Source organism: Vibrio sp. qd031 (assembly GCF_002100145.1).
Lineage (GTDB): Bacteria > Pseudomonadota > Gammaproteobacteria > Enterobacterales > Vibrionaceae > Vibrio.
The window spans coordinates 1-57671 of the sequence record NZ_JXQD01000018.1 but is presented as its reverse complement, the minus strand read 5'-3'; the positions used below and the strand labels follow the sequence as shown (position 1 = coordinate 57671).

Below are 57671 nucleotides of genomic sequence, written 5' to 3'. Positions count from 1 at the left end.
GGGGTGTCCATGAGTGATAAAGCACGGTGCAATGCCAAACTGGCAATCGAGTGCTTGGACAAAGCTTGTTTCGCTGGGTAATAAATTAATACCCGCCTGAGAATAGAGCTTTGATTCAATAGGTAAGTCGCCATGCCACCAACTGAGCAACTCTCGACTTGAAACACTTTTAGTAAACCAGTGGTCGCACAGCACAACGAGAAAGTCATTGGGCTGGATTGCGAAACTGTATTCCTGGTGCCAATTAGTGATCTCGGCAAATAATCGGCGACGATGATTTTGGTTCGCGCTTAATAGGTGCTGTGACAACAGCCAAATGGTCCCTTCCGCCGTTGAAATTCGAAACTGAGCTGGATGCTCGAAAGCCTCTGATGTTTCTAAGGGATGAACTCTATTTTCAATTTTAAAGTGGGTGAAATTAGTTTCAATGCGACGAATAAAGGTGCGCGCTAAATGGTGCTCACTCATGCCTTTATTATGAACTGTTGGGTAGTGATTCTTACACAGCTCCAAGCAGTCTTTTTGAAATTCGTTAATCGTCTTGATAACTATATCTTTCAGCACGCTAAATTTGACCTGCATAAACAGTTAATTGAGTGGCAAATAATAAAGGAAAGACACGTAGTAAGTCTATTTGTGACTAGGAAATGTGAACTTTGGCTGCCCAAACCAGTGATATGCCTAAAGGTACGGCGTTCTTCACTTGTTCAAAAATATTGAACAGGACTTTCAAGCGTGCAGGGTATCGTCTCGTCAATGAGTGTATAGACTTAACTCAACCACAAAAACTTTAAATAGAAGGATGTCCAGTGATGGACTCATCAACACCAAACTCATACAACCTGTTAGCTCGTATCTTCCATTGGCTATCCGCCGTGACGGTGTTTGGTCTGTTTGGATTGGGTTTATGGATGGTTGACTTAAACTACTACAGCAGTTGGTATCAGACTGCGCCAACATGGCATAAATCCGTTGGCATCTTGTTAGCACTGGTCACGGTGTCTCGCGTGTTGTGGAAAGCGTTGAGTAAAGCGCCAGAGATGGTAGGCAAGCCATGGGAGAAGCGAGTCGCGACGTTGGCTCATTTGGCGATGTACGCTCTGTTGTTTGTTCTGTTCACCTCGGGCTACTTAATCTCTACAGAAGATGGACGAGCCATTTCAGTGTTTGGATGGTTTGACGTCCCTTCCATGGGGAAACTGTTTGATAATCAAGCCGACTTAGCGGGCCAAGTACATTATTGGGTTGCGGTAAGTCTAATCGCTTTAGTTGCCGTACACGCTGCAGCTGCTTTAAAGCATCATTTCATCGATAAAGACAATACATTACGAAAAATGTTAGGAGATAAAAAATGAAAAAAGGAATTTTAGCGTTTGCCACAGCAGCACTATTAAGCACGCCTTTTGTTGGGCACGCGGCTGACTACATGATTGACTCTGCTGGCGCGCATGCGTCAATAAACTTCAAAGTTAGCCATTTAGGGTATAGTTTTATTAAGGGGCGCTTCAATACGTTCGATGGAAGCTTTAGTTATGACAGCGATAATGTAGAAACATCAAAAGTGATGGTGAATGTCGATACCACCAGTCTAGACTCCAACCACGCAGAACGTGATAAGCACATTCGTAGCGGAGACTTTATCGACGCAGGTAAATTTCCTGAAGCTAAGTTTGTTAGCACCTCAGTAAAATCGACCGGTGAAGGTACTATGGCCATTATGGGCGATCTCACTCTTCACGGCGTGACTAAGCCTATAACCATAGATGCATCGTTTATCGGTGAAGGCAACGACCCTTGGGGTAACTATCGTGCTGGTTTCATGGGGACAACCCGTATTGAACTCGCAGACTTTAACATTGCGGTGATGGGCACCTCGAGCTATGCGGACATGGAATTGCACATTGAAGGTGTAAAAAAATAATCGCTGGTCCGTTCGACTGATGAATAGAAAGCCAGGTTGTTCCTGGCTTTTTTTACGCTTTAAATAACTTAGACCAATAATGGCTCATTCATTGACAGTGTGCCTTCCCCACGTTGCGTACCTCAAGGTGATCAGGTATTACCATTAGCCATCGAGATTACACGCTTTAATGTCCATCGCAGCAAAATTGGGATGACATCGGGCCCTTGCTCTTCACAGCGTCTTACGATTGCTAGAGCCAAGTCGGGCTTAGCAAACTTTTTGAGTACCCGCACGATGACTTTTTTAGCGGGAATAGGGTGGTCATAGGGCACCTTTATTAAGTCCCTAAAAAAGTGCTCAAAGCCATTACTGTACATGTAGTGCTCGATGTCTTTGTCGGGAAGCTCTGTGAGGCGATGCCTTGGTTGTTCGCCACCAAGTTGGTGTAATACCGTCGCTGCGTATTTTTTACCGGCGGCATCGCCGTCTGTCACTACATGCCAATCAATGTCGAACGACTTGGCGACTTTTATCAGCGATTTCAGCCCTGATTGAGCAAATTCTATGATCTGCACCCCTTCCGCAGCTAAATCGTAGCCACACAGTTTGGCCAACTCGTTAAACAGCCAGACTTCCGTCTCACCTTCAACAAGTAACCAGCAGCGTGCAAACAGTGCGCTTGAACGATGGAAACGAATATGAAAACCTACTCGACGAAGCTCATCATCGCTAAGACGTTTTTTGAGTAACGTGGTCGCAACGGTTCTGTCTGACTTTCGAACTAAACGATTTATTGACCAAAGAGGAACCGCCGCAAGTAACACAGCACTGTTAGTGGTCAGTAGTTTTTGCATTGGCAGCAACTGTAACAGGCCCCAAGCTCTTGAAAGGTGAGTAGGGTGGAGTCGACTTTCAGGATCTTCAATGATCAGTATCGGCCTAGCGCACCGTCTAAGCTCATTGGGACCTTTAGCCTGCAGAAAGGTATTTAAAACCGCCATCAGTTGCAGGCGTGTTTGTTTATTGTTGTTATTGGCCACTTGCTTAAGACTGCTTGGGCCAATCGGGTTTTCAGAATAGTACATACCATCACGCTTAAGCGGCCCGCTTTTACGATGGGTTTGCGTAAACGCAAAATAGTGATCAATCAGATCTCGCATTGAGTTGAATGAACTTTTTAGCTCACCTTTGCTGACGTGCCCGGGTTGGCTTGCTAATCGTCGGCAGGTGTTTTCAATGCGTTTTTCGATTCTAGATGCATGACCATTGGTACTGAGTTCTCGTTTAAAGCGGCGTGCGTCTCTCAGCCGGATAACCGGATGAAGCCCCATCAGCTCCAAGGCTAACTTTTCACTGTGATGCAACTGCAGTACTGCGCCTTCGACATCGAGAAATTCAAATTGGGAGGTGATTTTATTGGCGTCTCTATCAGCACATACTCGATATAAAATGCATCGCTTGTCATTGTCTGATGGTTGCCAAAGCGGCTTAATTTTTCGGTAGCGTCCAGTGCGATGTTCACCGGGGTAGCTTTCTTCTAGGCGTAATATTATGTCGAGATGCTGAGTTTGCGGCCTAGAGGTGGCACGATCTAAGTGGAAGTCCTCAATCGTAAAAGCGTGCAGAGACTGCTCAATGGGCAATGCGATGGATAGGGCATCGAGGAGCGAGGATTTACCCCAGGTATTCTCACCGATGAAGGTTGTTAATAGTCCGGTTGATAATGATAACCGACCGATGCCACGGAAACCGGAAATGTCTATACGACTTAGTAACATACTTTCTCCATAACCGCTTTTTATTTAGTATAGCGGTTTGCGACTGTGCTGTTTACACAACGCTTCACGAATTCACTCGATTGATCATTTTTACGTTGCCGATTTATTGATGTGGGTTCGCATTACTGATCATAGGAATGTCATACGTTGTGCGTTAGTATCGTATGCATGATAAAAAAGACCATTTCGACATCAGGTGATGTCACACGCATTCGTATTGCGCACCTCAACGACACGCACTCTCACTTCGAGCCTAGCCCACTGCCGCTGCAGATTCATACCGAAACTGGCAATAAAGAGGCGTTTGCCAGTGTAGGCGGATTTGCACGTATTCACACTAGAGTTCAATACTGGCGAGAGCAATCACACCAAGACCAACGAAATTATCTGTTTCTGCACGCCGGAGATTGCTTTCAGGGGTCGTTGTATTTTTCGCTTTATAAAGGCCAAGCCAATGTTGAGTTATTAAATGCATTAGCACCTGACGCTATGGCTTTGGGTAATCATGAGTTAGATATGGGCAATGAAGCCTTTGCACCCTTTTGCCAGCAGATGAAGTTTCCACTGTTAGCGGGAAACTGGGACCTTACCCAAGAATGCAATGACAAGTCATTTTTATTCTCCAAGCAGCCACATGTACACAGCTACTCTCCCAATGAAGATAGGGCGTCTTGGCTGGTAAAGCCAACTCATGCGGCTCCTGTAGCCCTGTTTGGCCTCAGTATAGATAAGATGGCAGACATTTCGGCTCCCGATGACGACACGCCCTTTGAGGATGCTGTGAGAGTTGCTCGCAATACTGTGGCGGCTATTCATAATGCTGGGATCCGGAATATTATCGTTTTGAGTCACCTTGGGTACGATGGCGATAAACGCTTGGCCAACGAAGTGGCAGGTATTGGCTTGATTGTTGGTGGGCACTCTCATGTGCTCCAGGGGGATTTTGAAGATATTGGCCGAGCTTACGTCGATCCCTACGGCGTTAAAGTTAACGGAACACATATTGTCCAATCTGGTTGTCATGCGATGGCGTTGGGGCATTGTGAGTTGGACTTTAATGCTCACGGCGATGTGGTGTATTTTCGTGGCTATAATGAGCTGCTTATAGGTCGTACGCTGTACAAAGATGCCAAACAGACCTTAGCGTTAGATGAAGAGCGCAGTGCGCCATTTGTCAACCTGATCAACTCTAAATCGGAGTTTGTGCAATGCGCGCAGCACACTGCGATTACCCAATTGCTTGACGAAAAGTTTAAACCTGCGGTGGATGCATTGGCCCAGCAATCCCTTGTCACTTTGTCAAAGCCTCTTAGGCATCAGCGGATCCCTCATGAACTTAATGATCCGACAACAGGTTCACAAGTCGCGCCATTGGTTGCCAAAGCGTTTTATATTGCAATGCGGGATCAACAGATTCGTCTAAATGGTTGTCGTCCATCCTTTGCGATCCACAATGCTGGGGGGGTGCGGGCCTCTCTTTACGATGGTGTCGTTACTAAGGCTGATATAGCAGGGAAAATATTGCCGTTTACTGTCTCTGTTGGCTGCTACACATTAAAAGGAAAAGATGTGAGGGCGGTGCTTCAAGGCGCGGTAGATAATGCACTTTCTGAAACAGGGACCGGAAGTGGAAGTTTTCCTTATTGCTACGGTTTGCGATTTAACTTAGTTGATTGTGACAATGACGCTGAGCGACAACGTGTGGTGGATTTGTCGATTCTTATTGATGGGCACTGGGAACTGGCTAAAGACCACGAGGTATACTGTGGCTGTTCGTCAGCGTATACAATGACGGGACGAGAGGGGTACGATGCCATTTTACGTACTCAGTCAGAAAATTATGTCAGCGATATGAGCATGGCGGATTGCTTTATTTACTACTTGCAAAATCTCGAGAGTAAAAAGTCTATTTCAACACAACTTAGTCAAATTTTACGTTAATTTAATTAACGATTAAGGCCAGTTGAGTGTTTGTCTCTCGTTAGTCACTATTAGGGTCAGAATAATTTACCCTCATACTTGTTGTTAAGGGATTGTTAAATCTCATTATTAGTCAAATTGGGCCCGCTAATTTTCGCATTAAAACCTTACTATTCAATATCTTAAGTTAACTCCTGGCTCATGGATTGCATAAATATTCAGTACTTATTTGGTATTAGATAAACTAATCCGAAACGGAAATTTTAGTCACTATGCAACATGCTAATCTCGCACTATATTTAGCCGTAACAGAACACCAAATTCGAAATTAAGAGAGGATACTATGGCACAGACATTTAACTTTGATGCGCTCGTGGTTTCATCAGCTAAAGAGAAAAAAGCTTATTCACTTAGTTTCAAAGGATTGATGATGCACTTGATGGATATCTTGTTTGTTGACAACAGCAGCAAGAACAGTGCCTTTGCTGACGATCTTTCGTCTCACATGCAAAAAGATGTTGGCTTAATGCGTTAAGCCATAATACCAATCGAAGTAATTAACTGGTCAGAAAATTGCGCCGGAAAAATCGCTGAGAACAAGGCGAAGATTGCCGTAGGTAGTTGTTCTACCTACAAAATCTTTAACGCCGTTATCAGCGTTTTTAACGAGCAAGAATGATCAGTTAATTGCTTTGGTTGGTATTACCTAAGGTTATAGGTAAATCACATATAAAAACGGCCAGGAGCAATCCTGGCCGTTTTTTTTTGTAAATATGGGGGCCACAAGCCCCAAACTATATTACGCGGGCGTACAGTCTCGTGGGGCTTTTTTTCGTAGCGTGAGGCCAAACAAAATGACTCCCCATCCTAGTGCTTGCCAAATTAATAGTTCAATCTCTGGATAAATCCCTGACAAGGGGGCGCCTTGCTGGTTGAGTTTCATAAACGCTTGGATACCCGGGGTACTCGGCACAAGGTTACTTAACCAAACCACAGGGGCTGGCAGAGACTCAATAGGCCATATAAAACCTGCGCTAAAGATCAATGGCATCGAAATGATCAATACTGAAGCTGTGACAAGTTCTCGGTGAGGGATCATTTCGCCAATCACCATCCCCAATAAACTGGTACTACTGATAAACAGCGCCGCGATCATCAGCATTTGCCACCACTCTGCCTGTCGGTGTATCCCAAGCTGCTCGAAGCTAAGCCCAAAATAGTACATAAACAAGAATAGATAAATGCCCATGAAGTTGAGGTAGCGGACCAGTAATTTGGGAAAGCTGGTCACTCTACTGCCGCCGGCACCCAATATTCCAATACCAATCAACAGCGTCTGGTGCAATATGAACAAAAATATTGATGGTACGACATAATTGAGGTAGCCCATCTCGCTGTTAAACGTTGGTTTCACATTGAGTGATAGACTACTGTAGTGTGACGTCGCACTGACTCTGGATTCTCCTTCGATGATCAATCGGGCAATTTTCACTTTTGCAGCCATCGTGCCCGCGGCTAAAGAGACGCCCTCCGCTATTGTGCCATATACCAAGAAGTAGGCGCCGTCACCCGCTAAGGATAACGTGGGTGATTTACCCAATAGAAGATCGCGATAGAAGTGCTCAGGTATCACCAGAATGCCCGATACCTGCTTATCTAAAAACTGCTGTTTAGACTCTTCTACAGAACCCGCCCTCGAGGTTATTTTGACTTGCGGAGTTGCGTCTATCCAACGCTCTAGCTCGTAACTGGCGGCAGACTTGTCCATATTGACGACGGTGATCGTTTGCTCAAGTGGCACTTCATTTTGATAAGGCAATGGGTACAAAAATGAATAAAACAGTGTTCCACCGAAGATTGTCAATAGCGCGACGGAATGGTGGCGAAGGCTCTGCCATTCACGGATCCACAGATTGGCCCAACTCATGACACCTCCTCTTGAGCTTTAGAGGGAAGAAAGGCAACAAAAACCAGCAGCAGCGCAGGATAAATAGCCATAGGTGCTACCAGTGACAAACTGTGTAACAGACTTGCGCCATAGGCAGACTGACTGATTTGTGCTTCCATATAATGACTGGCGGGAATGATCCAACGCCAAAATTGAGCCAGTGCTGGCATATCGGTGACCGGGAAAGTCACGCCCATAAACGCAAAACTTGGGGCAGTAAAGGCGGCTGCCATGCTCATTGAACGAACTTCACTCATGGTCAACAAAAATAGCAAAATACCGACGCACATAGCGCTAATCACAAACACCAGTTGCGTTAATGCTAAGGTCCACAAGCTGCCGGAAAATGGCCAGTTCAAACCGTGATAGAACCAAAGACTAAAGCCAATCCCTTGTATCCAATACAATGGAATATAAAGGCTCAATCGGGCCAATAGTTCTCCAATAGTTGAAAACGACAGCCATGGCGCAATGGATTGCTGTCGGCGAAACATTGCTAAGGTAAGGATTGTCCCAACGACAATGACTATTTGCCACACCGAAGGTACGACTGCAGTGAGCAAAAATTGCGAGTAGTTGTTATTGCTGTTAAACAGCGAGCGCAATTGGGTTTGTACCGACACAGTTTGACCCAATGCACTCAGGGTATTTGTATCGCCTTTGGCTAATGTTCGGCCCACTCCCACAGTGGCATCAAATGTCCCTACTGCTTTTCTGACAGCGGTATTAATACTTTTTCCTACCAGCATGGTTTGCGAATTGTAAAAAACACTTACCTGGGGTGAATGATTGAGCCGGATCTGCTTCTCAAAGCCTTTTGGAATATAGAGGTAAGCATAGATGTCTCCTCGTTGCAGCGCTGCTTTTGCCTGGGACACATCAACATACTGACTCTGAACCGATAACGTATCGGTAGCATCGACATTGTTGATCATCTGAATCGACAACGAACTTCGGTCATTGTCGACAATGCCAACAGGCAAGTTGCGCGCTATACCTTGAGAAAGAGCTGCCCACACTAAAAAAATGACGAGTACGGGAACCCAAGTGAGCAGTGATAAAAGCCACTTATCACTGGTTAACCAACGCCATTGTTCTCGTATGAGAGTCGTCATTAGTGAATGTCATCCAGTTTAAAGCCAACGCTCATCCCCATACGTAGCTCAATGGTGGGGTCGGTTGGTCGGGCTTCTACTTCAAAGGTGCGTAAATCAAAACCTTGAGAGCTGTCAGTTGCGCGCCAAGTGGCAAAATCACCCATTACAGCGATGTGGTTGACACGAAACTCCACGTCTTTGTTGAGTGCAGGCACGAAGGCGGTAAATAGACGGTCTTTCTCAAAGTGATGTAGAAGATCTTCACGAACATTAAACACCGCCCAAGAATCTTGCGTATCAACCACAGTAACTACAGGGAAGCCTTGTGGAGCAAGTTCACCGCTGTGCAGTAATACTTGAGATACTTCACCGTCAAACCAGCTCTCAATGCTGGTGTCTTGAGCGTAAGCTTGAACTTCTGCAACCGCTCCAGCCGCAGCTTTCGCCTTCTCGTTGGCTGCACGTTTGGTTTCTGTACGTACACCTTCCAGTGCAAGGGCATACATCTGATAGGCGGCACTTTCACTGTATTTTGCTGCTTGCCATTGGGTGAATGCTTCATCGCGTTTTTGCTCGGCGACTACACCATCTTTAAATAGGCTATCTACACGTTTAAAGGTTTTTTCAGCCAGTTCAGCGGCGGCTTGCGCCTTCTTCCATTGGTCTTTAGACGCCGAGATTTGTTGACTGCGGGCGCCTTTTTCTGCTTCTTCAGCCATTGCCCCAGCGGCTTCTTGGCCAGCAATGGCTTGAACGAGTTTTGCTTCAATTTCGGGGCTGTAAATGGTGAATATCAGGTCACCCTTGCTCACTCGATCTCCTTTGCTGACTTCAATCGACTCAATACGACCTGCAACCTTAGAAGAAATACTGTACTGCTGGGTCATGATTTGGCCTTGCAGTCTCGTAGCAGGTTGGCTGTTCGCATCAATATATTTTAGAGTGATCGCACATATTGCGATAAATAAAGCGAGTGTAATTATTGCGCTGCGTTTCATGATATATCCTAAGAGTGTGTCGCGAGAGTCAATGGGCGTTGTTCGTAGAAACGAAACTCCTGCATTGAATTGCTCAGTGCAAGAAGTCGGTTTAAGGCGATAAGGTAGCTGTACTGAGCCACATGTTGCTGAGTTTGAATTTGAGCAAGGTACAGTTCGGCGTCAACCACATCTAATGAGCTAGAGAGTCCTTGGGTAAAGGCTTTTTTACGAAGGTTCAAGTTCTCTGTAGCAAGAGAAATACTGGCTTCGAGACCTTTGACCTCTTCTATCGCTTGTTCTGCTTCTAGGTGAGTTTTTTGCACTAACACGCCCAAATCTTGCATGGCTTGCGCGCGCATGTAGTCGATTTGCTTAACGGTGCTGTGAGCGGCTTGAACTTGGTTAGAGCGTCCACTGGTTTCCAGCAGAGGTAGCGACATTCCGACACCGACAAACCAGTCTGGGGTGAGTTGCGAGGTGAGGGAATCATCATGATACAGGCTGTAATTGCCGTACAAGAAAACGTCAGGGTAGTATTTACTTTTTTCAACCTTGATCAGACCTTGAGCCTGCTTTTGTTTGGCTTCTAAAATGCTCAGCCCAGGGTAGTCTTGCAATGTTTTGGTAATGTACTCGTCAAGTTCGCCAGGGTCAGAGTTAATAAATAGCTCACTGACGGGATTCACCGAAACAGGTTGGTTTAGTATTTGTGTTAATGCGGCAACCGCGATGTCCAAATCCCGTTCTGCTTTTTTACGATCGACGGTTGCTTTAGCCAATGAGGCTTCTGCTTGTAGGCGCTCGACCTTAGCAACTTGTCCTTGATTCTCCATCTTTATTGCAAAGTCAAGGTGCTGCTGTAAACCTTGTTCTACTTGCTGATAGGTATTGAGCACTTGCTTAGACAGAACAACGCCAAAGTAGTACTTGGCTAAGTCCTCATAACGCGCTTGCGTTTCCATGGCAAGTTGCGCTCTTGCTTCTTCCGTCTGTCCCGCAGCAATTGCTTGTGCGGAGTTTATTTTCCCTCCGGTAAATACGGGCCATATAGCGCGTATTGATGAGGTAAATACGTCTTTTTCTGCAAGGGTTGAATATGACGAGCCTAGGGCGGATAAGTAAGGTTGAAAAGCAGGGGGTATTGATCCAGCGGAAGGTAGGCCGGTAATGCTATCTAATAACTGCTCCCCACTTAAGGTGACATCGTCGTCGAGACGCGTGTAGTTTGCTTCCAAAGAAATTGAAGGAAGATTGAGACTTTTCTTAGCACTTTGCAGTTGCTGATAGCGCTCTACGTTGGCACGACTGGCCGCAAGAGAATTGTTCTGTTGCTGCAGTAACTCCCATGCCTTAGTAAAGGTGACATCCTGCGCGTTTGAGGATGTCGATAACGCTATACCGCATATGGCGAGAGCCACCGTTGCGATGCGCGACTTATGCATAAAAACTCCTTCTAAAGCTGCAAATTCGCTGTGACGGGCTCAAATTGGCAGTGTTAAATACTTGACTCATGGTATTAGAGTAAAAACTCTATGTAATTGCAACTCTCTTTTAGTTAAAAATTGTAAATTCGACCAAAATGGCTAACTCAGTATGGAACCACACTATTTTTCTGTTAGTAGATCCGGTCGTTTGGGCGCTTATTGTTATTAGTGTAGCGTTAAAGTAATGGCCGCAAGCAATTAAAGCTTGCTCACTCTTTATAGGCAAAGATACACTCAGCAGATCACTAGGAGATCCGCATGTCGCATTCGAAATGGAAAACACCGCAAAACTTTTTAATTATTGTCTCAATTATTGTCCCAGTGGCATTTTCAAGCTGGATGGCGCTACTGAATAACTTCGTAGTAGAAAAAGCGGCGTTTGACGGCTCAGACATCGGTCTCTTACAGAGTGTCCGTGAGATTCCTGGCTTTCTCGCGTTTACTGCGATCTTCATCATCGCGTTTATTCGAGAGCAGCGATTCATGATCATCTCGCTTGCTTTGTTAACGTTAGGCGTGATGGCGACCGGATTCTTCCCAAGTCTCATTGGATTGTTGCTTACTACGTTTGTCATGTCAGTGGGGTTTCACTACTTCGAAACCTTAAAACAGTCTCTATCTCTGCAGTGGTTGAGTAAAGAGGAAGCGCCGGAAATGCTTGGGAAGCTCATTTCTGTAGGTGCTGCAGCGTCCCTAGTTACTTATGGAGTTCTATGGGTGATGTTGGAAATTATCCAACTTGAATATCGATACGTCTATCTAATTACCGGTGGAACGGGGTTTGTGCTGCTCATGTGGGCAGCGTTTACCTTCCCAAAGTTTGAATCTCACACCCAGCAGACCACAAAAATCGTGTTGAGAAAGCGTTACTGGCTCTATTACGCACTGACCTTTATGAGCGGTGCTCGACGACAGATCTTTACCGTTTTTGCAGGCTTCTTGATGGTAGAAAAGTTTGGCTATTCAGCGGCGGATATAACACTACTGTTTTTGGTGAACTATCTGTTTAACTTTCTATTTGCCAAAAAAATCGGCCGGTTTATTGGTGTCGTTGGTGAACGAAAAGCATTGGTGTTTGAGTACGTTGGTTTAATTGGTGTGTTCGTAGGTTATGCGTTAGTGAGCAATGCACAATGGGCGGCCGCGCTCTATGTGATTGATCATCTGTTTTTTGCGCTGGCACTCGCCATTAAAACCTATTTCCAAAAAATCGCCGATCCTGCCGATATGGCATCAACCGCTGGGGTTGCTTTCACCATTAACCACATTGCGGCGGTTGTGATACCGGTAATGTTTGGGTTTATCTGGTTGGTGTCGCCGGCCAGTGTCTTTTATATTGGTGCGGGCATGGCCGCAGTCTCGCTATTGCTGTCGCTTAATATTCCCAAGCAACCACAAGATGGCAATGAAGTGCGAATGTTGAGTTGGCGGTAAGCCTTTCACAGGTTTTAAGCAAAAAAAGCCAGCACAACTGCTGGCTTTGTCTATTTATTTAAACTACTTCTTACGGCAAAACTCGCATCGCAGCCACATTTGTTGGCCTTCGACTTTACCGGAAAACAGCTCTGGGTCATCTTGAGCTAAGCCGATATTGCGAACCATAGTGCCTTGCTTAACAACCATTGACGAGCCTTTAACAGGTAGGTCTTTGATAATAGTGACGGTGTCACCTTTTGCAAGTGGTGCACCGTGGCAATCAGCGTGCTTGCGATTATCGGCGTCCATACCTATTTCAGCCCATTTTGCTGTTTCTTCTTCGATATACATCATGTCGAGTGCATCTTGTGCCCAAGACTCCGATGATAAGTGAGTCAACTGACGCCAAGCCAACACCTGCACAGCAGGAACTTGACTCCACATGCTATCGTTAAGACAGCGCCAGTGGTTTACATCCATGTTGCTAGTGTCTTCAACCTGTGCTTTACAGGTCTCACAGAGTACAACAGCGTGATCGACCGTGATCTGAGTGTGGGGCGATACCACAAACGGGGCAATATTTTCGGTGGAAGAGCACAGCTCACATTGAGAGCCTGCGCGTTCTAGAAGGGTCGCTTCAGTAGACATAGACGTACCTAATCAATTCAAAGTGGCGGCATTATCTAACGAAATGCCGCACTTTTAAAGGGGGAATACGTTTACAGCAAACGTTCGCAATCTGGCGCTTGGTTGGTCGACGGTGGGAGCTGCTTAATTTTTGCCTTCAGGTCGCTAATGCGCGTGCTGTGAGAGGGGTGGGTAGACAGCAGTTCTGGTGGTTGATTGCCACCTGATGCTTTTGCCATATTTTGCCATAGGGTGACACTGGCATTCGGGTCAAATCCAGCCTTCGCTAGGATTTCCAAACCTACAATATCGGCTTCCGATTCTTGTGTTCGTCCGTAGGGCAGAAGCACTCCAACTTGTACGCCCAACCCTAAAGCGCCCATAGCAAGGTCACGGTAGTCGTTATCGTGCAAAGCCACACTAGTCACTTGCATGCCAATATTGGCAAGCTGAGCTTGTGACATGCGCTCATTACCGTGTTGGGCGGTGACGTGAACAATCTCGTGGCCAATAACAGCAGCGAGTTGATCGGCTGTTTCTGCGACTGCCATTATCCCGGTGTAGACGCCAATTTTACCTCCGGGTAGGGCAAAGGCGTTGACTTGCTCACTGTCGAACACCACCACCTCCCATTCGCTGAAACTACCCTGAATGGGGACATGGGGCAAAAGGGCATCGGTGATGCACTGGACATAGTCGATTTTGTTTTGACTTTTGGTTTTGGGGATTTCCGCTTTCATTTCTTCGAATGACTGCGCCCCTAATTGACTCATTTGTACATCAGAAAACAAAATGATTTGATTGCGGCCCGTTGGGGATGACGCACAAGCAGCTAAGGCTGCAACACTAAGTGTGATGGAAATTTTTTTCAAACTAGGCATAAACAACTCCCTTGTTTATAGTTTGAGGTATAATAGCAAATCATTGTAAAAACGGAAAAAAAATAGAATGACCATCTGGCAACGCGACACCAATTTACAATTACTAAATGCAACCTCAGAAGGCACATTAGTGTCCCATTTGGGCATTACCTACACAGAAATTGGTGAAAATAGCCTTGTCGGAACGATGCCCGTAGGGCCTCAAGTCCACCAGCCCATAGGAATGTTACATGGGGGCGCATCAGTGGTGCTAGCGGAGACGCTTGGTTCAGTTGCGGCGAATTTGTGTGTAGATAGAACGCATTACTGCGTGGGACTAGACATTAACGCCAATCATATAAGAGCGGTGCGCAAAGGCGTTGTGACTGGCACAGCGACGCCAGTTCATTTAGGCAGGCTCACCCAAGTGTGGCAGATTGATATTGTTGACGATAAAAACAAATTGGTCTGCGCCTCTAGGCTCACAGTTGCGGTTATGCAAAACAAAAAAGTGATGCAGGGGGCGTAATGAGTAGCCCAAGATTAAGACAACAATTTGATCTTTTATACCGACATTTCTCCGGCCAAGACAGCGACGTTCAAATTGAAGAAATCACTGAAATTCTGAGCTGCACTCGTCGCAATGCCCGTATTGTATTGAGTAAGCTGCACGAGCTGGGTTGGATTCAGTGGTCGCCATCATCGGGGCGCGGCAAACTGTCTTCATTGATCTTTAACCAGAGCCAAGACGATGTAAACATCGAAATGGCGAAACGATTGTTAGAAGAAGGCAAAATCGGTCGCGCGTTGGCCGTTCTTGATCAAGATGTGCATAAACTGACCCAGGTGGTTCAAGACTACATTGGACTACAAAATCGTAAAGGTGAGTCGATAGTAAGGTTGCCTTATTATCGTCCTCTGCAGCTTGTGTCTCCACTTTATCGGTTACGACGCTCTGAAAAAAACATCATCCAGCAGGTGGCAAGCGGACTCACAACCCTCGATGAAAACGAACGTTTAACCGCAGACATTGCTCATCATTGGCAAATGCTTACGCCTGTTCATTGGCGGTTTTTTATCCGCCCTAATATTCGTTGCCACAATGGAAACCTATTAACCCTTGAACAGATAATCCATCATTTGGACGATCTGGCTGATGCGCCACTGTTTTGTCATATTACCAAAGTAACCCAATCAGCCGATCTTTGCATCGATGTTTATTTAACTCGCCCAGATGTACGATTTGACCTGCTACTGAGTGATGTCAGTGCCAAAGTGATCACCCAGTGGGTGACGCAAGAAGATGGCCAGCATTACCCACAAGCTACTGGTCCATTTAGGGTGGTGCACAATGACGACAGTAAATTGAAGTTGGTCGCGTTTGATGACTACTTTGGTTTTAGGCCGCTTATCGATCAGGTCGAAGTGGTGGTGATAGACGACATATACTCTAATTTGGTTTACCCTTCGCTGTCACAGTCTGTATTGCCTAACAGCTCAGAGCCCAAGCAAGAGCAAGTGGATTTAGACCCAGGATGTACCTTTTTACTGTTGGATAAACAGCAGGGGTTGGCAAAGACTGCTGACTGGGCGGATTACTTTTCCAGTCGCCTCAATAGCCTCGCGCTTTTTTCTCATTTACCTCAGCAGAAGATCGTTGATCTAGGCTTAATTCATGCTTTTGGTCTCAAACCAGGCTGGCAACATACCAGTGGGTATTCCACAAAGTCGTTGGCCGCGCCAACACAGCAAAATATCGTTGTGGCATATCAACACGAACACACTGTTTTTGCAGACATTGCTCATGCGATCAAGAATTTACTGGAACAGGATTTGCTTGAAGTAGAACTGGTGACGTTCGATTCTGTTAAAGAACTCGCCAAAAAGCCCGATATATGGGTAATGGCAATGGGGATAGCCACTCATCGCGAGGACGCATTGGCGGCATGGTATCTTTGCGAGCCTCGCTTTAACGACACCGTGGAAGAGAGTGTTCATAAAAAAGTCGTATCGTTGATTGAGCACTGGCAAAGCGGCAGTGATTTGCCATTCCCAGGACTACAAATTAGTCAGCAATTGGTTGGTAGCAAACAAATTTTGCCTATGTTTCATTGTTGGCTCGGGGTGAATCAAGACCACAGTGGCACGTTACAGAATGCAAAAACAAACGCCTTAGGTTGGTTTGATTTTAGCCGCGTTTGGCTAAAGCCTGGTCAATAGTTGGAGTTAACCCTCTAAATTTATAGCTGTATATCAGTTATTAGAAACTTTTATATCACACTTAAACTTATGAAATGGAAAGCTATATTGGTACTCAGTTAACGTATGTAAGCTGAAAAAAATTTGCGTTAAGATGTGATGTGGCTCAAACTTAGCGCGTTTTTAATCGTTGTCAGACCAGATAACAGAGAGAGTTCTTATGAAAGTAGTCGAAATTTTAAAGCACAAACGCGAGTCATTGACCCGCCACAACTTTGAGATTTTGGACAAGATGTCTCCTGCACTCAAAGAATACTGGCACGATTTTATTTCTAAAGCGCAAGCTCATCAGCTATTCCCGTGGATCAAAGAATTTGATTCTAAGCCAGCGGTTAACGAAGAGTTACCCGTTGAAGAAGTCGCCCGCGTTGAGATGTCTGCACAAGCGCAAAGCGTTTATGACGAACTGCAAATGAATCTCGGTGAGGTTTATCATGTTGGTGATTGGCTTGATATCGACCAAACGATGATTGATCAGTTTGGAGTGGTGACGCACGACAATCAATGGATCCACACTGATCCAGAAAGAGCTGAGAAAGAGTCGCCGTTTAAAACCACTATCGCTCATGGCTTTCTAACCCTGGCACTGTTGCCCAAGTTGACAGACAGCGTTAACCCAGACAATCCGCAGTTCGCCACTGCAAAGGTCGTCGTTAATATGGGGCTAAATAAGGTTCGTTTCCCTTACCCAGTTAAATCGGGCAGTCGTGTACGCGCCGAAAGTTCGGTCGTCTCGGTTGAACCGGTGAAAAAAGGTTTAGAAATTGTTAGAAAAATCACAGTAAAAATAGACGGTGTTCGTCGTCCAGCGTGTATTGCCGAATCGGTGATTCGAGTTCAATTCTAATCCATTAGGTTATTCAAAAAAACGCTCCTTTGGGAGCGTTTTTTTTTGGCAATTTACGGGTTAATTGGAACAACCAATATGTCGACTGGTGATTTATGAATCAGGTGTTTCGAATAGGAAATGATTCGACTCCAAAAGTCGTGGTGGTGGCCACAAATAAGCAAATCGATGCCATTATCGCCAATGGTCGCCTCTAATTTATCCGCCAGATCGCCCGTCCCGACAAAGAAGTGCTTAAGGGGTAGTTCAAACGACTCTTCAAATCCATGAAGCTGATCCATGGTTTCTTTGTGCAGTGGAGATTGCTGTGGATTGTTATGAATGTCGACTAACTCTGGGTAAATTTCGCCATGCGAGCCGTCAATATGAACAAACGAAACGTGTGCCTCATGCTGCTTGGCCATGTAACTTGCTCGTTGAAGCAGTACTTGGCTTTCTTCTGATAACTCTAACGCGACAAGGATATGTTGGTATTTCATGGTGTCGTCCTTCTAGAAATCATTCATAAATAAGCATAGTTTTTATATGGATAAATTGCTGTCGAATAGATCGCGAAATCGGACGATTGTGTGATTGATCGTTTGGATTAAGTTGAATTCTATGCCCAATTTTCTATGAAAAAACAATCAAATTATGTAAGCGCTTTCATGAGGGTGGAGGTTTGATAGTCTACTGGGTGTGATTAACCCCACAACTATGAAGCTGCGTAGTCAACAATTTAAATGGCAAGCTATTATATGTTGTTGATATATATATTTAAATGTTGATTTTTCCCGTTGGTCAATTGTTCGCCACTTTCAGTATGGCATGCTGTGAAGGCAGTCGACGTTTTCATTTGTTTCATAATTACACTATCTATAAGAAATGCTTGCAATTTAGCAGGTCTGACAGGAGATAGTAAATGGGAACAAAAAGCATTGTCACTCGGGTCTACCTAGGGTTTTTATTTTTAACCATAGTGATGGTCGGAACGGCATGGTTTAGTATCGTGGGTAACCAGCAATTAACCCATAAAATTCAAGTGATCACCCAGCAAGCGACCCCACTAATGACGAAGTCAGCGGAGCTTAACGGTGCCATTTTGACTATAAACCGCAGCTTAACTCCCTACTTTTCTGCCATGTATGTGGATGAACTTGATCCCTTTGCAGAGGTTATTGAAGCCAATACCGCCGAGTATCTTACGCGATTTGAGTGGTTCATAGAGCGTTCGAAAAGCGACGAATCTGTTGCGACGTTTGTCCAGCAAATGCAACAGGGCAGCGAGGAGATCATTAAGGCCATGGATGAAAGCATGGCCCATTACGTTGATTATCTAGACAGCAAAGATTTAGCCCTCTACGAGCAATCGACGTTTCAGTCTGTCACAAGTCAACTTAACAGTAATCTGGTGAAGTCTTTAAGCCTGGTTGACGACAGCGGGGCGAAGGCCGTCAATACGTTAATGTCTATCGTTGGTGTACTAAATAGCGATGCAAATGATGCGTTTGCGACGCAAGATATGTCGGAGTTGCGTGGTACGTTACGTCAAGCTAATGGTAAAAAAGAACGCTTTGACGAGGCCGTGGCAGATTTCAAGCAATTTGCCCCCAATCAATATCGAAGCACAGAAACGGCTCTGCAGCTGCTTTCCATGCATCTGTTTACTCCAAACGGCGCGGTTAACCTTCACGCACAAGCGGTTCAACGTTATCAAGAGCTCAACCAGTTAAGAGTCGATATTGAATTGATGCTCGATGATGTGCTCCTTATCATGGGCGCACTGTCTGATTATGCGGAGCAGTCGGCACACAGTATTGCTGTTGAGTCTGAGCAGTTTGCAAACACCACTCAAATGACATTGACCTTTGTTGCAGTCGCGTCTTTGCTCTTTGTGGTGTTTACCGGTCACCGCATTGCCAATATGGTTAAGAAACCAAGTCGATTACTTACTGCATCACTGGATAAAGTCGCCGATAAAGATTTGACGCAAAAAGTTGTCTACAACGAAGCCAATGAATTTGGTGAACTGGCCACGAAAGTCAATTTGGTGATCGATCATTTATCTCATCTACTTGAGCAGATGAAATCTTCCGCAACCGAGCTTAATCAAGCGTCGCTAAATAATCAAAGTACCAGTCAATCACTGAAGCAAGCTATGAGTGAGCAAACGGAGCAGACCATAATGGTTGCTACCGCCATGCAACAGATTGAAAGTTCAGTTTCGGAAATTTCGCGCTCTGCAAGTAATACTTTGAACGTAGTCACCTCGGCGGTGGGCAGTTCAACATCAGGCCAGCAAATGATGGAGCAAAATATTACGTTGCTTACTGAATTGTCTGGCCGACTCAATCAGTCAACCGAAACCATTCACTGTGTCGAGCGCGAAAGTGCAAGCATCGAGTCCATCTTGGATGTGATTTCTGGAATATCGGAGCAGACTAATCTATTGGCCCTTAACGCCGCTATTGAAGCGGCAAGAGCTGGGGAGCATGGACGTGGCTTCTCTGTGGTTGCGGATGAGGTTCGCGTGCTTGCGGCTAGAACCACGGCGTCAACGCAAGAAATTCAGCAAAAAATAGAAGAGTTACAAAGTAGTTCGAAATTGGCCGTTTCTCAAATAACCGAGTGTGCAAATGGCATGACAAATTGTGTGGAACAAACCAATATGGTGAATGGTTCGCTAGAGAACGTCCACAGTTTACTCAGTGAAGTCGAACAAAGCAGCCATCAGATTGCGGCGGCGACCACAGAGCACCAATCTGTGGCCCAAGAAGTCACCCGCAATATCGACCATATTCATCAGTTAACTACACAAAATCAGACCCGTTCAGAGGCGCTGGCTAGCTTAAGTGATCAGTTAGAAGCAATGGCAGAAGTACAACAAGCTCTGACGAAAAGCTTTTTACTCGATAGCTCAAATGAGTCCCAAGACTTGGAGGAAGTGTACCCTCACCAAGCGTAAATAGTAGGGAGAATCGATTAAAATAATGGGGCTGACAGTGTCAGCCCCATTATTTTACCGCGAGACACTGTTACTGGTAGCTCTGCTCAATTACAACTTTGACCTTAGGCATCTCGGTGGTGTCACTGTTTTCGTCAATGCCATTAATGATTTTGAATAGTTCGAGATCAATATGACTTGAGTACTGTTTGTTCAGTGCTTCGAGAGAATCCGAACTATCGATATCGACAACCTTCAAAGTTTTTACAGTAAGTTTGTCGTAGTCTTGTTGTGACATTGCCCGAAAGCTATTCATTGACTCTAAGACGGACTCTTGCAGTAACTCGGTGGCAAGGCTTGCGACTCGATAAGTCCCTTCGTTGTGATCCAGCCACATCTGATTAAGAAAGTTGGTCGTATCCTCACCGTCTGATTTTAGAGTGGTTAAGTAACCTACCGTACCATCAGATAGCGTCGTTGGAATGATCTTCACCTCCAAGTTATAGCGATCTTCAATCGCAAACTTAAACCTATCGGCATTTTGCTTCGCATCGTAGTTGTTGCCTACACCAGATAAAACGACTAATCCTTGCTGTTTGTCTTCAAAGGCTCCCACCGACAGTGGCTGATTAACCGTCGTCCACTCGTTTGGAAAGTCGATCACAAACTTGAGCGTAGGATGGATAAACTGCTGATCTATGAAGACCCCTTTGTTTGGGTTTTCACCCACTGTCATGCCATCAAGCGGCTGTGGAAATGCAGCATCAATAGGTTGCGAGGAGGCAATCGTCAGTTTGCCTTTCATTTGGTTAAGGTTTTTTACGCGCTCAGGCGTGTATGGATGGCTATCAAAGTAGCTTTTTTCAATGCTTTGGTCAGTAATGTATTCGATAGAGGTATTCATTCGAGTAAGCACGTCGCCCATTGCTGCGGGTTTGTACCCAGCTTTTGCGGCTAATGTGGCACCTAAGGTGTCGGCCTCGGTCTCATGGCTACGACTATAGCCTGCAAGGAATAATTGATTACTTGTGCTGATTGGAGCATTGATCAAATTACCTAGGTCACTGCTGACCACACCAACGATGTTACCTGGTACTTCAAGAAGACCTGGTACGACGCTACTTTGCATCTGTTTGACACTGTGACGTTGTGTGACGTGGGAAATTTCGTGTCCCAGTACTCCGGCAAGCTCATCCTCAGTATTCATGAGCATTAATAATCCACGGGTAATGTAGATATAGCCACCGGGAATAGCAAAAGCATTTGGCATTGGATCATCAATAACATGAAACTCAAATTTAAAAGGTTGTTCACCAAGATGACTGACAAGACGATAACCGACAGCGCTGACGTAAGTCTGCAGAGAATCTAAATCGTAGATGCCCATTTGAATCTCAACGACTTTAGCGTTTTTAGCGCCAATTTCTTTGTCGTAATCAGGGCTGACAGAACAGCCCACCAGTGTAGCAAATACCAGCACAATGGTCAGAGAACGTGAGAAGCGTGAAAATGTATTCATAGAGGGCGGTCTCTTTATTTTTGAACGTTAACAGCAGCGGTAACTCTGGTGCATAGTTTGAATGGCCGTTTCGCAAAGTTTGTTTAGCACATCAATATCAGACAACTTATTGATATACAGCCAATAACGGGCGGTTTTAGCTTTTCCTAGTCGACTCAGTAGTTCCGCTAAATCGTCAAAACCTGGCACAATATACACCGTCATGTTCTGTTTACGTGATGAAAAGCCGATGACAGGCCAATGATAACTGCCTTCAGAATTGCTGTACTCGCATTGGCCAAAGCCTACGATGCTATCACCCCCAAATAACGGGCTTTTTTCCGGTGAGTTTTTCTAGCATTGAACACAGCGTCCGCGCGTCATTTTGCTTTGTTGGATGCTCTATGTGAGAAATAAACTATTCGACACTTTTGCAAGTGGGTCTCGTTTTAAGATCAGCCATGACCATCCTCAAGCAAATCAAGCGTAAAAAATCATTTTAATCAAAACCGCTAAAAACTCTAGTTTTGTCTTAGCTCACAAATACTAGGTTATGACAGGTGTGCAAGTGACAGCACGAAGTAGTAAAGCTTTGTAGTCAAGTAAATTAGTGTGAACTGCATCCACCTGAGTTGCACAAAGAGTGGACAGGTGGCTGGCTATATCATAATACTTTTGTTTAGGAGATACCGTAAACAATAACAAAGGAATGAACAATGAAACTCTACCAAAAAGCCCCAACCCCAAGCAGTCGCCGCGTCACTATTTTTAGCAAGCTCATTGGTGTCGAACTAGACACTGTGGAAGTGGAAATCCGTGAGGGTGAAAATTTACGTCCCCCATTTAGTGACATGAGTGTAAACGGTACAGTGCCATTATTGGTGTTGGATTCTGGAGAGTGTATTGCTGAAAGTATCGCCATTTGCCGTTACCTAGACTTGGCGTTTCCTAATCAACAAAACTTGTTTGGCACCAGCGCTGCCGAGCAGGCAACCATTGAAATGTGGCAACGCGTGGTAGAGCTTAAAGGGCTTTACGTGGCGTTTCAGGCATTTAGAAATATTAGTAAAGTCTATGAAGATAGAGAAAACTGTATTGAAGAGTGGGGTCATGAGTCCAAACAGCGAGTAACAGATTTTTTACCAAAGTTAGATGCGCGTTTGACTCAGTCGCCTTACCTTGCTGGTGAGGCATTATCAGTGGCCGATATTACCGCGTTTTTGATGCTTAACGTGGTTCAAGGTGGATTAAAAATACAACTGGATGATGAGCTACCGAATTTGAAAGCCTATTTCGATAAACTGGCGGCTATTCCTGAGTTTTCGTAACGGTTACCGACAATACAAGTTTAGCCGACTTACCTAAAAGGCAAACTCAACGGACACTCATAATTGAATAGTCGTAACGCGTGTAGAGGTGTAAACTGTCGCCTCTAAAATGATAGAGTGATATGTGATGAGTGATTTTGACGATCAAGAAATCGAAGTAGAAGCAGAAGAAGTCTTGATTACACAAGAGCCCGTTGAGTTATACAAAATTTTGAAGTTGGCTAACCTTGTCGATGGTGGTGGCCAGGCAAAACACCTTATTGGTGAAGGTTATGTTGCCGTCAACGGTGAGCTTGAGTTTCGTAAACGCCGCAAAACTTACGATGGTGATGTGGTACAAGTTGGCGAGCAGTTCTTTGTGGTGATGTTGGCCGACGAAGAGGCGATTGCGGCAGCGAATTATGATGCTTCTCTACAGGCAGCCCAAGACAGCGAAATCACTGATGAAGTCTATGAGAGCGAAACGACAGAAGATGTCGCGCCTACTCCAGCAGCAAATGAAGCGGTTGAACAGCAGGCTAATGATACTGAGGCCGCAGTAAAACCGGGCAAAAAGGGTCGAAAATCCATCGATTTCTTTTAATCAAACCGAATTGTTTAGCATTAAAACAGCCTGCATTGAGCAGGCTGTTTTTGTTTAGCAATGAGGTTTAAACCCTAATGTTCCCGAAAGAAAACTAGGCTACCGCTTTTTCTAGAATCGCGCGTGTTACTTCAAGGTCGATGGATTGGTTTTCACCAAGCTTGGTAAAACCGTGATTTTTCAATTGACTGATAACGGCATCAATTGCGCTGTCTTTAGTGGTACCATAATCCTGCAATTGAGTCGCCACGCCAAGGCTTTGGTAAAACGCTTCTATAGCATCAATTGTGCGCATAGCCACATCGTCACCCGCTAAGCCAAACACATTGCGGCCCATTTGTTCAAGCTTTGCCTTTTTATAGTCAAACTGGTTTCGTAGTAATGAAGGCTGCACGATAGCCAACGAACGAGCGTGATCGACGCCATAAAGAGCAGTGATCTCGTGACCAATCATATGTGTCGCCCAATCTTGAGGAACACCCGTACCAATCAGTCCATTAAGCGCTTGGTTGGCACTCCACATTAAATTAGCACGCCACGCGTCGTCGTCATTATTGTCGTAGTCTGCGCCAAGAATGAGCAAGTTTTTAAGTAGGGCTTCAGCGTAACCATCTTGAACCATCGCACCCGTTGGTAGAGTAAGGTACTGCTCGCAAATATGAACCCAAGCGTCGACCAAGCCATTTTTAAGTTGACGCTCTGGTAAAGTTTTCATGCTGTCTGGATCTAAAACCGCAAACTGAGGGTAAACATGTGGAGACAAGAATGCGAGCTTGTCTTGAGTCGCTAAACGAGTTACAACCGCACCTGCGTTAGACTCGGAACCTGTTGCAGGTAGGGTCAAGATTGCGCCCAATTTTACTGCGCTCTGAACCTGATGTGAGCCCGTCATAATGTCCCAGCCATCGCCATCGTAGTGCGCTGCCGCAGCGATGTATTTGGTCCCATCAATAACGGAACCTCCACCTACTGCAAGCAAGAAGTCGATACCGCTTTCTTTAACAATCGCTACCGCTTTGTCGAGCGTCTCTTTAGTTGGGTTTGGCTCTACGCCAGAAAACTCTTGCCACTGGTAATCTGAGAGTGAAGCGACGACTTGGTCATAAACGCCATTTTTCTTAATAGAACCACCACCATAAACGACCAAAACTTTAGCGTCGGTTGGAATGGCGGTTGCGATGGCAGATATTTGGCCTTGGCCAAAATGGATAGCGGTAGGGTTAGCAAAGCTGAATTTCATATCGGATCCCTTTAGATTGCATCAAAAACAGTAAACGTTTTGATTATTATAATTATGCTCAAAACATAATTGGGGTCGGGATAGTCAAATTAAAAGGGGTGAGGTCAGCATTTGTGAAATTACGCCACAGCTTAAACATGCTAGGTTTTCGCTGCGGCGATACTATTTAGAATTGATATCCTTCGGAAATGACCACAATACCTTGATCGGAAACGGTAAAGCGCTTAGCATCCGCGACTTTATCAACGCCAATTTGCGTGTTGGGTGGGATAACCACATGTTTATCAATGATGCAGTCTTTTAATATGCAGTGCTCACCCACTTGCACGTTATCAAACAAGATACTGTCTTGAACGGTTGCACCGTTATCGACTCTGACCCCAGGGGACAAAATAGAGTGTTGTACCGATCCACCAGAGATGATCACCCCATTGGAGATGATCGAGTTAATGAAGATGCCTTCGTTGCCGGTAACTGAGGGCACAGTCCTTGCGGGCGGTAACTGCTTCTCATAGGTTCTTATAGGCCAATCTTCTTGGTACAAGTTCATTGGCGGAACGGGTTGCAACAGATCCATGTTCGCTTGATAGAAAGAGTCGATGGTACCGACGTCTCGCCAGTAGGCATCAGCCGTAACGCGGCCTGAGTTGTCGCCAAAGGAGTAAGCGTACACACCTCGCTTATCGATCAATTTAGGAATAATGTCGTGGCCAAAGTCATGCTGAGATTCGCTGTTTTCTGCGTCCGTGTCTAATGCATTTCGTAATGCGTCCATGGAAAAAATGTAGATACCCATGGAGGCGAGGGCGCTGCTCGGATCATCTAGGCTTGGAGTCGGGCTTTCGGGCTTTTCCGCAAATTCAACGATGCGTTTTTCATCATCAGTGGACATAATGCCAAAGGAAGACGCTTCGTCTAATGGGACATTCATGCAAGCAACTGTCAGATCGGCATTGGTTCGCTTGTGTTGCTTTAACATCGCGTCGTAGTCCATGCGATAAATATGGTCTCCCGAAAGAACCACGACATGTTTGGCGTCACTGCGCGCAAGCAGCCACATGTTCTGGAAGATGGCATCGGCAGTACCCGCGTACCAACTGTCTCCTTTTCGCATTTGTGGAGGAACGGCCGTAATGTATTCACCTAACTCAGGATTAAACACCGACCAGCCGTCGCGCAAATGCTTTTGCAATGAGTGCGATTTATACTGAGTAAGCACTAATATTCTGCGTAGACCAGAGTGCAAGCAATTGGTTAATGTAAAATCAATGATCCGGTATTTTCCGCCAAAGGGTACTGCAGGCTTGGCGCGATGATCAGTCAGGGGGGAGAGGCGAGAACCAACGCCTCCAGCGAGTATGACAGTTAGAGCGTCTTGCATGGTGGGGGACTCCTTGTATTGTAATGATAATTACCATACAAAGGTTAGGCCAATTATTTATACTCGGCAAATCATAGGGTTACAAAATCGAACAAAAAACGCGCACCAATTTGGCGCGCGTTGGTAAATGGCGGTGCACCAAATTAGTGCGAATGGTGAAATCTAAAGCAGGGCAACGCCTTCAGACTAGCTGACGGTCCATGCAATCGATTCACCGGCTTTGATTGGTACAACCATTTCACCACCAAAGGGCATTACGGCTGGAACCGTCCATGGCTTTTTGGCAAGGTTGATGGTGTCGGAGTTAGTATCAAGCCCATAAAACGCCGGGCCATTTAAGCTGACAAATGCTTCTAAATGCTCTAGCTTGCCTTCTTTTTCGAAGACTTCGGCATAGAGCTCTACGGCCGCATGAGCGGTGTATGAGCCAGCACAACCACAGGCGTTCTCTTTCTTATCTTTAGCGTGTGGGGCAGAGTCTGTACCAATGAAGAACTTAGTACTACCGCTGGTTGCAGCGTCGACAAGAGCTTGTTGGTGTGTATTGCGTTTTAAGATCGGCAAGCAGTAAAAGTGCGGACGAATTCCACCAACGAGCATGTGGTTGCGATTGTAAAGCAAGTGGTGCGCGGTGATCGTTGCTGCGACATTACCGTTGGCGTTTTTTACGAAGTCTGCGGCATCTTTCGTCGTAATGTGCTCTAACACGATTTTAAGTCCTGGAAAATCGTTCACTATTGGTGCAAGGACCGTGTTTAAAAACTCTTTTTCGCGATCAAAGATATCAACATGATTATGCGTCACCTCACCGTGCACCAATAAGAGCATACCAACCTCTTGCATTGCCTCAAAAACAGGATAGATGTTTTTGGCGTCGGTCACTCCTGAGTCAGAGTTAGTGGTTGCGCCCGCAGGATAGAGTTTAGCTGCAACGACTGCACCACTGGCTTTTGCACGACGAATTTCGTCAGGCGTGGTGTTATCGGTAAGATACAGTGCCATTAATGGTTGGAATTGACTGCTGTTGTTGTGTGCTTGAATGCGCTCGCGATAAGCCAGTGCCATATCAGTATCGGTGATAGGAGGAACGGTGTTAGGCATAATGAGTGCGCGACCGTTGTAACGAGAGATATCACGAACCGTATCAGCCAGTACCTCCCCATCGCGTAAGTGCACGTGCCAATCGTCAGGACGGGTGATAGTGAGTTGAGTCATGAGGCTTCCTTTATCGTGGTTTAGCAATCGATTACATTTGGCGCGCATGATACCCAATGATGACACGAAATTCATTAATATTTGACTTAAAATTATCGTCTCTGTTGCACAATGAGTGACTTTGCTTATGGGCTCTGCTCTAATACTGTGCACAACTCGATTGACCGCCCTACATTACAAGGAGTGCCCATGCTGGCTGAGATTCATGTTTATCCCATAAAATCGACAAAAGGTGTAGCGTTAGCACACGCCAAAGTGGAAACTCAAGGGATTCAGGATGACCGTCGGTACCTAATTGCTGATATGCAAGGAAGAATGGTCACAGGGCGCAAATATCCTCATTTAGTCAATGTTGCTGCACAGGTGACTGATCAAGGTCTAAGTGTGACTTACCCTGGTAAAGACGCGCTGCACCTTCGTACAAGAGACTTTACTCGCGCGGCTATCGAGGCAAAAGTATGGAGTGACCGATTTAACGCGTTAAGTACGACCGACGTTGCCAATGCATGGTTCTCGGAAGTTATTGGCAAACCAGTACAGCTTTTATATTGCGGAGAGCAGTCACAGCGTTACAGAGAAAAGCTGTCGACGAATGTGAGCTTTGCTGATGGCTACCCTTTGTTGCTGATTGGTCGAGCGTCGTTGAAGGAACTCAACCGTCGCTGCAGAGAAAAGATTGATATGCAACAGTTTCGGACCAACTTAGTGGTCGAATGTAACGAGCCTTTTGAAGAAGATAGCTGGAAAAAGATCCGCATTGGTGATGTGGTTTTTGAAGTGAGAAAGCCTTGTGAGCGCTGTGTATTTACCACGGTATCGCCAACTGAAGGTGTGTTTGCGTCGTCGAAAGAACCGATCGAAACCTTAAAAACCTTTCGAGCTGATGAAAAAGGCCGAGTGTTTTTTGGACAAAATGTGGTGGCGCTCAATGAGGGTATGATCACCATGGGTGATGAAGTAGAAGTGCTCGAATACCATCCGCCGGCGCATTACCCAGATAGAGACTAACAAAATTGGCTAGCTTAGTTAGCTAGCCAATTTTTTTGCCTAAATCTACTTAGTCGTAGATTGTTGGAATGGCTTCTCGCTTGTGCTGTGTGCGTTGATAGATCGCTATCAACTTGCTAGTCACTTCAGGATTGGTATTTTTGCCTTCTAAGAAGTCATCAATCTGATCGTAGCTTAAATCTAAAGCGTCTTCATCGGCCTTTTGAGGATCGAGCTCTTCCAAATCCGCAGTCGGTGTCTTTGTAACCAGCAATTCTGGTGCACCTAACGCTTTGGCAAGGGTTCGCACTTGTCGCTTGCTCAAACCAAACAGCGGCGCTAAATCACAGGCGCCATCACCAAACTTGGTATAAAAACCAGTGATGTTTTCGGCTGAGTGATCGGTCCCCAATACGAGTCCACCAACGTAACCAGCAACTTGATACTGAGCAACCATTCGCGCGCGCGCTTTTACGTTACCTTTGACAAAATCTTGTTTTGCAGGATCTTGAGGTAAAAGGTCTAGGGTCTGTAAAGCACTCTTACCCGCCGCATCTAACCCATCGACACCGTCTTTAATATTGACTGCGATAGAGTGGGTAGGCTTAATGAACGACAACGCGAGTTGTGCTTCGTCTTCATCTCTTTGAATGCCATAAGGGAGACGAACAGCGATGAATTGATAGTTACTGCTGTCTGCTTCGGTGTTGAGTCCTTCAACCGCGAGTTGTGCTAGGCGTCCACAGGTGCTTGAATCTACACCTCCGCTGATGCCCAATACCAACGATTTACAGCCAGACGCTTTAAGTCGACGCTGTATAAACGCCACTCGACGTTCGATCTCAAATTTAGGGTCAATCTCGGGGAGTACCCGCATTTCTTGGCGAATTTGTTGTTCCATCAGGTAATTTTCCTGTAAGCATGCGTAAAATCTAAGTAATATCATACTGAAATCACAGTTTGATAAAAGTAGTCTGTAAAGGAAACCTCGTTTTATGACGGTCAAATCCCCTAAAATAGCCGTTTTTGGCAGCGCGTTTAACCCACCGAGTCTGGGGCATTTAAGCGTCATATCCCGTCTGCAGCATTTTGATAAGGTGTTGTTAGTGCCAAGTATTGCCCATGCATGGGGCAAACAAATGCTCCAATTTGAGCACCGATGTGAGCTTGTTCGACGCTTTGTAAACGACATCTCACTGGAAAATGTACAAATTTCGACCATTGAAGCACAAATCTATGACGGAAGTCACCCTGTCACAACCTTTCAACTGCTAAGTTCTATTCAAGAAAGCAATCTTGATGCCGATATAACGTTTGTAGTGGGACCGGATAACTTTTTCAATTTTTCAAAGTTTTCTCGAGCTGACGAAGTGGTCTCAAAATGGTCCGTTTTAGCGTGTCCTGAAACGGTGGGTATCAGAAGCACACAAATCAGACAAAACTTGGTCGATGGTCAACCGATTGATCAACTAACAACGGTTTCTGTAAGAAATTATTTGATTGAAAATAAATTTTATTACAGAATAGAGTCTGGTTAAAAGGAATTAGTAAACATGTTTTTTAAAACAACTTGTATCGCAGTGGCTTTGCTCAGTGCCTCAAACGCTTATGCGTGTTGGGAAGGGCGAGCGCAATCGGTGATGTTGGTCGAAAATGCGTTTACTCTATGTGAAGACATCACTACCTCTATCGATCACCTTGTAAACAAGTTACTCGAAAGCAAGTCCACAGATAGCAGTGTTGCTAACCCATTAATCTCAGACTACTGGGACGAGTGGGCTATTGCTAGCACCCCTGAAGCCCCTCTGCTTACTCAAAACATCCAAGGCAACGCTATTGGTCTTGGCCTATGGCTTCCTCAAGAAATTGCCGACAATGACGACTTAGATTACCTACAGTTGCTCGAAAACCAAGGCGTTATGTTTAGTATTGGGTTAGGTAACAAAAAGTCCAATGAGCCTCGTATGCGCATCGATTACCAGTGGCACGATAAGTTTGAAGATTCTGTCCACGTTCAAGTTGAGTTCCCAATTCGATAGCTCGAGCGCTATCGATTTAGTGAAATCCACCTAACGGTTTAGAACTCTATTGCTTGACCGACAATCGATTCCCAGGTTTTGACTGGATCGTCACCGAGTATCACTTGAATTGCATCCCACTCTTTTTGCGCTGGTTTTCCAGATAGAATGTTCTTTTGAGCATCTCGTATTGCGACAAGTTGTTGTAATTTCTCTATTTTTGTGGATTCTACCGATTTAAGTGTTGCGATTGATTGTACTGTCGCACTGAAGCCATTGATACTAGGTGATAGCTGTAACGCCTCTAATTGCATCACTTTTAAGTAAACGTCATTAAGCTCTGTGGTTTTTACTCGCTTATCTATAATGGCTTGGGCAATCGCACTGTTGTTGACTAGGCCAGCGTTTTTTGGAAAATCTGCACTAATGCGTTGCGAAAAAGACCATTGAACGAGTTTGGTGTTGGGTAGATAGGTCAGCGCAATCAAACAGTTTGCAGGTATCCATAGCGACGTATTGGCACCAAAATAGTAATCCGTTTTACCTAACCTGAGCAGCACACCGCCTTTAACCACTGAAATCCAATGGTGCTGCAGACTCTTTTTACGACTGCTTGAACACAAGTATTGGAAGTTTTGCAGCTCTGAGCGGTTGGCTAGGAACTGTTGTTGAGGTGAGGTTTGGTGCAACATATTGAAAGCTCAAAGGTCGATAAGGTGCATAGGTTACCCAGAAAAGTAGCGCAATCCAACATTTGTACCAAAATTTACCAAAAAAGACTGTTTGTGGTCTGACCTTGTAGCCTAAACTTAAGTACTTGCTGATTAAAACTCATATTGTGAGTAGAATTGGCGCGCATTGACTTAATAGATAGCCGTATAATGAGCGAACAACAAGACATTTACCAAGAGATCAGACCCTACCACGATTCAGAAATCAGTGGAGCGATTCAGCGATTGATTAACGACGATGAATTTACCAGTGCGATTGTTCGCTTCAAATTTCCTAAATTGCCCAAAATAGCCCAAGCAGGCTTAACCCCCTTGGTTAAGATCGCTTTAAAAGCCAAGCTTTCAAAGCTTAAGACCGTTCATGACGTTCAATTGGAAGTCGAAAAGTATTTGACTAAGGCTTTAGATCAAAGCAGTGAGGGCGTCTCCTATGAGGGATTGGACAAGTTAGATCCAAATACACCTTACCTGTTTATTTCGAACCATCGCGATATTGCTATGGATCCGGCACTGGTCAATTATGGGCTTCATCATAGTAAACATCAGACAGTACGCATCGCAATTGGCGATAATCTGCTTAAGAAGCCCAGTGCTACCGAGCTAATGAAGATAAACAAAAGCTTTATTGTAAAACGCTCGGCGAAAGCGCCCAGAGAAATGCTCAAGGCTTTAGGACTGCTTTCTTCATACATCAAGCATTCGCTTGAAACCAATAACTCGATTTGGATTGCTCAAAAAGAAGGACGTGCCAAAGACGGTAATGACTTTACTGATCCGGCAATCATCAAAATGATCCAGCTAGAAGGGAGAAAACGCAAGCTCTCTTTTGCCGACTACATTCACTCTTTAAGAATTGTTCCTGTGGCCATTTCTTACGAAAATGATCCATGTGATATTGCGAAAGCGAAAGAGCTGCACGAAAAGGCAACGGAAGGTGCGTATCAAAAGAGCGAATTTGAAGACATTGATAGCATCGTGAAAGGCATCATCGGATACAAAGGCCGCATCAGCGTTCGATTTGGTCAGGTCATAGATCAAGACCACGATATAGAGTCGCCAGATCAATTGGCGGCCGAGCTTGATGCACAAATCCATGATTTGTACGAGCTTTACCCAATCAACTATTTAGCGGCAGGTATAGAGCACGAGTCCATTACTGAGAAAACCAAGCAGCAGTTGCAATCAAAGTTGGATCAGTTACCAAAAGAAGCTCAATCGCTTCTTATCGCCTCTTACGCGAACCCTTATAAAAACCGCCAACAAGACCATAAATAAGCTGGGATAACGCACTGGAGGCATTTTGCGTGGTTATTGAACCACGTAGCCTCCAAGGTTGAGCTCTTCTGGCCACACTCCAATCTGATTTCCCCCTAAAAAAATACTTCCGGATACAGACATTGTTTGCGGGAGCGTATTTATGCTCGAGCCGCCGAGGTAAAGGTTTCCATCCACACGAAGATCATTAGGTAGCTCAGTGATAGGCGCTCTAATGATGGATAAATCCCCCTTTACATGTAAACGCGCTGGTAAGCTTTTGAGTTGGGTATCGGTGAAATTGAGATAACCACCGACCATGACACCCGCTGGCCAATAGGTCAGTGGCGATCCGAGAAAATCTGCGAACCCTTTTATGCTCACACCAGGGGCAACAGATATGAGGGCACTGTTGTGCGCTTTTAAACTGCCATTAATCACCACACCTTTGTCTATTTTGGTCACCAGGCTTTTAGATAGGTCTAGGTTTCCCTTTACTTCAAAAGGACTTGGAATGGCGGTGTAATGGGTAAGCCGAAGATCCAAGTTGCCATAACTATCTATGTGGTTGTGAATGCGGTAACGATCGAGGGGGTTGGTTTGCGCTAATACAGGAAGGCTCGGTAGTGCAGTACCCAATATTAAAAATGGTGTAAGGAAATGGACAACTTTTAAGCGCATAAGGGATTTTACTCAGTAGTCTTGAAGCAATCTAAATAAAGTTATATTCGTTATCGGACTTTTTGGGTAAAGCTTTAGTCATTTCAGCAGCTGCTTTCTACTGTGGCCACATGTCGACTGCTGTCCGACGTTGTTAAAGGCATAAAAAAACGCCCTGTTAGTGATTAGCAGGGCGCTTTAATGTGTTTAAGCCGTGGGTGATTAGCGAGATAAAGTGCGCGACTTTAGATCAAAAATCAATTTTTCTGCGGTGACTTCAAATTTGAAGTTAACGTGCATTTCAGTGGTGTCTGCATCGATATTGGACGCTTCAAACTGCACATTTTGATTAATGCTTTTTGCTAGTGCAAGATATTTATCGAACTCTGCTTTTAGTGTTTCAGCTGAGCCAGAGAAAAGCGAAACTTGAGAAACTTCGTCGCCTTCTTTGATCATAAAGCCGACTTCAGCACTGCATCCACAGGCTTCACACAGTTCTGCGTCTTGATATTGTTCAGTCATATTGAGCTCACATTCTAAATAGAAAAGTAACAAATTTGATTCTAAGGAGTGTATCGCTAGTGAGTGTGACTCGCCACACAATTTTTAGGGTTTAATGAAACTATCTCACTAAATGCAGAACAGTTGTTGTGTGTTGTAACGTTTCCATGAATGTAATGTTGCAATGAGTGGCTCAAAAGTGAGTCATTTTGTCATCTGTGTGTCAGAATGCAATTCTGTTTATTGATTCCGTACGCCATCTGTATAATATATATGTACCAATAATGATTAGGCGGAAAACCTCCTCCACTACAGCTAAGTATGGGATGACTTCATACACCTGTTTATGTGTTTTATGCCTAATGTTGGAAAACAACAACTAGAAATTAAAGGTTTGTAGTATGCCAAAGCGCAGTAAAGAAGATACAGAAATCACTATCAACAAGATCATGGATGCTGTTGTTGATCAGCTGATCTCATTAGGTTACGACAAAATGTCGTACACCACGTTGAGTCAGCAGACAGGTGTTTCTCGTACAGGCATTAGCCATCATTTTCCTAAGAAGACAGATTTTACCGCCGCCCTAGACGGTCGAATTTTTAAAATGTTCATGGACCATTTAGAGGTGAACAACGGACTAGACGGATTTTCTAAAAGTTGGGAAGTCTCTCTTGAAAACAGCGAGTTCCTAGCCATTTTACGCTTACTATTCCACCATGTTGTGACCTCTGATAACTCACAAGATTTTGCCCGTAACGGCATAGATCGTTTGTTTATTTTGCTAAACGACTTATACGGTGAAGCAAGTCAGCGTGAACTGGAATGGTTACTCGGGAAGACACTGGTTACGCTAAGTAAATAATTATTGATTGGATGCAAAAATAAGGGCTTGTAGTGATTCTACAAGCCCTTATTTGCATTTTAATTTTGAGATTTTGGCTACGTTCGCCAAAGCACTTTAACCACATGCCAGCCAAATTTGGTTTTGACGAGCTGCGGGGTTAACACCTCCCCACTAAAACAAGCTTTATCAAACTGTGGCACCATCTGTCCTCGACGAAACTCACCAAGATCGCCCCCTTTTTTGCCAGAAGGGCAGGTTGAGTATTTTTTGGCTAATGTTTGAAATTTAGCCCCTTTTTTAAGCTGCGTGATGATGTCTTCTGCTTGGTTTCGGTGTTTAACTAAAATATGTAAAGCGTGTGCGGTATTTGCCATGAAATTGGATAGCCCGATAGTGTCGTTTAGCCGAAGTTTACCATTATGAACGGGAGTGATCTAATACCAATAGCCGCTTTCCAAAGCGGACCAGATGTTGGAGCAGTGCCACACACAGTGCACCACTAAGTACACCTGCTATATTGACGGCCATGTCGAGCCACGCAAAATGTCTGGCTGGAATGAAATATTGTAGGCTCTCGTCTAAGGTGACTAAAACAAGAATGGGGAGTACCGACATAGATAGCCCCACAGGTAATTTGCGCCACGAGTAAGGCGAGGTGAGTTGAGCGACAATTCCTAAAAATAGGGCAATGATGGCGTGTAAGAAAATTGCACCACCTAGAGTGTGTTCAACATGTTTGATTAAAGATACGTTTGCGCCGATGGATTTAAGCGCTGAAGCGCCGCCAGCGGCGATTACACAGAACACCAATAGCAGAAGCAGCACTGTTCGTCTAAATGTAAAAGTGGGTGTTTTCAACTAGGAAATCCAACAGCTCGAATTAATTTAAACTAATCTTTTTTGGCAATTCAATCAAGTTCACACTTATTGACTCAATACCTCGCTGTGCAACCCAACGATACATTCGCTCAATCACAATAAGGTAGGGCCCTAGCCAAGTTTTTGCTCGCAATATTCAATAAAGCGGCCCACTTTAATTGGGATATAGGTAGAACCGTGATACTGGGCGTAGACTGAGCCGAAATAGCGGCTTTCAAGGGACCACTCAGGTAACACCTGATTTACCGTTCCAGATTCTAGGTGAGCGTTTATGACGAAGTCATGAAAGATCCCGATTCCTAAACCTCCAAGCACCGCGTTTAGGCGCAATTGCGACTGGTTAGCTGCAAAGCGTCCATGGACGACCACTTTCTCACTTTGATTGTCCTTTCTAAATGTCCAACTCGCAGTATCTTCCCGCTCAGCTATGAACAAACAATCGTGCTCCGCAAGCTCGCTCGGCGTCTTAGGAGTCCCTTTTGAAGCTAAATAGTCTGAACTGGCAACGAGCACCAGTTTTGTGCCACCAAAGTTTTTACCTACAAGTTCAGGACTTGGCGTGTCGGTAAGCTTAAACGCGATGTCGACCCCTTTTTGGTTGAGATCATAGTCGCCATCGATGGCTAGAATCTTAATATTGACAAGTGGATGCTCAGCTAAGAACTCTACCACTATGGGTTGCAAAACCGAATGCAAATAAGCCTCGGGTGCAGCGATGGTTAAAGTACCTTCTACTCGATTTTGATATTGTTCGGCCACTACAAAAGCCTGTTGGGCTGCATTCAACATTTGTTGTGCCTGCAACACCACTTCCTCGCCAATAGGGGTAATGGCCAGTTTGCGGGTGCTGCGCACAAACAGTTGAGCTTGAAGCGCCCGTTCAAGCCGTTTAACTAACTTACTTAACGCAGATGGGGTCACTTGTAACTGCTTCGCCGCCTCCGTAAAACTCTTCTCTTTTGCTACTACAATAAAAGCAGCTAAATCGGGAAGATGAGCCATAAGCTGTTCGGTTTTCACTATTTGTGCCTCAGATTCACTAATGTTATTCCCATGCAGGGAATACTAATCCTAATGGGGATAAATTAGAATAGAAACTTCAGAAAGGCGGAAGGTTTATCGCTTCTCATCCTCAACATCAATGAAAGAAGGACGCACTATGTCTTCGACGTTTTACACTCAAATCCAGCAGCAACTCGACGAAGTTAAAGCTGAAGGTCTCTACAAGTCTGAGCGCGTGATCACCTCTCAACAGCAAGCGCAAGTGGCCATTTCAACGGGCGAGGAAGTGCTAAATTTCTGTGCCAATAACTACCTAGGCTTAGCGAATCACCCAGACTTAGTCGCTGCGGGTAAGCAGGGTATGGATGACCACGGCTTTGGCATGGCGTCAGTTCGCTTCATTTGCGGAACGCAAGATATTCACAAAACGCTGGAAGCTAACCTGTCGGCGTTTTTGGGTAAAGAAGACACCATCTTATACACCTCATGCTTTGACGCTAATACCGGTTTGTTTGAAACGATTTTAGGTAAAGAAGATGCCATCATCTCCGATGCACTCAACCACGCCTCAATCATTGATGGTGTTCGTCTGTGTAAAGCAATGCGCTACCGTTATGCCAACAACGATATGGTGGAACTTGAGAAACAACTGATTGCGGCTAACGAAGCGGGTGCTCGCCACAAGCTGATCGTGACCGACGGCGTATTCTCGATGGACGGCGTGGTGGCAAACCTACCCGCGATCTGTGACTTAGCCGATAAATACGATGCGTTAGTGATGGTCGATGACTCTCACGCGGTTGGCTTTATGGGAGCAACAGGAGCTGGGACACCCGAGTACCACAATGTGGTTGATCGCATAGACATTATTACCGGAACACTAGGTAAAGCGTTGGGCGGTGCATCTGGTGGTTACACCTCGGGCAAAAAAGAAGTGATTGACTGGTTGCGTCAGCGCTCACGCCCATACTTGTTCTCAAACTCCGTAGCGCCAGCGATTGTGAATGCGTCGATTCGCGTATTAGAGCTTCTAAAGCAAAGCGGCGAGCTGCGCGACCATTTATGGGATAACGCGGCGCATTTCCGCGCTCGTATGTCGCAAGCTGGTTTCACTCTCGCGGGTGCTGATCATGCCATCATTCCTATCATGCTTGGTGACGCGAAAGTGGCGGCCGAGTTTGCCGAACGTTCACTGGCAAAAGGCATTTACGTTACGGGTTTCTCATTCCCAGTGGTACCAAAAGGACAAGCTCGTATCCGCACCCAAATGTCGGCGGCACATTCTCGTGAGCAATTGGACAAAGCGATTGATGCTTTCATTGAAGTTGGCCGTGATATGGAGCTTATCAAATGAAGATCAAATCACTGTCAAAGTTAAAAGCGGAGCCTGGTATTTGGATGACCGAGGTAGATAAACCTCAACTTGGCCATAACGACCTACTCATCAAAATCAAAAAGACCGCCATTTGTGGCACCGACGTGCACATCTACAACTGGGACGAATGGTCTCAAAATACCATTCCAGTTCCAATGGTAGTAGGGCACGAATACGTTGGTGAAGTGGTCGAGATAGGCCAAGAAGTACGTGGGTTTTCTTTGGGAGATCGCGTGTCTGGTGAAGGCCACATTACCTGTGGACATTGCCGAAACTGTCGCGGCGGACGCACTCACTTGTGCCGTAATACCGTTGGCGTAGGCGTCAATCGCGAAGGCGCGTTTGCAGAGTACTTAGTGATCCCTGCGTTTAACGCGTTTAAGATCCCAGAAGGCATTTCAGACGATTTGGCGTCTATTTTTGACCCTTTTGGTAATGCAGTACACACCGCGTTGTCGTTTGATTTGGTAGGTGAAGACGTCCTAATTACAGGCGCAGGCCCAATAGGCATTATGGCCGCCGCAGTCGCAAAACACGTAGGCGCACGCCACGTTGTGATCACCGACGTTAATGAATACCGTCTCGACCTTGCGCGCAAGATGGGCGTAACAAGAGCGGTCAACGTAGCCACCGAAAGTCTTGATGGCGTGATGAAAGAGCTTGGCATGACCGAAGGCTTCGACGTAGGTTTGGAAATGTCCGGCGTTCAAGCGGCATTTAGCTCGATGCTAGCGACGATGAACCACGGTGGCCGTATCGCGCTATTGGGTATTCCACCATCAGATATGGGCATTGACTGGAACCAAGTGATTTTCAAGGGCTTGATCATCAAAGGGATCTACGGTCGTGAAATGTTCGAGACTTGGTATAAAATGGCGAGCCTGATCCAATCGGGCTTAGATTTGACCCCAATTATCACTCATCACTACAAGATTGATGACTTCCAAAAAGGCTTTGACGTCATGCGTAGCGGGGCTTCCGGGAAAGTTATCCTTGATTGGGAGTAGGGCGTTCGCTTAAGGCTAACCCCTCCTTTTTAGTTAGGATGACTGAAATTTATTTGGAGTAAAAAGGAAAGAAAAACCCTATTTAGCCCATAAAAATGCCCCAAATATGCCCCAAGAAAAAGACGCTTCGATGCGTCTTTTTTTATGAGGTGTGACGGGCTGTGTCGGAAGCTTTGTTTAGTTCTCGAATGACTTTAGAGGCTAAAGCTTATTATGAACCTTTTTTAGCTCCTCCCAAACTCGAGCTGACTCTCGTTTGTTTGCTTCATCCAACCACTTCCCATAGATGGCTGTAATCATATTGATATTTTTGTGCCCCATCTGTTTTGCTAGGTAGTTAATGTTTACGTTAGCGTGAGTGATCATCCAACTAGCATATGTATGTCTGAGTTGATATTGCTTACGGTGCTTCACTCCAGCCTTTAAGCACATCGATTCCCAAATTTTTCCGAGCCCACGTGTACCATAATAGTCCCAGTCACTTCCCTTTTGGCGTCGAACAACCTTAGGGTTGAAAACAAAATGAAGGTGTTCCCGTCTCATTGACTTGTCCTGTAGTTCGACGTCATATGGCTTTGAGGGCAGATTTCCTGTTAGTTCATATTGACTTTTCAATGCTACGACAACAGGAGGAAGCAAATCGACGATTCTCTCTGTGTCAGTTTTCGTTGTTTTCAGACCTCGATCAGTATACGCCGACCGTCGAACTTTGATCGTATGCTCCTCAAAATCTACGTCTTCCCATGCCAATGCAGCAAGCTCACTAGTGCGGATGCCGGTATACACGAAGGTTGTAACAATGTTTCTGTGCTGTTCCTGCTTACAATTAGCGAGAGCGGCATCGATTTCCTCGAATGAGAAGGGTTCAATTTCAGGATCAGCATTTTTTACTCGCTTTAATATCGGTGAGTAGTCTTTGTCAACGAACTCCATTTCATGTGCCCATTTTAAGAACGCTTTTATGGTAACCAAGTTGTTGTTAATGGTTGTGCCGCAGAGCCCTTCTGACATTGCTTTCCGATACTCAGTTAGTTCAAGTGGCGAAATGGCATCGCAACTGCGGTTGCGGCCAAAAAATTGAACAAACTGGCGTAGCGCCCAATTTTTTCGTTGCAAAGTCGAGCGCCTAACATCTATGTCTTTGTATTCTAGGTAACGAATCGCCAAGTCTTCAATCTTACGAGATGCATGCTTTCCACCAGCATGTTTTGACAGGGGGAAGTGTTTGCCATATTCGAAATTTCCGAATGCGATTTCATGAAGTATCGCATCACGTTTAAGCTTTGCATGCTTAATATTTTGGCTGTTTGGTGTCAGGTTCAAGGTTTCTCTGCAACGCTTGCCTTTAAGGCTAAAACTAATACGAATGCTGTTACCATGAATTTCGACCCCTGTAGGAAGCTTTGTTTCTTTTACTGGTTTTTGTGCCATTGGTTCCACTCCTCAATATCCAGCATCCAAGTGCCATTTACCTTTTTGAATAGCGTTGATGGGTAACGGCCTTCGTGGATCCGGTTGCGTAATGTTTTTGCTGACAAACCGATATATTCAGCTGCTTTGTTAAGGGTGATTACTTTGATGGTTGTCGTTCTCATATTGGTTTTCCTCGATACTTTGAGAGTGTACCGATATAGGCGAGCGACTATTGGTTGCTGAGTAACCAACTATAGGGATGCTAAACCCTATCCATTCTCATTGATCGGCAGTTCGTCAGGTTTCGAAATCATTGTCTACGCACTTTCTCTCCCGACTAGGGAGATGGAGGAGTGGATTAGGAAAATGCTTGATTGATTTAGCCTCGTACCGATTGCCATAGCACAAAAGAATGATGTGATGCTCGCCTCAGGAGCCCGTGTGCGACGAAGTGAGCCGTTTGGGGTCGTCCTATCCGGTGGGTAACCTGGAGTTGATTATCATCCAAAGGCGCTTAACAGCGCTTGGGCTACTGGTCAGGCTCAACAACTGTTCTTCATCACTCGCGAACTTGGGTTCAAAAATAGTAGGGTTTTACGCCATTTTTGTTTGTCGTCCCCTCGTTATGGGATGACGGCCTTCCTGAATCGGCCGAATTTCGGCTAATAAAACTATATTGGACCGAACCTTTTATAGGCGAACCAATTTACGACCATTTAAGTTCTGGGCCTCACCTTCAATTGAAGAGAAAAAATTAGCAATAAGAACAATGGTATAGGTCGACTTTTCCAAGAGATATTTTTCGACTCTTGGCGTTCACCGCTGAAAATCGGCAAAACTCGGGTATTTTTGCCGAAAAAAAACGGATCCAGTCGGACGCACCAAAAAATCGGCCCCGGCAAGGGGGGGCAGGCCAATAACCAACGTTTCGATGCTCGCCTCAGGTGCCCTTAGGCGACGAAGTGAGTTTGTTGAGAGTGCCCTGTCTTGTGATCAACCCTTCATCGTGCTCCCTTTAAAAGCGCGATATTAGGGGGGACCCCTGATTGGCCTTAAAACGGATTTCAATTGAACGCCTGCTTGGATTCAAAAAATAATTAGTCATAAGGCGGTTTTTAATCGTCGTCCCCTCGTTTTGGGGGTGACTTTCCTGAATTGGCCGAATTTCGGCTAATAAAACTATATTGGACCGAACCTTTTATAGGCGAACCAATTTACGACCATTTAAGTTCTGGGGATCACTTTCAATTGAAGAGAAAAAATTGGCAATAAGAACAATGGTATAGGTCTACTTTTCCAAGGGATTATTTTTCGACTCTTGGCGTTCACCGCTGAAAATCGGCAAAACTCGGGTATTTTCGCCGAAAAAAAACGGATCCAGTCGGACGCACCAAAAAATCGGCCCCGGCAAGGGGGGTCAGGCCAATAACCAACGTTTCGATGCTCGCCTCAGGTGCCCTTAGGCGACGAAGTGAGTTTGTTGAGAGTGCCCTGTCTTGTGGTCAACCCTCCATCGTGCTCCCTTTAAAAGCGCGATATTTGGGGGGGACTCCTGATTGGCCTTAAAACGGATTTCAATTGAACGCCTGCTTGGATTCAAAAAATAATTAGTCATAAGGCAATTTTTAATCGTCGTCCCCTCGTTTTGGGAGGTGACTTTCCTGAATCGGCCGAATTTCGGCCAATAAAGCTATATTGGACCGAACCTTTTATAGGCGAACCAATTTGCGACCATTTGAGTTCTGAGGCTCACCTTCAATTGAGCGGCAGTAATTGCCATTAAGAACAATGGTATAGGTCGACATTTCCAAGAGATTATTTTTCGACTCTTGGCGCTCACCGCTGAAAATCGGCAAAACTCGGGTCGTTTTGCCGAAAAAAAACGGATCCAGTCGGACGCACCAAAAAATCGACCCCCGCCTCATGTGTCCATGGGCGTTGAAGTAAGCCGCTTGAGATCATCCTATCTGGTGGTCAAGCCACCACCGATGATACCTCTTAAGGGGGGCTGTACTGAGCTTTTAGATCTAACCTGCGCCCAGATTGTTCTCCACCGCTCGCCAAAGCGGGCTTAAAGGGCGAAAATCTTAGCCCCAGTACTAACGTCTGCCTATGGCCGACCAGGCTAGATTGAGCCGCTCAAAGGCGCTAAATTGGACTTGGACTTTTGGATACTCTGATGCGTGACATCAACGGTGTAATCTCCCTAAGGTGCTTGTCACAACCAATAAAAAATTGATTCCTCTAATACGTCAGTTCTCATCTACTTTTGAGATAAAATCGGGCAATTGGAAGTACTCATGTGGGTGCTATACTGACGGTTAGGCAAAGACATTAAGGGGATACGTTATGAATGGACCACTCCCACCTATTACTTAACCATACTCGTCGGATATCTAAGCTCGGTTGGCTCATATTTACGTTGGTTAACTCCTATGATGGTCGCGCTTGCGGCTGCGGCTTAAAGTCGCTAAGCCCAACTTCCATAATATGAGTAAGCTATGTTTTAACTAGGGCGCTGGTATTTTTTGGATAGCAAGCAGAACTGAGTGATCCATTAAGGTGCTCAATTCAAGTCATGAATTGAGCACTTAGTCTACATACTTATTCAACTTCGCCAAAATCTCTAACAAACTGCTTTAGCATGTCGTTGTAGAAATTAAACAGAATATTCCGAATATCATTCTTGGTTGGGTATATCGCATCTCCCAATACTATAGGAGTGATTGTGACGGCAAGATCAATCAAAGCTAAATCGCGCTTGGTGAAGTTTAGTCTGGAACCAACGCCATAGAAATCCATTAGGGAGCGGTAAAGCTCACTCTGTAACTCTACAACTTGATCATCAGAAAAGAAACGCTGATGTTGAATTCGGCGGTGAACAAACTGCGCGCATTGCACAGCAACTGCTTGGGGGTAAATCATCATCAAATCCTCTTTTGTGTATTCCTTTGAAGGCTACCCCGGTAGATTTTCCCGACTAGCTTCGTCATTGATGACCTGAAATAACCCCCTGTATTTATGATGGCCGTTTTCAATTAGGTGAATTTATTTCGCAAGATAGCTTTAAGCGAGCCCAAGATTGGATGGGCTCTAGTCGGGAGTTGCTTTAATGCGAACATTAATACATCCAGTTAATCGGAAAGGATGTTTCCATGTTAGAACGCCACCAGAAGAACATAGTGATAGCGATATTTGTCGATACTGAAAACGTTACAACAAGAGGATTCCGCTGCTTTGTGCAGAGCTTAAAATTGATGGGCGACGTCGACCTTAACGTATGTATGCACTCTGAACGGTTGGCAAAAGGTAAGTGGTTTGGCATGACCAAAGAACTTGATGGCAGAGTGTTGCATACAAAAAGACTTCGTAAGGGTAAAAGTTGTATGGACGTGTTCATGGCGACACACGTTTGCGCTAGAATTGTTAGAGAAAAGCCAGAGATACTTATCTTGTGCTCTGGTGATTCAGACTTTGCTGAACTAGTGAGGTATGCCAAAAGCAACGATGTTCACGTTATCGGGTACGCAAACCAAATCGGCTGCGCTAACTATGAGGCGCTGTTTGATCAATTCGTGACTGCAGGGTTGTTTCGAGGGGCAATAAATCATGCCCGTGGCCAAAGTGTAAAAACCAGACGGCCTTTCGTTGTGCGCGACGCAACCGTAATCCATTCGGGCGTGACATAAACGATTGTGTATTTCACCACTTTAGCAAGCGAAAAAAGACGAGGTCGTGGTTTGTGACTTAGGGAACGGATTTACTTAGAGGCTGCCAATAAAGGTGGTTTTGAGGCATTTCCAATGTGACATGGTAACTGCATGCCCATTAATGTGGTTGTCACATTCTGAGTTGTAATTGACCACCTTCTGTGTCGATATTTGAAGTATCCACATCAATCTAACCCATCACATCTCTCATAAACCAGTAGCACTTTCTCATTCTCTCCACGTTGCATTACTGCAGATTTTCGTTCGCCTATGTAATAGAGGTCAGACATACAGGACAATTGCATGGATAAACTAAATCAACTGCTTACCGAGCATTTAGACTGTGGCACACAACAGCGCCGCTTGCTTAGTAAGCTTCTCACGCCGTTTAAGGAGTTGCGGACAGTGGACAACCTAAGCGTTGTGGTGCGTGAACTAGGAAACCTTTATTCAATGGTGCTTGACGCTTTTGATAATGAGATCGACACCACCGCTGTTCGTCATGAAAGGGCGATGCTGAGTTCGGTGTTTCATAAAGAAGAGTTAGTAGCAGACCAAGATTTTGGCTGCCGGAGTATTTCTACCATCAGGAGTTCTCTAGAGCTTTCCAATGACGCTTGTGAACTCAGTGTATTCGCTAGTTATTTGCTCGCTCGTGATTGTATACCAACTAGTGGTGTTCAGAAGTTGCGTCAAAATGAGATTGGAAATCGCATCTATTGCGAGGCTTTGTGTAGCAGGAAAAAATCGATAGCACGCGAGTTTGCCGATGAAAACCGCAACCGTAAATATGACAATCCTGCTATCAATCAATCTCATTATCTTACGGCAGATGAGGAACGGTCGATAGTAAAGATGAGCGTTTCTGTTTTGCAAGACTCAGGGGCAAGCGTTAGCGACAGCAAAATGGCGGTAGGGGTTTTACTGTTAATGTGCACTAGCATCCATCCAGATTGTTGGGAGCAGACCAAAATTGGCATTGAACGCGGTGATCAGCTTGGGATTTGCCTATCTAGAGGTAGTTGGACACGATCAGATTATATTCCTGACAACGCTTATCAAAGACCCGAGAATGTGAGTGAGCTAATGGCGCCGCATACACATAGAGTTAGCCTTCCATTACCTAGGCTACTCATACAACGTCTTCGTGATTTGTTGCCTCAATTAGGTGGCAGCTTTACCCTTGCTCAGCTATTGCCGTTGGAATCTAAACAGGTTTGGGATTGGCTGCATTCAAAAGTTGGTAAAGAGGTTCTTGTTCATTGGAGAACCGGTTTTTCATCGCTTCGGGCTGTTAGCTTTTGTCACCTGAACAACTATTGCGACCCGCAAACAGCGTCTTTAATTTTAGCTAATGCTGAGTTTTCAAATGCCCACCACCTCTATTATCACTCGCACAAGGTAGCCTATAGCATCAAGCGGTATGGCAAAGCATTGGAGTCGATTCTAGGGAAAGAATTTGGATTTCCATATAGTCTGATCGAAGTCGACTCTAGCCTATATCATGGCAGTGAGGTGGTTGCTGACCTTGATAAACTGCAATCACGACACGATGAGGTAGGAATCGAAATTCGGCGCCTTTGGTCTAAGCGAAACTTCTTGTCTGAACAGAAATTAAGGACACTCTACAACCTAGTGGCATCTGTCGTAGGTTCGGCTTATGCGACAAATGCATCGTTGCGCGAGCAGTCTGCCATAGAAAATAAGGTATTGGGTATTGGTGCTCACGACGGTCAGGTTTTTAGAGTCGAGGAGAAAAAGCTCTGTAAAATTCACTCAGCTCGGTTACTACCGTTGACCGATTATTCTGCATCGCTGATTCGTCGAGGATTCAGAATGATGCGCCATATACGACGTCGGCTCAAGTTGCCAGTTCTGCAACAAAGTGATTCAGTTCTAACGGCTTTTGATGGGAACGGCCGTCTGATACCTCTGTCATCCACCAAAATGCTCGATACTTTGTACCCTAACCACAAAGTTCCGGGGAACTGGTTTCGACAGATTGCGACCACACTCATTCGCGAGGTTGATGAAACAGAGCCGTTTGGCATCGCTCTCTGTGGGCACGAGCCAGATCGTTTTAGGCTAGAGTCTCCCTATTACCTGAGTTCTACTCGCTGTTTTCAAGACAGTATTGAACAAGTGCAAAATAAGCTAATTAGCTTACCGAGGTTGCCAACAGCAAATCTTGAAAAACAGAACGAGAAAACTGTGCCATTGAGTCAAGTAGACCGAGCCGCGCTAGTGGTTCATCGTACGCTACCTCCTCATATCAAAATGAGCGAATTAGTTAGCACCATAAAGAGTGGAGCTAGTGTGGCAAATGTTGGAGGTCTTCTCGCGTTGACTATGGAAGATTCAAAACGTTGGTTGTTGACTGATGAGTCTGCAGCCGCTCTAGAAATTCTTACTAAAAATAAAGCGTTATCAAGATTAAATCAGCTGGGATCCAAACCTCAACCTTATCTGCCTTGTCATATAGCAACGCATATCACCCATGCTTTGAGGGTAACTAAGCCACTAAGTGAGAAAACCTTAACTAAGTTACTTACAGGTACGATTAGCGAGCAAGAAGTTCAAGTAACTGTAAAACGTGTCGTTCATCGGAGACGAACGGCAATTGGAGAATTAATAGAAGATCTGAAGCTGTCTGGGAAAAACAGCAAAAATTATCAGCTTCCTATCCTTAAATTGCATTTACAAAAAGTCTTGGAGCTGGAAGATGGGGCTGAGTTAACCTTCGATGAATTGTTACAGCAGGTGCATCAAGATCTTGGGGCGTTAGAATGGGTCTGTTACTTTTACATTTTTAAAGTGCTTACCGACACCCAGAAAAAAGGTGGTATACAAACCAGTACGCTAGAAGATTATGTCCATGCCACCATTTACCCTCTAATAGAGTATTGCTTAAACATTGATTTAGAGGAGATGATGGAAACACCTGAGGAGTTCAGCAAAGACTTCATGGCTTTTGCGTCAGAGCAAGAACGTGAATCCAAAAAAGCAGAGTCGACTTGCTCCACTGCCGTTGAGAGAAGAACGAGGTTTTTGCGGATCTTATTGGGAGACAAGAGTAGTGGAAAATATGGTCACAAGGTCTTTGGTGTAAGGGCGAAGTTGGTTAGTGCAACTCAGTTTAGGTGCGCCTTACTAGCGATCGAAGGTAGCAAAGACCTCAAGTCTCCAGAAAAGACCAATTTGAAAGCCCTCGCCATTCTGATGTATCGATTTGGATTACGAGCCTCCGAAGCTATGAGCCTGTCAGTACAACACATCAATATTGACTGCAATCGCTTAATGGTACGGACTACTAGTAGAAAACGGCTAAAAACGGTGCGTTCAAATAGAATACTATCCATGTTTGACTTCTTGTCTGACGAAGAATTGCAAATCCTTCGTGATTGCGTTGATTTTGCGATTGGGAACTATCAGTTCGAGCTGTTTGAAAATACCCCTTATATCCGGGATATACTGCGAGGGCTGTTTAAGACCGTTACTAATGACATGGAATTTACCCTCCATGACCTGCGTCACTCTTACGCCAACTTATACTACCTGATGCTTTTGCAGGTAGGGATTCAACCGGTACGAGACTACTTTGAAACCAAAGATTTAGAAGCGATTCGACAGAGGTTTTGTGAAAGGAATGTCCTTGGTGGACGTACAAGTGGTGCACTATTCGCATTATGTCGCTCTATGGGACATGCAGGCGAGTCGACTTTGTTTAGGCACTATATACACACTGCGGACCTTGTTTATCGTTACCATTCAGCTTCCGGAAAAACCCTCACTCAAAAAGAGGTATCAGATGCGTTAAACGTACCCTTCGCGATGTTTCGTAAAAGACGGAGCCGAGACGACTCGGGTTGGAACACCGGCCTTAAGTTGCCAACTGCCGGGGCCATGCCCTTTAAACAGCTCACAAGCGAGTCAATAGTTGGGCAACCACATATCGGGGAAACTAAACAGCAATTTGCGTTTAGGGCTGTGAGAGCCACGAAAAGTGTCATATGCCAACTCGAGGTTGGATATGGGAACATGGATTTACAAGCAAGGTTTGCATTCAAGCTCGTTGGGCTGCTTTCATATGCTCAGAATGAAGGATCGGTTTTAATCAACTTAGCAAAGACCAGGGTGTTTCGAAATGTGTTAACAGAACTTATCAGCGCCAGTCCCAGCGATATTGAGCGGGAAACGAAGTTATGGGTACTCAGTTGCAATACGAAAGGTCAGCTCAATACTTGTGACAATAACATTGATTTTAGGTTGGTATCAAAATTGGATGGTATCGCTCTAAGTGAGTCCCCGTTGGGGTTCTATTCTATAGTCGGTGGTAGACGTCAGGACCGAATCATAGCGCTGGCTCTAGCTACCTTATTGTTCGCCAGTCAGCGAGCCGAATACAAGCGATGAACTCGTTCGCCTATGTAGTGGAACACTCACTACAGGAGGCCGATCATGCCTACACAAACAAAGTTATCGATAAACATCTCTAAGCTACTATCTTACCAGGGTTCGATTGAAAATTTGACCGTACCAGATAGATACCTCAACCCAATGAAACAGTTAGTGCGCGATCGCTATGGGGCTACTGACATTGAATGGATTTCGACCGATGAGGGATTGCACTGCTCATTTACTCCTGCAACCAAACACTCAGCAGTGAAGCCTTCTGATGTCGAGGCTGACTTTGCAAATTACATGAACCTTGTAGTCAGTGACCTGACTGAGGTAATAGAAAACCAGTTCCGTCAGTGCACATCGAGTGAAAATCAAAAGTACCATAAACTCCTAAAGAACCCTCTTATTGCGGAGCAACAGGCGGTACAAAACGTTTTACCACCAATGTCCACCGGTGACTACAAAATTGAACAGCTGACTGTTTGCTACTGTAAAATCGGACTTCCTTTGACTGACACGGAAACTTGTCTTAAGAGTTTTGGGGTAAAGGTTGTTGGCGAGAAAAAGGCTGACTTTACTATTCAATTGCACCGCATGACGTCAGTAGAAGACCAGATGCAGTTGCTTAATGCGATTCGAGTGGCTGCACAACTTAACACGACGTTTCGCGTCAAATGTAAAGTTGTACGTGACCAATTTGGTCAAATTAAATCTGCTGAGTATGTTGGGTTGATTGCCGATTAAGTGACTTAAAGGGGTTATGTAAGTCTTGGATAGCCCCTAAATCAACTTAGTGGGAGGTGGGCAGAAACCAGACTTATCAGCCAGGAGTTTTAGATTCTTCTTTCAACCCACATGGCACTGGTAATATCGAAAAAATCCTAGTGTTCAGGTCATTTTAACGCTGCACTCGATAATGACGATCCCGTTGCTAGCATCATATTCGCTTGTCACAGGTGGAGGTAATGGTTGCCTAGTGGGCTGTATTACATTTATTTCAAGGAACTCGTGTAAGCCGATTAACGCAGTGCTGCTAGAATTGATGGTGCGACGAAGAAAGGACTTCATTTTAACTTGACTAACGGTACGACCTAGCACTTGAGCTTTTACGATGTCGGAAAGAACTATGGATTCAATTGAAACAACAGATGGGTTTAACATCGACTTGTGTAAACTCACACAGCGCTCTGCTGAACTGTGTAGGCAATACGTTCATTTGCAGCGCAGCAGAAACGCTACCGCTGTTTGTGCGAGCAATAGCTCAGACGCAATTTCGCTCAACTATTTGTTGGTCCCTGGTTTTATGGAAGTCCCACTCACGATTGCAGAAGCGTTACAAATAGCGGCAAGCGGTAAAACTATCAGGGTTATCGTGAATATTCTATCCAAGGAGTTGGTTGCGAGGGGACTCGGCATTTCCTCGCATGACCTTAGTCGACTGTACAGGCACAAATCCCTCGGGACATACCAATCTGAAATAGTTATAGGTCTGTATCAGATTTGGGGAGAGCTCATACAGTTGTTTAACGATCAGGATGAGTTAGTCATAGAGTGGTTGAGTAATTCAAAACGGCCTCTAAACGATAAAGCCCCCATTGACCTGATTAGGTACGCAGCAGGGCGCGATGCGGTACATGATTTGATGGAACGGATGAAATCAGGTGATTTTTCTTGATGGCATAGATTCAGGCAAACGCACGAGGGTAGTGGTTTTTGTGCGACGACAACATTCTTTCTCAAGGATACGGTCAACGAAAGTGCGCTTTTTTCGTCGAGTGTGGTTAATGAAGTGATAATTCAGAGAAAGTCGATAGTAAGTTTGCTAAACCCATCATCTTTATGCCGACTAAAACCACTATTCACACCATGATGTGATTTGAAAAACATGCTTATTCACATCATAATGTGATTTGAATAGAGCTTACTTTCGAATCAAGGTATCAATATGTGGATCTGGCAACAGCCTAATTGGCCTCAATTTAGGTGGGATAGTACGGTCATAGAACCGTTACTTAGGCAAACACGCCTAAATCAAGGAATTTTACTTGGAAAGATGACAAGTCAGTCTCAAGACCATAAAGAGAGTTTGCTTGATACCTTGCTAGCGAATATTGTTCACTCCAGTGCGATTGAAGGTGAAAAACTCAACGCTTCTTCTGTGCGCTCTTCACTGGCAAACAAGCTTGGTCTAACAGAAGAACGCCCTTTCCCGACAACAGAGCAAACAGATGGTTTGGCTGAAATCATGCTTGATGCTGTCGAAAACCTTGATGCGCCCCTTACTTTAGAAAGGATTTTGCATTGGCGCGATAAGCTTTTTCCTGAAGGCTACACCATGTTTAACCCAGTCATCGGAGGCCAATTAAGGGGCTCTGCACCTATGCAGGTGGTATCAGGACGAATTGATAGACCGGTTATTCATTTTGAAGCGCCTGGATGTGAGATTTTGGATGCTGAAATAACTCAGTTCGTAGAGTGGTTCAATGAGTCAAGGGAAGACGTCACCATTGATCCACTAATTCGAGCTGCAATTGCACATCTATGGTTTGTAACCCTGCATCCTCTAGATGATGGGAATGGTCGAATTACTCGATTGCTTACGGACTTGGCGTTAGCGCAAGCTGAGCAGCAATCGGTGCGATTCTATGCGATGTCGGTGGGCATTTTGGCCAACCGCAAAAGCTACTACGAGATCTTAGAAAAAACCCAAAAAGGCGACGTAGACATTACGGCTTGGATAGTTTGGTTTTTTGACACCCTAAATGAAACGTTTGATGCAGCCCTTGATGAGATTGAAAAAACGGTTTTTAAAGCCAACTTTTGGCGTCATGTCGAGCAAACTAAACTAACTGCGGAGCAAGTGAAAGTGTTGAACAGAATGCTTGATGGCGACTTCAAGGTTGGGATCAATACCTCTCAATATCACAAAGTTGCCAAAGTCAGTAAGCCTACTGCAACTCGTCACCTAACTGCACTTGTTGAGCAAGGCTGTTTAGAGAAATCTGGGGCAGGGCGAAGTACTCGATATGTGCTGGCTAAGCATGGTTAACTGTATGGTGATTGTGCCTGTAAGCTATTTCTGACTTACAGTTTCCCCTATTGGCAGGTCCCTGTTCATGAAGGATTAGATCTTAACACCTACCATTGCGTGGAGCGCAAAATGTTGGGAAATGTGACATTTCGAGTATGTAGGATGGTGTTGCGTTGTCACATGTTCTTTGGAATTGTTCCATACCGGCTTGAGTGACAGTCTTCAAATAGGCACTTCGTGTCAGCGGACAATAAAGCCTGTTATGAATCCCTGAAGGTGTAACGCCCATTATAATGGTAAATATCTAAGATTATGTGGGTGAGCAGAAAGAAAGCATAGTCCTTATAGGTGTTGTGTTTTTCTGTGCTGACTTAGGATCGAATTGGGCATTGTTGGCAAACTCACTTTTGCCCCAAACTTTGTTAGACACGTAAAGAATAGTTCACTGGTGTAACACTATTTGGATTACATATATTTACACTTGAACCACTACAAGGTAGATATCTTAGCTCTTCTAACACCCAGATACGACAAAAGCCACTAGAAGTGGCTCTATTACGCGCTACCTGCGGTCAATACTCGATGAGTGGAAGAGAACAGGGCTATTTGAATTCATTTGTCTACGAGTGGAGGGGAAGCCGCGTTTCTCATAGCAGTCATCAATAGTATATGCTTGTAACCTATCGAGTTCAAATCTAGCGGAACATGCAGGCATTGCTGGCAAGCTTATGCCCCAAAGCGTATTGCGTGCAATGGGGCTGGTATGTTAGTCATCCTATACTTCGTTTGTGAAAACGACATTGAAGCTCAATCTTCGGGTTGACGTTGACGCAGCGTCCAAAACACACCAGAGTTGCTGACAATAACCCATGTATCAGCTACCTTCCAAAGGTTCCCAGTAGATGGTAAGCCCCAAAGTTCACTGTCAGTTAACCAGTTGTCGGCTGTGTCTTTAACTACCATCCGGTTATCTGACAAGATCATGGCAAATTCACCGTCAATATTTGAGTTTGGCAACAGCATATCTTGAGTGTCAATGGATTTGTTATCTAGATGATTGGTTAACCGTACGCGGTTTTCAATTACTGAATCCATAAGTACATAACTGATGGTGTTATCGTCAATGGATGTTAGCGATATTGCATTAGAATTATGCTTAGATGTAGGGTCTGTCGACTCCACGCGTCCTAAGTCGGTATAGTAAATATCGCCAAAACGGACGGAAGATCCATTAACTAAACTTTGCTCGAACCCTTGCGGAAATTTAACTTCTTTTGCCCAGGTGCTATCAGTTGCCCACAGCCAATGGCTATCCGTTTTACTTTGATTTGTGTTTTCTGTGGCTCTACATGTCATGGTATATCTATTACTGTCCCCAATGAATGATATTTGGTAAGCGACAGGGCTTACACCATTATCGATACAATAATTTTCATCTAACATGCCATAATGGGTATTATGCTGAACTTTTTCTCCTGTTTTTTTGTCAATTAACACTATGTGATGATCGTTAGTATAAAACGTATCACTAGGTACTTTCATACCAATAAAGTAACTGTCATGGCGAGCATGAGCAAACCATAGTCTATGATTAGAGCTATAATATACAGTACTAATAACGTCTTCAATGATCGTCCATTGACGATTTTTAAATGAATACTTGAAAGTCCGCAAAGACCGTTTATTACTACTAGAGTCAGAAAAAGTGGTTAATAGAGTAATGTCACCATTGGTGTCAATATGGTGTATCGTGCCACGAGAAAATATTTGTCCATATCTGTCTGTAACACGGTCATCTTGCTCTATTTCGTGGTGAATGTCGTTTTCAAAGTCATATATATAATTTATATAATCATCTTCGTCTTCTTTGCGCAACTTATAAGCAAAAAAGCCATTACCTCCTCCATTTATGCTTGTTTCATCAATAATAGGCGTATAGCCGTATCTAGGGCCCTGCCAAAATAGTGTGTAGTTGATACCTTCTTCGAGGTTATATTCAATCAGCCAATATTCTAGCAACCCTTGTACCGGTGGCAACACTGAAACTAATTGATAAACGGAATCTCCCTGCGTAAAGTTAAACTTTGTGCTAGCAATACTTCCTTCTATGTCATTGCCTCTGGTTATGGTCCATTTATACTCTTGTAAGTTATCGTCTACTGTTATATCCAAATCAACCCGTTTATAACTCCCAGAACCGGAAATAATCACTCCAAGCTGGGTTAATGGTTGAAGCATATCATCCGATATTTGGCCTAAATTCGCTGTTGACTCACCTGCGCGAACACCACGAATTGACTCACTATTGTTGCCATTAGAGAGACTAAGTATTTTCAGACCTGATTCATCAGTAGTGCTACCTACACTAGTAAATCGTGGCTCATGAAAATGCGTTGTGGTTCCATCTGTGTATTCAATTGCTATAACACTACTTACTCGTTCTCCTTCCTTCAGTGCCAAGCGGTTCCCAGTAATATCTGGTGTTACTGACACGGGGTCAGCTTGACGCACGACCATCGCTCGTTGCACTGTGAGCGAGTTCCATTGGGCTTTTATCGTCGCTTCGCCGATATTAACCGCAGTAATATAGCCAGAATCTACACTGATAATATTAGCGCTTGATGACTCCCACAAAGCAACCTCTGTAATGTCTTTTGGTTCGACATCACCATCGTAATACGCCAAGAGACGCAACTGACGATTAATACCACGTGGCATTGCGTCAAAATTACCGTCTAAAACAACACGCTCAGGTATGGGTTCAGTCACGGTGAGCTTTTCCTGCGCTACAAAGCCAAAGTAACGAATAGAAACCGTGGTTTCTCCAGCCGTTAGCGCATAAACCTTTCCACCTTCTACGGTCGCAACTTCTGGATTGGACGAAATCCAGCTTACCTGTTCAGTAATATCATCACGTGTTCCGTCGGTATGAACCGCATACGCTTTTGCAGTTTGTGTTTGGCCGTACTCCATATCAGTGCTTGCCATATCCAAATCAATGGACGATGGCTCTGGAGCATTGACTGACACAGTAACTCTACTGTCAAAGCCTTCATAGGTTGCTGTGATTGACGCAGTTCCCGCACCGAGTGCAGTTACAACACCATTAGAGACACTTGCGATAGCTTCGTTGCTGCTCGTCCATGTGACTTTAGAAGAGTAATCATAAGAAGTGTTATTGTCGTAATGGGCAAGTGCTGTTAGATTCCAAGCGCTGCCAATGGGTTTTGGTATTACTTTACCAATGACACTGATGGACTGTAATTCAGGATCTGGTAATACAACCTGCACGTCGATGCTCGCTTCCACGCCATCAAACGTCGCGGAGATAGTCGCTACACCCTCATCCAATGCTTCAACTTTACCATCGCGTACCGTTGCCACATTCAGATCAGACGAGTTCCACACTGCGGTGGAACGCAGGTTAAGTATTAGACCATCATCAAACTCCACCATCGCGTCAAGCAGCCATGAACTGCCCGCGAGTTTGGGGCCCTCATAACCTTCAATCTCCATACCAACAATTTCGGGCGCTTCTTCGTCAACTTCGGTAACCACCAATCTTACCTGTTGAGATATGCCATCAACTAACGCCATAATGTCAGCGTAACCACTTGAAAGTGCCATGACTCGGCCTTCAGTCACTGTGACTACCTTAGGATTTGAACTACCCCAGTAAGCCATATGAGTGACATCACGATGCTCACCATCATTGTACATAGCTCGCGCTTGCAGTTCCCAAGAGCCACCAACTGGCTTAGCGGAAGTATCACCGTGTATAACAATGTGATCAACGCTTGGTGCGTCATCAGCACGTACTTTAACTTCTAAGAACGCTGTCGCAGATAACGCTTGGTAAGTAAAGTTAACAGAAACCGTACCTGCTTTGTGTGCCGCTACTCGGTTTTGGTCAAAACTAGCTATTGCCTCATTGCTAGTGCTCCATTCACCTAAAGTGTCTATTTGGCTCATCGTGCCATCGGACCAAACCCCAACAGCTTTTACATCTGTGGACTCATCCACATATAGCCATTCAGGTAGCGTTACAATCTTTACGTCTTTCAGTTCGATGTCACTGCCACCTTCTAACACCAAGGCGTCAAAAGAGTCAAAACAGATCTGCTCGTCATGATTGAGTTGGGCAGAAAGAGTAGCCTTACCTGGTGATTTTAATGTCGCCTCACCATGTTGATTGATGCCAATCACCGATGTGTTGCTGCTGATCCAGCTTACGGCTTTATCGATAGGCATACCCGTGGATGTATCGCCGATGGAGGAACGAAGCCCCCAATTATCACCAACCTCGCCACGACCGGTGTCACTACCATCACTATGAATAATCGAAATCAGACAAGAGCTCTCAATGGCATCTAGAATTGTGTCTGACGATTGGTGCCAGTCTTCAAGCGTGGTGTCGCCGTCTTGCAGGTTTAGAATGCGCTCTACTTCAAGAGCCATATCACCAACAAATAATGAATCCCATGTAGCCATTAAATCAGTTTGATTATTTTCAAGCCACTCATTCCAGTTTCGATTGTCTTTTAAACTGTTCAACCAATCTCGATCGTTTACATTGGCTTTTGTACTCTGCAATAATTCATGTTGCTGAGCGGTAGCCAATTTGAGAGCGGTTTGATTCGCAATATCTATATCGCGATATTCATGATATTCGCTCCACTGTTTAAAATTGACCTGACCTGAATTGTTGGAATCAGCAAGCGCATATTCTGCTGAACTCATAGGTGATAAAACAATGTTCTCAAGCTTGCTGTCAGTGAAACTAGCAAGGGTCATGTTAGTGAAGTGTGACATTTCCGCATTGTTTGCTAGATTGGCGCGTACAATGATAGGTTCTGATTTCATCGACTTATAGTCTTGTTCACTAACTTCAAATGAAACTGAGAAATCGCCATTAACACTACTTCTCTCAGAGTGAACTAAATTAGAACCGGCCAGGACAGAAATGTCTTTGCCTAAATTGCCATCAATTAATATAGAGCCGGAAACAGAAAATTTATATTTTTCCTCTGGAGAAGGGGTGTCATTTTTATCCTTACAGCCAGATAATGCCAAGGCTATTGGAATTAATAACCAACCTTTATTCATTTTTTTGGTTCTCGTTGTTAATATTTTGAGTGGAATGTACGTTACAAGAGTTTAATTTAAAAAAGAACTATACGGGCTGGTTTACTTGTAACAAGCGGATTCTAAATGTCACTAATTGATATTCTCAGGGCGGTTAAACTATATAAAATCACGAGGATATACTAATTTAGAGAAGAGAAATATACATATTACTAACATTGCACTGTAACGAAATAACGCTCTGTAGACTGGATAGTTTAGTGGTGTAATGCTTTTCAGCGCTAGCAATCAATTTCGGTAACTCAATCGTCTGATTCGCCGTTGCTTTACACAATACTTCGCCAATGTTGAAAGTGAATGCTAGTAATAACCCTCACGATAGGCTTGTAACAGTCGGTCCATTTCGCTTCTAGTATCCTACGGTAAAATATCGTTTGAAGACCGGTGAGCCCTTGTTTGGTAGGCTTTTTGCTATCCTACGCATTATGCAGATAACTTCGTACAACGCCTACGCTAAGCGAGTGCTATCACCTGAAATCTCAATAACTTTTTGGTGTGTCTGCTTGAGAGGTTAGAATCGTTTTCAATGCTAAAATCTGATAAATGCAACTCTGACGCTACGAGTGCTTGGGTGACTGGATCTACGCAGGCATGCACTTTTCACTCGGTTGAATGCTTGTCATCGGGGCTGTGCGTTTTAATATTCCTTTGGTGCTTACTGTGCTCAGTTTCGTTACATGTAGACACGGTAATATACAAAATAGATAAATCGATGTTGCACTAATAATTGATTCAAAATGGGCGGTTTAGCGAAGTGGGGGTCTTAATGGCTGAATAAATCTAGCTTTGAACGACTATTTTTTGCTCTTGCCAAGAACAGGCGTTGTTTCCTAAATCGACGGAACTTTTCCAACTTTCTACGATCTGATCATTTGAAGCAACAAAAATGGTTAGATTGTGCATGTAGCCGATTTCTGACTTTCAGTTTTCTCTAGTGGCAGTTTTTCAATCATCAGAGATTAGATCATGGTATCTACCCATGTGTGCAAAGCTAAAGGAATCAAAATGTGACAGTGCGAGTATGCAGGGTGGTATTGCGTTGTCACATTCTCTTTGGAGTTATTCCCTATCGGCTTTAGTGAACGACTTCCAACTTGGCCCTTCGACTAAATAGCTGAATAATTACCATTACAACGCATCGATGAGCCACCTCTATCCCCGCTCATCTGCAATCGTGTCATGTAAGTCGCTTTATAGGCGAAGTTTGGCTGTCCACAAAGGTGTACCTTTTTGTACGCCGCAGACTAGTCGGGAAAAAGTGTTCATTTACTCTTCATATTACATATAGGTCATGTTCATGAATTTGGCGGGTCTTAAGTTGATCCGTACCAGCAGTATCGGACACCGAGTTAAGTGAGTAAAATCACTAACGAGGTGAATCAATGTCCATTAAGAAAACGAAACGAACTCGACACACAGAAGAAT

Annotated in this window: 47 protein-coding genes (1 of these 47 running past the window's edge); 23 read left to right on the top strand and 24 right to left on the bottom strand. The window is 44.7% G+C overall.

Annotated features, from left to right (window positions below):
- Positions 1–564: the 5' portion of a hypothetical protein gene (locus ST37_RS06190; protein ID WP_084885221.1), read on the bottom strand. The gene continues 72 nt to the left of window position 1, outside the view; the window shows 564 of its 636 coding nt (coding positions 1–564); the start codon lies at positions 562–564; the stop codon falls past the left edge of the window.
- Positions 565–812: 248 nt separating this feature from the next.
- Here ST37_RS06190 and ST37_RS06185 point away from each other — a divergent pair, with 248 nt between their 5' ends.
- Both ST37_RS06185 and ST37_RS06180 read left to right on the top strand, forming a co-directional pair.
- Entirely contained in the window at positions 813–1355 is a 543-nt protein-coding gene (locus ST37_RS06185) for a cytochrome b (RefSeq protein ID WP_084884683.1), read from the top strand.
- The gene (locus ST37_RS06180; protein ID WP_084884681.1) at positions 1352–1921 is read left to right on the top strand and encodes a YceI family protein; all 570 of its coding nucleotides are present in this window, start codon (positions 1352–1354) and stop codon (positions 1919–1921) included. Before ST37_RS06185 ends, ST37_RS06180 begins: the two co-directional genes overlap by 4 nt.
- 131 nt (positions 1922–2052) lie before the next feature.
- On the opposite strand, the gene ST37_RS06175 is transcribed toward ST37_RS06180, so the two are convergent.
- Positions 2053–3681: a DUF2813 domain-containing protein gene (locus ST37_RS06175; protein WP_084884680.1), complete on the bottom strand. Its 1629-nt coding sequence runs from the start codon at positions 3679–3681 to the stop codon at positions 2053–2055.
- A gap of 168 nt (positions 3682–3849) precedes the next feature.
- Here ST37_RS06175 and ST37_RS06170 point away from each other — a divergent pair, with 168 nt between their 5' ends.
- Together ST37_RS06170 and ST37_RS06165 are read left to right on the top strand one after the other, a co-directional pair.
- Positions 3850–5622 carry a bifunctional metallophosphatase/5'-nucleotidase gene (locus tag ST37_RS06170; RefSeq protein ID WP_084884678.1) on the top strand — a complete coding sequence of 591 codons (1773 nt, stop codon included), beginning with the start codon at positions 3850–3852 and terminating at the stop codon, positions 5620–5622.
- 322 nt (positions 5623–5944) lie between these two features.
- Positions 5945–6136 carry a hypothetical protein gene (locus ST37_RS06165; protein ID WP_084884676.1) on the top strand — a complete coding sequence of 64 codons (192 nt, stop codon included), beginning with the start codon at positions 5945–5947 and terminating at the stop codon, positions 6134–6136.
- Positions 6137–6400: 264 nt separating this feature from the next.
- Here ST37_RS06165 and ST37_RS06160 read toward each other — a convergent pair whose 3' ends face one another.
- The 4 genes from ST37_RS06160 to ST37_RS06145 are packed head-to-tail and all read right to left on the bottom strand — an operon-like array spanning position 6401 to position 11068.
- Entirely contained in the window at positions 6401–7528 is a 1128-nt protein-coding gene (locus ST37_RS06160; RefSeq protein WP_084884675.1) for an ABC transporter permease, read from the bottom strand.
- The gene (locus ST37_RS06155) at positions 7525–8664 is read right to left on the bottom strand and encodes an ABC transporter permease (protein WP_084884673.1); all 1140 of its coding nucleotides are present in this window, start codon (positions 8662–8664) and stop codon (positions 7525–7527) included. The genes ST37_RS06160 and ST37_RS06155 overlap by 4 nt, the downstream gene beginning before the upstream one ends.
- Complete coding sequence (locus ST37_RS06150) at positions 8664–9644, bottom strand: efflux RND transporter periplasmic adaptor subunit (protein WP_084884671.1); 981 nt, start codon at positions 9642–9644, stop codon at positions 8664–8666. Before ST37_RS06150 ends, ST37_RS06155 begins: the two co-directional genes overlap by 1 nt.
- Before the next feature lie 8 nt (positions 9645–9652).
- A complete protein-coding gene (locus tag ST37_RS06145) occupies positions 9653–11068 on the bottom strand; it encodes a TolC family protein (RefSeq protein ID WP_084884670.1) in 1416 nt (471 codons plus the stop codon).
- 300 nt (positions 11069–11368) lie between these two features.
- On the opposite strand from ST37_RS06145, the gene ST37_RS06140 reads away from it, so the two are divergent.
- Complete coding sequence (locus tag ST37_RS06140; protein ID WP_084884668.1) at positions 11369–12544, top strand: MFS transporter; 1176 nt, start codon at positions 11369–11371, stop codon at positions 12542–12544.
- Positions 12545–12607: 63 nt separating this feature from the next.
- On the opposite strand, the gene ST37_RS06135 is transcribed toward ST37_RS06140, so the two are convergent.
- Both ST37_RS06135 and ST37_RS06130 read right to left on the bottom strand, forming a co-directional pair.
- The gene (locus ST37_RS06135) at positions 12608–13174 is read right to left on the bottom strand and encodes a PhnA domain-containing protein (RefSeq protein WP_084884667.1); all 567 of its coding nucleotides are present in this window, start codon (positions 13172–13174) and stop codon (positions 12608–12610) included.
- Positions 13175–13245: 71 nt separating this feature from the next.
- Positions 13246–14034 carry a M48 family metallopeptidase gene (locus ST37_RS06130; protein WP_084884665.1) on the bottom strand — a complete coding sequence of 263 codons (789 nt, stop codon included), beginning with the start codon at positions 14032–14034 and terminating at the stop codon, positions 13246–13248.
- Between the two features lie 67 nt (positions 14035–14101).
- On the opposite strand from ST37_RS06130, the gene ST37_RS06125 reads away from it, so the two are divergent.
- The 3 genes from ST37_RS06125 to ST37_RS06115 all read left to right on the top strand — a co-directional run bounded on the left by ST37_RS06125 (position 14102) and on the right by ST37_RS06115 (position 17119).
- Positions 14102–14542 (top strand): hotdog fold thioesterase, encoded by a 441-nt coding sequence (locus ST37_RS06125; protein ID WP_084884663.1) that lies wholly within the window; start codon positions 14102–14104, stop codon positions 14540–14542.
- Complete coding sequence (locus ST37_RS06120) at positions 14542–16233, top strand: SgrR family transcriptional regulator (RefSeq protein WP_084884662.1); 1692 nt, start codon at positions 14542–14544, stop codon at positions 16231–16233. Before ST37_RS06125 ends, ST37_RS06120 begins: the two co-directional genes overlap by 1 nt.
- A gap of 199 nt (positions 16234–16432) precedes the next feature.
- Positions 16433–17119: a MaoC family dehydratase gene (locus tag ST37_RS06115; protein ID WP_084884660.1), complete on the top strand. Its 687-nt coding sequence runs from the start codon at positions 16433–16435 to the stop codon at positions 17117–17119.
- 53 nt (positions 17120–17172) lie between these two features.
- On the opposite strand, the gene ST37_RS06110 is transcribed toward ST37_RS06115, so the two are convergent.
- Positions 17173–17598, bottom strand: coding sequence for a universal stress protein (locus tag ST37_RS06110; protein WP_084884658.1), 426 nt, complete (start codon positions 17596–17598; stop codon positions 17173–17175).
- Between the two features lie 422 nt (positions 17599–18020).
- Between ST37_RS06110 and ST37_RS06105 the strand changes: the two genes are divergently transcribed.
- Positions 18021–20063: a methyl-accepting chemotaxis protein gene (locus tag ST37_RS06105; RefSeq protein ID WP_084884657.1), complete on the top strand. Its 2043-nt coding sequence runs from the start codon at positions 18021–18023 to the stop codon at positions 20061–20063.
- 70 nt (positions 20064–20133) lie between these two features.
- On the opposite strand, the gene ST37_RS06100 is transcribed toward ST37_RS06105, so the two are convergent.
- Positions 20134–21561, bottom strand: coding sequence for a M48 family metallopeptidase (locus ST37_RS06100; protein ID WP_084884655.1), 1428 nt, complete (start codon positions 21559–21561; stop codon positions 20134–20136).
- 695 nt (positions 21562–22256) lie between these two features.
- Between ST37_RS06100 and ST37_RS06095 the strand changes: the two genes are divergently transcribed.
- Positions 22257–22868, top strand: coding sequence for a glutathione S-transferase family protein (locus ST37_RS06095; RefSeq protein WP_084884654.1), 612 nt, complete (start codon positions 22257–22259; stop codon positions 22866–22868).
- Positions 22869–22995: 127 nt separating this feature from the next.
- Complete coding sequence (locus tag ST37_RS06090; protein ID WP_084884652.1) at positions 22996–23451, top strand: RNA-binding S4 domain-containing protein; 456 nt, start codon at positions 22996–22998, stop codon at positions 23449–23451.
- Positions 23452–23545: 94 nt separating this feature from the next.
- Here ST37_RS06090 and ST37_RS06085 read toward each other — a convergent pair whose 3' ends face one another.
- The 3 genes from ST37_RS06085 to pyrC all read right to left on the bottom strand — a co-directional run bounded on the left by ST37_RS06085 (position 23546) and on the right by pyrC (position 27287).
- The gene (locus tag ST37_RS06085) at positions 23546–24691 is read right to left on the bottom strand and encodes an iron-containing alcohol dehydrogenase (protein WP_084884651.1); all 1146 of its coding nucleotides are present in this window, start codon (positions 24689–24691) and stop codon (positions 23546–23548) included.
- A gap of 166 nt (positions 24692–24857) precedes the next feature.
- Positions 24858–26072: a glucose-1-phosphate adenylyltransferase gene (gene glgC / locus ST37_RS06080; protein ID WP_084884649.1), complete on the bottom strand. Its 1215-nt coding sequence runs from the start codon at positions 26070–26072 to the stop codon at positions 24858–24860.
- 186 nt (positions 26073–26258) lie between these two features.
- Positions 26259–27287: a dihydroorotase gene (pyrC, locus tag ST37_RS06075; RefSeq protein WP_084884648.1), complete on the bottom strand. Its 1029-nt coding sequence runs from the start codon at positions 27285–27287 to the stop codon at positions 26259–26261.
- 189 nt (positions 27288–27476) lie between these two features.
- Here pyrC and ST37_RS06070 point away from each other — a divergent pair, with 189 nt between their 5' ends.
- A complete protein-coding gene (locus ST37_RS06070; protein ID WP_172400934.1) occupies positions 27477–28295 on the top strand; it encodes an MOSC domain-containing protein in 819 nt (272 codons plus the stop codon).
- Positions 28296–28344: 49 nt separating this feature from the next.
- Here the strand turns inward: ST37_RS06070 and nadE are convergent, their stop codons facing one another.
- Positions 28345–29175 carry an ammonia-dependent NAD(+) synthetase gene (gene nadE, locus ST37_RS06065; protein WP_084884644.1) on the bottom strand — a complete coding sequence of 277 codons (831 nt, stop codon included), beginning with the start codon at positions 29173–29175 and terminating at the stop codon, positions 28345–28347.
- 94 nt (positions 29176–29269) lie between these two features.
- Here nadE and ST37_RS06060 point away from each other — a divergent pair, with 94 nt between their 5' ends.
- Together ST37_RS06060 and ST37_RS06055 are read left to right on the top strand one after the other, a co-directional pair.
- Positions 29270–29812, top strand: a complete 543-nt coding sequence (locus ST37_RS06060) for a nicotinate-nicotinamide nucleotide adenylyltransferase (RefSeq protein ID WP_084884642.1) — start codon at positions 29270–29272, stop codon at positions 29810–29812.
- Positions 29813–29827: 15 nt separating this feature from the next.
- Entirely contained in the window at positions 29828–30313 is a 486-nt protein-coding gene (locus ST37_RS06055; protein ID WP_084884640.1) for a hypothetical protein, read from the top strand.
- A gap of 38 nt (positions 30314–30351) precedes the next feature.
- Here ST37_RS06055 and ST37_RS06050 read toward each other — a convergent pair whose 3' ends face one another.
- Complete coding sequence (locus ST37_RS06050; RefSeq protein WP_084884638.1) at positions 30352–30984, bottom strand: hypothetical protein; 633 nt, start codon at positions 30982–30984, stop codon at positions 30352–30354.
- 189 nt (positions 30985–31173) lie between these two features.
- On the opposite strand from ST37_RS06050, the gene ST37_RS06045 reads away from it, so the two are divergent.
- Entirely contained in the window at positions 31174–32298 is a 1125-nt protein-coding gene (locus ST37_RS06045; protein ID WP_084884637.1) for a 1-acyl-sn-glycerol-3-phosphate acyltransferase, read from the top strand.
- Positions 32299–32331: 33 nt separating this feature from the next.
- On the opposite strand, the gene ST37_RS06040 is transcribed toward ST37_RS06045, so the two are convergent.
- Positions 32332–32958 carry a hypothetical protein gene (locus ST37_RS06040; protein ID WP_242426233.1) on the bottom strand — a complete coding sequence of 209 codons (627 nt, stop codon included), beginning with the start codon at positions 32956–32958 and terminating at the stop codon, positions 32332–32334.
- A gap of 201 nt (positions 32959–33159) precedes the next feature.
- A complete protein-coding gene (locus tag ST37_RS06035) occupies positions 33160–33459 on the bottom strand; it encodes a DUF406 family protein (RefSeq protein WP_084884635.1) in 300 nt (99 codons plus the stop codon).
- 380 nt (positions 33460–33839) lie between these two features.
- Here ST37_RS06035 and ST37_RS06030 point away from each other — a divergent pair, with 380 nt between their 5' ends.
- Positions 33840–34301: a TetR family transcriptional regulator gene (locus ST37_RS06030; protein ID WP_084884633.1), complete on the top strand. Its 462-nt coding sequence runs from the start codon at positions 33840–33842 to the stop codon at positions 34299–34301.
- 77 nt (positions 34302–34378) lie between these two features.
- Here the strand turns inward: ST37_RS06030 and ST37_RS06025 are convergent, their stop codons facing one another.
- The 3 genes from ST37_RS06025 to ST37_RS06015 all read right to left on the bottom strand — a co-directional run bounded on the left by ST37_RS06025 (position 34379) and on the right by ST37_RS06015 (position 36182).
- Positions 34379–34657, bottom strand: coding sequence for a peptidylprolyl isomerase (locus ST37_RS06025; RefSeq protein WP_084884631.1), 279 nt, complete (start codon positions 34655–34657; stop codon positions 34379–34381).
- Positions 34658–34700: 43 nt separating this feature from the next.
- Positions 34701–35141 carry a VanZ family protein gene (locus ST37_RS06020; RefSeq protein ID WP_143698139.1) on the bottom strand — a complete coding sequence of 147 codons (441 nt, stop codon included), beginning with the start codon at positions 35139–35141 and terminating at the stop codon, positions 34701–34703.
- 132 nt (positions 35142–35273) lie between these two features.
- Positions 35274–36182: a LysR family transcriptional regulator gene (locus tag ST37_RS06015; RefSeq protein ID WP_143698138.1), complete on the bottom strand. Its 909-nt coding sequence runs from the start codon at positions 36180–36182 to the stop codon at positions 35274–35276.
- Positions 36183–36321: 139 nt separating this feature from the next.
- Here ST37_RS06015 and ST37_RS06010 point away from each other — a divergent pair, with 139 nt between their 5' ends.
- Positions 36322–37518, top strand: coding sequence for a glycine C-acetyltransferase (locus ST37_RS06010; RefSeq protein WP_084884628.1), 1197 nt, complete (start codon positions 36322–36324; stop codon positions 37516–37518).
- Positions 37515–38546: an L-threonine 3-dehydrogenase gene (tdh, locus tag ST37_RS06005; protein WP_084884626.1), complete on the top strand. Its 1032-nt coding sequence runs from the start codon at positions 37515–37517 to the stop codon at positions 38544–38546. The genes ST37_RS06010 and tdh overlap by 4 nt, the downstream gene beginning before the upstream one ends.
- A 201-nt stretch (positions 38547–38747) precedes the next feature.
- Here the strand turns inward: tdh and ST37_RS06000 are convergent, their stop codons facing one another.
- The 3 genes from ST37_RS06000 to ST37_RS05990 form a co-directional block, all read right to left on the bottom strand.
- Positions 38748–39977 carry a site-specific integrase gene (locus ST37_RS06000; protein WP_084884625.1) on the bottom strand — a complete coding sequence of 410 codons (1230 nt, stop codon included), beginning with the start codon at positions 39975–39977 and terminating at the stop codon, positions 38748–38750.
- Positions 39959–40141 (bottom strand): hypothetical protein, encoded by a 183-nt coding sequence (locus tag ST37_RS05995; protein ID WP_084884623.1) that lies wholly within the window; start codon positions 40139–40141, stop codon positions 39959–39961. Before ST37_RS05995 ends, ST37_RS06000 begins: the two co-directional genes overlap by 19 nt.
- A gap of 2422 nt (positions 40142–42563) precedes the next feature.
- Positions 42564–42887, bottom strand: coding sequence for a hypothetical protein (locus ST37_RS05990; RefSeq protein ID WP_084884621.1), 324 nt, complete (start codon positions 42885–42887; stop codon positions 42564–42566).
- A gap of 227 nt (positions 42888–43114) precedes the next feature.
- Between ST37_RS05990 and ST37_RS05985 the strand changes: the two genes are divergently transcribed.
- From ST37_RS05985 to ST37_RS05965, 5 genes are all read left to right on the top strand, one after another.
- Positions 43115–43648 (top strand): NYN domain-containing protein, encoded by a 534-nt coding sequence (locus tag ST37_RS05985; protein ID WP_084884619.1) that lies wholly within the window; start codon positions 43115–43117, stop codon positions 43646–43648.
- 324 nt (positions 43649–43972) lie between these two features.
- The gene (locus ST37_RS05980) at positions 43973–48082 is read left to right on the top strand and encodes a site-specific integrase (protein ID WP_084884618.1); all 4110 of its coding nucleotides are present in this window, start codon (positions 43973–43975) and stop codon (positions 48080–48082) included.
- 45 nt (positions 48083–48127) lie between these two features.
- Complete coding sequence (locus ST37_RS05975) at positions 48128–48814, top strand: hypothetical protein (protein ID WP_084884616.1); 687 nt, start codon at positions 48128–48130, stop codon at positions 48812–48814.
- Positions 48815–49196: 382 nt separating this feature from the next.
- Positions 49197–49745 (top strand): antitoxin Xre/MbcA/ParS toxin-binding domain-containing protein, encoded by a 549-nt coding sequence (locus tag ST37_RS05970; RefSeq protein WP_172400933.1) that lies wholly within the window; start codon positions 49197–49199, stop codon positions 49743–49745.
- Between the two features lie 270 nt (positions 49746–50015).
- Positions 50016–51119 carry a Fic family protein gene (locus tag ST37_RS05965; protein ID WP_084884612.1) on the top strand — a complete coding sequence of 368 codons (1104 nt, stop codon included), beginning with the start codon at positions 50016–50018 and terminating at the stop codon, positions 51117–51119.
- Positions 51120–51908: 789 nt separating this feature from the next.
- On the opposite strand, the gene ST37_RS05960 is transcribed toward ST37_RS05965, so the two are convergent.
- Positions 51909–56207 carry an Ig-like domain-containing protein gene (locus tag ST37_RS05960; protein ID WP_084884610.1) on the bottom strand — a complete coding sequence of 1433 codons (4299 nt, stop codon included), beginning with the start codon at positions 56205–56207 and terminating at the stop codon, positions 51909–51911.
- Between the last annotated feature and the right edge of the window lie 1464 nt (positions 56208–57671).

Bases quoted from the DNA above. Each gene is read 5' to 3' on its own strand.
- ST37_RS06035 (WP_084884635.1), bottom strand. From the start codon at position 33,459: ATGACTGAACAATATCAAGACGCAGAACTGTGTGAAGCCTGTGGATGC.
- ST37_RS06010 (WP_084884628.1), top strand. From the start codon at position 36,322: ATGTCTTCGACGTTTTACACTCAAATCCAGCAGCAACTCGACGAAGTT.
- ST37_RS06085 (WP_084884651.1), bottom strand. From the start codon at position 24,691: ATGAAATTCAGCTTTGCTAACCCTACCGCTATCCATTTTGGCCAAGGC.
- ST37_RS06175 (WP_084884680.1), bottom strand. From the start codon at position 3,681: ATGTTACTAAGTCGTATAGACATTTCCGGTTTCCGTGGCATCGGTCGG.
- ST37_RS06160 (WP_084884675.1), bottom strand. From the start codon at position 7,528: ATGAGTTGGGCCAATCTGTGGATCCGTGAATGGCAGAGCCTTCGCCAC.
- ST37_RS06100 (WP_084884655.1), bottom strand. From the start codon at position 21,561: ATGAATACATTTTCACGCTTCTCACGTTCTCTGACCATTGTGCTGGTA.
- ST37_RS05985 (WP_084884619.1), top strand. From the start codon at position 43,115: ATGTTAGAACGCCACCAGAAGAACATAGTGATAGCGATATTTGTCGAT.
- ST37_RS06145 (WP_084884670.1), bottom strand. From the start codon at position 11,068: ATGCATAAGTCGCGCATCGCAACGGTGGCTCTCGCCATATGCGGTATA.
- tdh (WP_084884626.1), top strand. From the start codon at position 37,515: ATGAAGATCAAATCACTGTCAAAGTTAAAAGCGGAGCCTGGTATTTGG.
- pyrC (WP_084884648.1), bottom strand. From the start codon at position 27,287: ATGACTCAACTCACTATCACCCGTCCTGACGATTGGCACGTGCACTTA.
- ST37_RS06155 (WP_084884673.1), bottom strand. From the start codon at position 8,664: ATGACGACTCTCATACGAGAACAATGGCGTTGGTTAACCAGTGATAAG.
- ST37_RS06040 (WP_242426233.1), bottom strand. From the start codon at position 32,958: ATGCGCTTAAAAGTTGTCCATTTCCTTACACCATTTTTAATATTGGGT.
- ST37_RS06045 (WP_084884637.1), top strand. From the start codon at position 31,174: ATGAGCGAACAACAAGACATTTACCAAGAGATCAGACCCTACCACGAT.
- ST37_RS06125 (WP_084884663.1), top strand. From the start codon at position 14,102: ATGACCATCTGGCAACGCGACACCAATTTACAATTACTAAATGCAACC.
- ST37_RS06000 (WP_084884625.1), bottom strand. From the start codon at position 39,977: ATGGCACAAAAACCAGTAAAAGAAACAAAGCTTCCTACAGGGGTCGAA.
- ST37_RS05980 (WP_084884618.1), top strand. From the start codon at position 43,973: ATGGATAAACTAAATCAACTGCTTACCGAGCATTTAGACTGTGGCACA.
- ST37_RS05995 (WP_084884623.1), bottom strand. From the start codon at position 40,141: ATGAGAACGACAACCATCAAAGTAATCACCCTTAACAAAGCAGCTGAA.
- ST37_RS06050 (WP_084884638.1), bottom strand. From the start codon at position 30,984: ATGTTGCACCAAACCTCACCTCAACAACAGTTCCTAGCCAACCGCTCA.
- ST37_RS06025 (WP_084884631.1), bottom strand. From the start codon at position 34,657: ATGGCAAATACCGCACACGCTTTACATATTTTAGTTAAACACCGAAAC.
- ST37_RS06095 (WP_084884654.1), top strand. From the start codon at position 22,257: ATGAAACTCTACCAAAAAGCCCCAACCCCAAGCAGTCGCCGCGTCACT.
- ST37_RS06105 (WP_084884657.1), top strand. From the start codon at position 18,021: ATGGGAACAAAAAGCATTGTCACTCGGGTCTACCTAGGGTTTTTATTT.
- ST37_RS06110 (WP_084884658.1), bottom strand. From the start codon at position 17,598: ATGAAATACCAACATATCCTTGTCGCGTTAGAGTTATCAGAAGAAAGC.
- ST37_RS05970 (WP_172400933.1), top strand. From the start codon at position 49,197: ATGGATTCAATTGAAACAACAGATGGGTTTAACATCGACTTGTGTAAA.
- ST37_RS06180 (WP_084884681.1), top strand. From the start codon at position 1,352: ATGAAAAAAGGAATTTTAGCGTTTGCCACAGCAGCACTATTAAGCACG.
- ST37_RS06115 (WP_084884660.1), top strand. From the start codon at position 16,433: ATGAAAGTAGTCGAAATTTTAAAGCACAAACGCGAGTCATTGACCCGC.
- ST37_RS06140 (WP_084884668.1), top strand. From the start codon at position 11,369: ATGTCGCATTCGAAATGGAAAACACCGCAAAACTTTTTAATTATTGTC.
- ST37_RS05975 (WP_084884616.1), top strand. From the start codon at position 48,128: ATGCCTACACAAACAAAGTTATCGATAAACATCTCTAAGCTACTATCT.
- ST37_RS06070 (WP_172400934.1), top strand. From the start codon at position 27,477: ATGCTGGCTGAGATTCATGTTTATCCCATAAAATCGACAAAAGGTGTA.
- ST37_RS06120 (WP_084884662.1), top strand. From the start codon at position 14,542: ATGAGTAGCCCAAGATTAAGACAACAATTTGATCTTTTATACCGACAT.
- ST37_RS05960 (WP_084884610.1), bottom strand. From the start codon at position 56,207: ATGAATAAAGGTTGGTTATTAATTCCAATAGCCTTGGCATTATCTGGC.
- ST37_RS06185 (WP_084884683.1), top strand. From the start codon at position 813: ATGGACTCATCAACACCAAACTCATACAACCTGTTAGCTCGTATCTTC.
- ST37_RS06090 (WP_084884652.1), top strand. From the start codon at position 22,996: ATGAGTGATTTTGACGATCAAGAAATCGAAGTAGAAGCAGAAGAAGTC.
- nadE (WP_084884644.1), bottom strand. From the start codon at position 29,175: ATGGAACAACAAATTCGCCAAGAAATGCGGGTACTCCCCGAGATTGAC.
- ST37_RS06135 (WP_084884667.1), bottom strand. From the start codon at position 13,174: ATGTCTACTGAAGCGACCCTTCTAGAACGCGCAGGCTCTCAATGTGAG.
- ST37_RS06150 (WP_084884671.1), bottom strand. From the start codon at position 9,644: ATGAAACGCAGCGCAATAATTACACTCGCTTTATTTATCGCAATATGT.
- ST37_RS06055 (WP_084884640.1), top strand. From the start codon at position 29,828: ATGTTTTTTAAAACAACTTGTATCGCAGTGGCTTTGCTCAGTGCCTCA.
- ST37_RS06060 (WP_084884642.1), top strand. From the start codon at position 29,270: ATGACGGTCAAATCCCCTAAAATAGCCGTTTTTGGCAGCGCGTTTAAC.
- ST37_RS05965 (WP_084884612.1), top strand. From the start codon at position 50,016: ATGTGGATCTGGCAACAGCCTAATTGGCCTCAATTTAGGTGGGATAGT.
- ST37_RS05990 (WP_084884621.1), bottom strand. From the start codon at position 42,887: ATGATGATTTACCCCCAAGCAGTTGCTGTGCAATGCGCGCAGTTTGTT.
- glgC (WP_084884649.1), bottom strand. From the start codon at position 26,072: ATGCAAGACGCTCTAACTGTCATACTCGCTGGAGGCGTTGGTTCTCGC.
- ST37_RS06130 (WP_084884665.1), bottom strand. From the start codon at position 14,034: ATGCCTAGTTTGAAAAAAATTTCCATCACACTTAGTGTTGCAGCCTTA.
- ST37_RS06030 (WP_084884633.1), top strand. From the start codon at position 33,840: ATGCCAAAGCGCAGTAAAGAAGATACAGAAATCACTATCAACAAGATC.
- ST37_RS06170 (WP_084884678.1), top strand. From the start codon at position 3,850: ATGATAAAAAAGACCATTTCGACATCAGGTGATGTCACACGCATTCGT.
- ST37_RS06165 (WP_084884676.1), top strand. From the start codon at position 5,945: ATGGCACAGACATTTAACTTTGATGCGCTCGTGGTTTCATCAGCTAAA.